Annotated in this window: 51 protein-coding genes, 1 tRNA gene, 3 pseudogenes and 1 riboswitch (2 of these 56 cut by a window edge); of the genes and pseudogenes, 21 read left to right on the forward strand and 34 right to left on the reverse strand. The window is 60.0% G+C overall.

Features of this window, described 5'->3' with window-relative positions:
* Positions 1-687: the 5' portion of a thioesterase family protein gene (locus ACR0KW_RS07485; protein ID WP_480804431.1), read on the reverse strand. Its footprint begins 120 nt before the window's first position; the window shows 687 of its 807 coding nt (coding positions 1-687); its start codon is at positions 685-687; its stop codon lies beyond the left edge, outside the window.
* A gap of 136 nt (positions 688-823) precedes the next feature.
* On the opposite strand from ACR0KW_RS07485, the gene ACR0KW_RS07490 reads away from it, so the two are divergent.
* A complete protein-coding gene (locus ACR0KW_RS07490; protein ID WP_480804432.1) occupies positions 824-1,759 on the forward strand; it encodes a 2-hydroxyacid dehydrogenase in 936 nt (311 codons plus the stop codon).
* A gap of 7 nt (positions 1,760-1,766) precedes the next feature.
* Here the strand turns inward: ACR0KW_RS07490 and ACR0KW_RS07495 are convergent, their stop codons facing one another.
* Positions 1,767-2,123, reverse strand: a complete 357-nt coding sequence (locus ACR0KW_RS07495; protein WP_170326943.1) for a hypothetical protein — start codon at positions 2,121-2,123, stop codon at positions 1,767-1,769.
* 175 nt (positions 2,124-2,298) lie between these two features.
* Between ACR0KW_RS07495 and ACR0KW_RS07500 the strand changes: the two are divergent.
* The 3 genes and pseudogenes from ACR0KW_RS07500 to ACR0KW_RS07510 all read left to right on the forward strand — a co-directional run bounded on the left by ACR0KW_RS07500 (position 2,299) and on the right by ACR0KW_RS07510 (position 4,585).
* A pseudogene (locus ACR0KW_RS07500) lies at positions 2,299-3,131 on the forward strand (bifunctional allantoicase/(S)-ureidoglycine aminohydrolase).
* Between the two features lie 89 nt (positions 3,132-3,220).
* Complete coding sequence (locus ACR0KW_RS07505; RefSeq protein WP_480804433.1) at positions 3,221-3,544, forward strand: hypothetical protein; 324 nt, start codon at positions 3,221-3,223, stop codon at positions 3,542-3,544.
* Positions 3,545-3,598: 54 nt separating this feature from the next.
* Positions 3,599-4,585 (forward strand): type I glyceraldehyde-3-phosphate dehydrogenase, encoded by a 987-nt coding sequence (locus ACR0KW_RS07510; RefSeq protein ID WP_480804434.1) that lies wholly within the window; start codon positions 3,599-3,601, stop codon positions 4,583-4,585.
* 100 nt (positions 4,586-4,685) lie between these two features.
* Here ACR0KW_RS07510 and ACR0KW_RS07515 read toward each other — a convergent pair whose 3' ends face one another.
* Both ACR0KW_RS07515 and puuE read right to left on the reverse strand, forming a co-directional pair.
* The gene (locus ACR0KW_RS07515; protein WP_480804435.1) at positions 4,686-5,174 is read right to left on the reverse strand and encodes an ureidoglycolate lyase; all 489 of its coding nucleotides are present in this window, start codon (positions 5,172-5,174) and stop codon (positions 4,686-4,688) included.
* The gene (gene puuE, locus ACR0KW_RS07520; RefSeq protein WP_480804436.1) at positions 5,171-6,589 is read right to left on the reverse strand and encodes an allantoinase PuuE; all 1,419 of its coding nucleotides are present in this window, start codon (positions 6,587-6,589) and stop codon (positions 5,171-5,173) included. The genes ACR0KW_RS07515 and puuE overlap by 4 nt, the downstream gene beginning before the upstream one ends.
* Positions 6,590-6,750: 161 nt before the next feature.
* Here puuE and uraH point away from each other — a divergent pair, with 161 nt between their 5' ends.
* The gene (gene uraH, locus ACR0KW_RS07525) at positions 6,751-7,107 is read left to right on the forward strand and encodes a hydroxyisourate hydrolase (RefSeq protein ID WP_480804437.1); all 357 of its coding nucleotides are present in this window, start codon (positions 6,751-6,753) and stop codon (positions 7,105-7,107) included.
* 112 nt (positions 7,108-7,219) lie between these two features.
* Here the strand turns inward: uraH and ACR0KW_RS07530 are convergent.
* Positions 7,220-8,050, reverse strand: a pseudogene (locus ACR0KW_RS07530) (LysR family transcriptional regulator); the annotation flags it as partial.
* A 96-nt stretch (positions 8,051-8,146) separates the two neighbouring features.
* Here ACR0KW_RS07530 and ACR0KW_RS07535 point away from each other — a divergent pair.
* The 3 genes and pseudogenes from ACR0KW_RS07535 (at position 8,147) to ACR0KW_RS07545 (ending at position 15,328) form a co-directional block, all read left to right on the forward strand.
* Positions 8,147-9,298 (forward strand): annotated as a pseudogene (locus tag ACR0KW_RS07535) (urate hydroxylase PuuD).
* Positions 9,299-9,443: 145 nt separating this feature from the next.
* Positions 9,444-11,249, forward strand: a complete 1,806-nt coding sequence (locus ACR0KW_RS07540; RefSeq protein WP_480804438.1) for an autotransporter assembly complex protein TamA — start codon at positions 9,444-9,446, stop codon at positions 11,247-11,249.
* A gap of 23 nt (positions 11,250-11,272) precedes the next feature.
* The gene (locus tag ACR0KW_RS07545; RefSeq protein WP_480804439.1) at positions 11,273-15,328 is read left to right on the forward strand and encodes a translocation/assembly module TamB domain-containing protein; all 4,056 of its coding nucleotides are present in this window, start codon (positions 11,273-11,275) and stop codon (positions 15,326-15,328) included.
* Positions 15,329-15,333: 5 nt separating this feature from the next.
* Here ACR0KW_RS07545 and ACR0KW_RS07550 read toward each other — a convergent pair whose 3' ends face one another.
* From ACR0KW_RS07550 to ychF, 7 genes are all read right to left on the reverse strand, one after another.
* A complete protein-coding gene (locus tag ACR0KW_RS07550) occupies positions 15,334-15,846 on the reverse strand; it encodes a thioesterase family protein (protein ID WP_480804440.1) in 513 nt (170 codons plus the stop codon).
* Positions 15,839-16,627, reverse strand: coding sequence for a cyclase family protein (locus ACR0KW_RS07555; protein WP_480804441.1), 789 nt, complete (start codon positions 16,625-16,627; stop codon positions 15,839-15,841). Before ACR0KW_RS07555 ends, ACR0KW_RS07550 begins: the two co-directional genes overlap by 8 nt.
* A gap of 112 nt (positions 16,628-16,739) precedes the next feature.
* Entirely contained in the window at positions 16,740-19,523 is a 2,784-nt protein-coding gene (fdhF, locus tag ACR0KW_RS07560; protein WP_480804442.1) for a formate dehydrogenase subunit alpha, read from the reverse strand.
* Between the two features lie 13 nt (positions 19,524-19,536).
* Positions 19,537-21,240, reverse strand: a complete 1,704-nt coding sequence (locus ACR0KW_RS07565) for an NAD(P)H-dependent oxidoreductase subunit E (RefSeq protein WP_480804443.1) — start codon at positions 21,238-21,240, stop codon at positions 19,537-19,539.
* Between the two features lie 85 nt (positions 21,241-21,325).
* Positions 21,326-22,207: a LysR family transcriptional regulator gene (locus ACR0KW_RS07570; RefSeq protein ID WP_480804444.1), complete on the reverse strand. Its 882-nt coding sequence runs from the start codon at positions 22,205-22,207 to the stop codon at positions 21,326-21,328.
* Positions 22,208-22,282: 75 nt separating this feature from the next.
* Positions 22,283-22,795 (reverse strand): N-acetyltransferase family protein, encoded by a 513-nt coding sequence (locus tag ACR0KW_RS07575; RefSeq protein WP_480804445.1) that lies wholly within the window; start codon positions 22,793-22,795, stop codon positions 22,283-22,285.
* A 7-nt stretch (positions 22,796-22,802) separates the two neighbouring features.
* Positions 22,803-23,900: a redox-regulated ATPase YchF gene (gene ychF / locus ACR0KW_RS07580; RefSeq protein WP_480804446.1), complete on the reverse strand. Its 1,098-nt coding sequence runs from the start codon at positions 23,898-23,900 to the stop codon at positions 22,803-22,805.
* Between the two features lie 199 nt (positions 23,901-24,099).
* On the opposite strand from ychF, the gene ACR0KW_RS07585 reads away from it, so the two are divergent.
* The 7 genes from ACR0KW_RS07585 (at position 24,100) to ACR0KW_RS07615 (ending at position 29,971) form a co-directional block, all read left to right on the forward strand.
* On the forward strand, positions 24,100-24,585 hold the full coding sequence (locus ACR0KW_RS07585; RefSeq protein WP_480804447.1) for an acyloxyacyl hydrolase: 486 nt from the start codon (positions 24,100-24,102) through the stop codon (positions 24,583-24,585).
* A gap of 78 nt (positions 24,586-24,663) precedes the next feature.
* The gene (gene trpA / locus ACR0KW_RS07590; RefSeq protein WP_480804448.1) at positions 24,664-25,455 is read left to right on the forward strand and encodes a tryptophan synthase subunit alpha; all 792 of its coding nucleotides are present in this window, start codon (positions 24,664-24,666) and stop codon (positions 25,453-25,455) included.
* 135 nt (positions 25,456-25,590) lie between these two features.
* A complete protein-coding gene (locus ACR0KW_RS07595; RefSeq protein WP_480804449.1) occupies positions 25,591-26,757 on the forward strand; it encodes an alpha-hydroxy acid oxidase in 1,167 nt (388 codons plus the stop codon).
* A 122-nt stretch (positions 26,758-26,879) separates the two neighbouring features.
* Complete coding sequence (locus ACR0KW_RS07600; protein WP_480804450.1) at positions 26,880-27,533, forward strand: 50S ribosomal protein L25/general stress protein Ctc; 654 nt, start codon at positions 26,880-26,882, stop codon at positions 27,531-27,533.
* Between the two features lie 127 nt (positions 27,534-27,660).
* Complete coding sequence (gene pth, locus ACR0KW_RS07605; RefSeq protein ID WP_480804451.1) at positions 27,661-28,341, forward strand: aminoacyl-tRNA hydrolase; 681 nt, start codon at positions 27,661-27,663, stop codon at positions 28,339-28,341.
* Positions 28,342-28,423: 82 nt separating this feature from the next.
* Complete coding sequence (locus ACR0KW_RS07610) at positions 28,424-29,587, forward strand: serine hydrolase domain-containing protein (protein ID WP_480804452.1); 1,164 nt, start codon at positions 28,424-28,426, stop codon at positions 29,585-29,587.
* A 9-nt stretch (positions 29,588-29,596) separates the two neighbouring features.
* Positions 29,597-29,971: a DUF2237 family protein gene (locus tag ACR0KW_RS07615; protein WP_170326963.1), complete on the forward strand. Its 375-nt coding sequence runs from the start codon at positions 29,597-29,599 to the stop codon at positions 29,969-29,971.
* 42 nt (positions 29,972-30,013) lie between these two features.
* Here the strand turns inward: ACR0KW_RS07615 and ACR0KW_RS07620 are convergent, their stop codons facing one another.
* The 10 genes from ACR0KW_RS07620 to ACR0KW_RS07665 all read right to left on the reverse strand — a co-directional run bounded on the left by ACR0KW_RS07620 (position 30,014) and on the right by ACR0KW_RS07665 (position 39,682).
* The gene (locus tag ACR0KW_RS07620; RefSeq protein ID WP_480804453.1) at positions 30,014-31,159 is read right to left on the reverse strand and encodes a slipin family protein; all 1,146 of its coding nucleotides are present in this window, start codon (positions 31,157-31,159) and stop codon (positions 30,014-30,016) included.
* A 397-nt stretch (positions 31,160-31,556) separates the two neighbouring features.
* Positions 31,557-31,629: transfer RNA gene (locus ACR0KW_RS07625), tRNA-Arg, on the reverse strand.
* 367 nt (positions 31,630-31,996) lie between these two features.
* Positions 31,997-33,244, reverse strand: a complete 1,248-nt coding sequence (gene trpB, locus ACR0KW_RS07630) for a tryptophan synthase subunit beta (RefSeq protein WP_480804454.1) — start codon at positions 33,242-33,244, stop codon at positions 31,997-31,999.
* Positions 33,245-33,311: 67 nt separating this feature from the next.
* Entirely contained in the window at positions 33,312-33,647 is a 336-nt protein-coding gene (locus tag ACR0KW_RS07635) for a hypothetical protein (RefSeq protein ID WP_480804455.1), read from the reverse strand.
* A 47-nt stretch (positions 33,648-33,694) separates the two neighbouring features.
* Entirely contained in the window at positions 33,695-34,339 is a 645-nt protein-coding gene (locus tag ACR0KW_RS07640) for a phosphoribosylanthranilate isomerase (protein WP_480804456.1), read from the reverse strand.
* Positions 34,340-34,348: 9 nt separating this feature from the next.
* Positions 34,349-34,699: a lipopolysaccharide assembly protein LapA domain-containing protein gene (locus ACR0KW_RS07645; RefSeq protein WP_170327045.1), complete on the reverse strand. Its 351-nt coding sequence runs from the start codon at positions 34,697-34,699 to the stop codon at positions 34,349-34,351.
* A gap of 6 nt (positions 34,700-34,705) precedes the next feature.
* Positions 34,706-34,990 carry an integration host factor subunit beta gene (ihfB, locus tag ACR0KW_RS07650; protein ID WP_037310872.1) on the reverse strand — a complete coding sequence of 95 codons (285 nt, stop codon included), beginning with the start codon at positions 34,988-34,990 and terminating at the stop codon, positions 34,706-34,708.
* 271 nt (positions 34,991-35,261) lie between these two features.
* Positions 35,262-36,938 (reverse strand): 30S ribosomal protein S1, encoded by a 1,677-nt coding sequence (rpsA, locus tag ACR0KW_RS07655; RefSeq protein ID WP_170326968.1) that lies wholly within the window; start codon positions 36,936-36,938, stop codon positions 35,262-35,264.
* 320 nt (positions 36,939-37,258) lie between these two features.
* Positions 37,259-38,944: a tryptophan halogenase family protein gene (locus ACR0KW_RS07660; protein ID WP_480804457.1), complete on the reverse strand. Its 1,686-nt coding sequence runs from the start codon at positions 38,942-38,944 to the stop codon at positions 37,259-37,261.
* Positions 38,945-39,166: 222 nt separating this feature from the next.
* Positions 39,167-39,682, reverse strand: a complete 516-nt coding sequence (locus ACR0KW_RS07665; protein ID WP_480804458.1) for a hypothetical protein — start codon at positions 39,680-39,682, stop codon at positions 39,167-39,169.
* A 218-nt stretch (positions 39,683-39,900) separates the two neighbouring features.
* Between ACR0KW_RS07665 and ACR0KW_RS07670 the strand changes: the two genes are divergently transcribed.
* Positions 39,901-40,380, forward strand: coding sequence for a YHS domain-containing (seleno)protein (locus ACR0KW_RS07670; RefSeq protein ID WP_480804459.1), 480 nt, complete (start codon positions 39,901-39,903; stop codon positions 40,378-40,380).
* Between the two features lie 18 nt (positions 40,381-40,398).
* Here ACR0KW_RS07670 and cmk read toward each other — a convergent pair whose 3' ends face one another.
* Together cmk and aroA are read right to left on the reverse strand one after the other, a co-directional pair.
* On the reverse strand, positions 40,399-41,016 hold the full coding sequence (gene cmk / locus ACR0KW_RS07675) for a (d)CMP kinase (RefSeq protein ID WP_480804460.1): 618 nt from the start codon (positions 41,014-41,016) through the stop codon (positions 40,399-40,401).
* Positions 41,013-42,359 carry a 3-phosphoshikimate 1-carboxyvinyltransferase gene (gene aroA, locus ACR0KW_RS07680; protein WP_480804461.1) on the reverse strand — a complete coding sequence of 449 codons (1,347 nt, stop codon included), beginning with the start codon at positions 42,357-42,359 and terminating at the stop codon, positions 41,013-41,015. Before aroA ends, cmk begins: the two co-directional genes overlap by 4 nt.
* Positions 42,360-42,539: 180 nt before the next feature.
* Here aroA and ACR0KW_RS07685 point away from each other — a divergent pair, with 180 nt between their 5' ends.
* Positions 42,540-43,349: a hypothetical protein gene (locus ACR0KW_RS07685; RefSeq protein WP_480804462.1), complete on the forward strand. Its 810-nt coding sequence runs from the start codon at positions 42,540-42,542 to the stop codon at positions 43,347-43,349.
* Between the two features lie 3 nt (positions 43,350-43,352).
* Here the strand turns inward: ACR0KW_RS07685 and trmB are convergent, their stop codons facing one another.
* The 8 genes from trmB to miaB form a co-directional block, all read right to left on the reverse strand.
* The gene (trmB, locus tag ACR0KW_RS07690) at positions 43,353-44,060 is read right to left on the reverse strand and encodes a tRNA (guanine(46)-N(7))-methyltransferase TrmB (protein WP_480804463.1); all 708 of its coding nucleotides are present in this window, start codon (positions 44,058-44,060) and stop codon (positions 43,353-43,355) included.
* 93 nt (positions 44,061-44,153) lie between these two features.
* Entirely contained in the window at positions 44,154-45,335 is a 1,182-nt protein-coding gene (gene metK, locus ACR0KW_RS07695) for a methionine adenosyltransferase (RefSeq protein ID WP_480804464.1), read from the reverse strand.
* A gap of 5 nt (positions 45,336-45,340) precedes the next feature.
* A riboswitch (SAM-SAH riboswitch) is annotated at positions 45,341-45,389 on the reverse strand.
* Positions 45,390-45,431: 42 nt separating this feature from the next.
* On the reverse strand, positions 45,432-46,928 hold the full coding sequence (gene lnt, locus ACR0KW_RS07700; RefSeq protein WP_480804465.1) for an apolipoprotein N-acyltransferase: 1,497 nt from the start codon (positions 46,926-46,928) through the stop codon (positions 45,432-45,434).
* Positions 46,925-47,812: a hemolysin family protein gene (locus tag ACR0KW_RS07705; protein WP_480804466.1), complete on the reverse strand. Its 888-nt coding sequence runs from the start codon at positions 47,810-47,812 to the stop codon at positions 46,925-46,927. The genes lnt and ACR0KW_RS07705 overlap by 4 nt, the downstream gene beginning before the upstream one ends.
* Before the next feature lie 35 nt (positions 47,813-47,847).
* Entirely contained in the window at positions 47,848-48,342 is a 495-nt protein-coding gene (ybeY, locus tag ACR0KW_RS07710) for an rRNA maturation RNase YbeY (protein WP_480804467.1), read from the reverse strand.
* A gap of 33 nt (positions 48,343-48,375) precedes the next feature.
* Positions 48,376-49,398, reverse strand: coding sequence for a PhoH family protein (locus ACR0KW_RS07715; RefSeq protein WP_480804468.1), 1,023 nt, complete (start codon positions 49,396-49,398; stop codon positions 48,376-48,378).
* A 143-nt stretch (positions 49,399-49,541) separates the two neighbouring features.
* Positions 49,542-50,306 carry an outer membrane protein gene (locus ACR0KW_RS07720; RefSeq protein WP_480804469.1) on the reverse strand — a complete coding sequence of 255 codons (765 nt, stop codon included), beginning with the start codon at positions 50,304-50,306 and terminating at the stop codon, positions 49,542-49,544.
* 183 nt (positions 50,307-50,489) lie between these two features.
* A complete protein-coding gene (miaB, locus tag ACR0KW_RS07725; protein ID WP_480804470.1) occupies positions 50,490-51,809 on the reverse strand; it encodes a tRNA (N6-isopentenyl adenosine(37)-C2)-methylthiotransferase MiaB in 1,320 nt (439 codons plus the stop codon).
* A 120-nt stretch (positions 51,810-51,929) separates the two neighbouring features.
* Between miaB and ACR0KW_RS07730 the strand changes: the two genes are divergently transcribed.
* A complete protein-coding gene (locus ACR0KW_RS07730) occupies positions 51,930-52,793 on the forward strand; it encodes a hypothetical protein (protein ID WP_480804471.1) in 864 nt (287 codons plus the stop codon).
* A gap of 2 nt (positions 52,794-52,795) precedes the next feature.
* On the opposite strand, the gene ACR0KW_RS07735 is transcribed toward ACR0KW_RS07730, so the two are convergent.
* Positions 52,796-53,593 carry a phytanoyl-CoA dioxygenase family protein gene (locus ACR0KW_RS07735; RefSeq protein ID WP_480804472.1) on the reverse strand — a complete coding sequence of 266 codons (798 nt, stop codon included), beginning with the start codon at positions 53,591-53,593 and terminating at the stop codon, positions 52,796-52,798.
* A gap of 87 nt (positions 53,594-53,680) precedes the next feature.
* Between ACR0KW_RS07735 and ACR0KW_RS07740 the strand changes: the two genes are divergently transcribed.
* Positions 53,681-54,571 carry a LysR family transcriptional regulator gene (locus ACR0KW_RS07740; RefSeq protein ID WP_480804473.1) on the forward strand — a complete coding sequence of 297 codons (891 nt, stop codon included), beginning with the start codon at positions 53,681-53,683 and terminating at the stop codon, positions 54,569-54,571.
* A gap of 2 nt (positions 54,572-54,573) precedes the next feature.
* On the opposite strand, the gene irrA is transcribed toward ACR0KW_RS07740, so the two are convergent.
* Entirely contained in the window at positions 54,574-54,990 is a 417-nt protein-coding gene (gene irrA / locus ACR0KW_RS07745; protein WP_170326985.1) for an iron response transcriptional regulator IrrA, read from the reverse strand.
* 188 nt (positions 54,991-55,178) lie between these two features.
* Here irrA and fabA point away from each other — a divergent pair, with 188 nt between their 5' ends.
* Positions 55,179-55,688, forward strand: coding sequence for a bifunctional 3-hydroxydecanoyl-ACP dehydratase/trans-2-decenoyl-ACP isomerase (fabA, locus tag ACR0KW_RS07750; protein WP_170326986.1), 510 nt, complete (start codon positions 55,179-55,181; stop codon positions 55,686-55,688).
* Between the two features lie 31 nt (positions 55,689-55,719).
* A protein-coding gene (gene fabB / locus ACR0KW_RS07755; protein ID WP_170326987.1) for a beta-ketoacyl-ACP synthase I crosses the window boundary here: on the forward strand, positions 55,720-56,735 show its 5' portion. Its footprint extends 214 nt past the window's final position; 1,016 of the gene's 1,230 nt are visible here — the first part of the coding sequence; it begins with the start codon at positions 55,720-55,722; its stop codon lies off the right edge, out of view.

A 56,735-nucleotide genomic window follows, 5' to 3' on the forward strand; every position in this document is an offset into this window, starting at 1 on the left:
GGCCAGCCAATCCGACACCGGCTCACGATGGATTTGGACAGTCAGATCGGTGTTCATGAACCCCATCTCGCGTGTCGGCGCGTTCCACGAGATGCCGTTGCCGCAATCGGCCAGCGGGCACAGCGCCTGGATTGGCGACGGGTCCTCACCCTCAAGCAATGCGGGAACGCGCATCCAGACCGTTTTTGGGCCCGCGCCCTGATTGCCGCCTTTCGGATACAACACATCCGAGTGATTGGCGAAGCCGGGCAGATCATGGCGCACCTCGCCGATCGGGAACGGGCCGGTCACTGCGTCTTCCACCCGGGGCGGGGCCATCGTCACATTCGGCACCGGCCCCAGATCGCGCCGCGCCAGATGCATGGTCGTGGCCGTGGCGCAGAGCCTGTCGTCCAGATCGTGCACCGTGACCCGCGTGGTTGCCAGCGTCTTGGTGTGGCGCGTGGTTTCCGCCGCTACCCGTAGCCCTGCCAACGGTTGCGGCCGCAGCAGGTCGACCGTCAGACGGGTCAGCATCTTCTCAGGGCCAACCTCAGTTTCCGCGGCGCGCACAATCAGTCCGCTGACCGGACCCGCATGGCAATGATCGGCAGACCAAGGGCCGCGCGCCGGATCGTTTCCGACAAAGGCCCCGTCGTCGCGCAGATGAAAATAGGCCTGCCGGCTTTGTTGTGATGTCCCGCTCATGGACTGCCTCAAATGTTTTCTGCTGACCCGATCTAAAACCGGGCTTTACCTTCGGCCCGAGAATGACTTAGCTGCGGGGAAAATGTCCAGTTCGGTAACGGGGCATAGCGCAAATTGAAGCAGTGGGAGGTGCGACATGGCGTTGTTGATCGAAACCGGGTTGTCTGACTGGATCAGCGACAGCGATATCGCCCGCGATATCCAGCAGCGTTACCCTAACGCGGACGTACGGACGCCGGATACGATCGGCGATCCCGCCGATATCACCATGGTCGCCGTAGTCGGGTTGAAAAACGACCACCCCGAACGCCTGCCCAACCTGCAACTGGTGCAAAAACTGGGCGCTGGGGTCGAGACCATCGTCAGCAATCCCAACCTGCCTGGACATGTTCGCGTGGCACGGCTGAAACCGGATGCACCCGCACAGGAAATCGCCGAATGGTTCGTGGCCTATGTCCTGCGCCATCAGCGTCACATGGCTTTTCACGAGGCTGCCCAGCGCCGCTCGGAATGGCTGCCCAAAGCACCCCTTTATGCCCCGGAAACCGTAGTTGGAGTTCTTGGACTGGGCCATATCGGCGCCCGCAGTGCCAAAATGCTGCGGGCAATTGGGTTTCAGGTGATGGGCTGGAGCCGGTCCCCCAAGCAGATCGACGGCGTGACTTGCCTGCACGGAGAAGCCGCCCTGCCCGAATTGCTGGGCCAATGCGACCATGTCTGCGCGATCCTGCCCTCGACCCCTCAGACCGTTGGGTTATTCGATGCCCGGATGCTGGCCGCGATGAAGCCCGGCAGCCAATTGTTGAACGCCGGTCGGGGTGATCTGATCGACGAAACCGCGCTGATCACCGCGCTGGACGACGGCACACCCGGCCACGCGGTACTGGATGTGACCTCGACAGAGCCGCTGCCGTCCGAAAACCCGCTCTGGGCGCATCCAGGCGTCACCATCACGCCGCATGTCTCCGGCTGGCATCTGGGCGAGGCTCTGACGGATGTGGGCGAAAACTTTGAACGGCTGACCGCCGGAAAAGCCCTGCTGCACGAGGTCGACAGGGCCCGAGGCTACTGATCCCGGATCAGGGTGTCAGGATCCAGTTACCGCCCGCATCGCGGCAGCGACGGGTCCTGACCTCTCGGGTCTGGTCAGACCCTTCGGGTTGAATAAAGTGCTGCAGATGAACGCAATTATCGCGCACATCACGCACGCGGATCGTGCCTTTCGATCCGGTGGCGTCATTCACCCACGTGCTTTCTTCGCCTACCCGAGGTGTTCCCCCTGCAAGCATGGCGTCCGCAGCTACGTTCACAACTTCGAAATCCGCAGGCGTCAGCCCCATTTCGGCAATGATTCGGGAAATCGGCTTGGCTTGGACAACCGTCGCCGCTCCAAGAATGACAACCGCAGTAAGAGTAGAAGAAATCCAGGCTTTCATGATCGCCTCGCCTTGCTGAAAAAGATTTGCATTCAAGACTATACCGCCAGCGAACCGGGGCCAAGCCCCGTTGGGCGACCTTCAAGTCATCCCGAACAAACCTATCGAGACTCTGCCGCTAGGACCGCTGAGGCAATCCCCGCATAGTGCTCCGATCACCAAGCAGAGGCACCCGATGGCACAACCCACCTACTACGCGCCCACAGGCGGCCACCCCGGTCAGGACCAGCTTTTGACCGACCGCGCCATGTTCACCGAGGCCTACGCGGTGATCCCCAAAGGCACGATGCGCGACATCGTCACCAGCGCACTGCAATTCTGGGAAAGGACCCGGCTTTGGGTGCTGTCCCGCCCCCTCAGCGGATTTGCCGAGACCTTCTCGCAATACATCATGGAGGTGCAGCCCGGCGGCGGCAGCGACCGACCCGAAACCGACCCGCAGGCGCAGGGCGTGCTGTTCGTAGTCGAAGGGGCCGTGACGCTAACGCTGGGCGGCGCGGTTCACCAGCTGGAAACAGGCGGATACGCGTATGTTCCAGCCAGTTCCGACTGGACCCTGCACAACAACACCAATGAGACCACCCGCTTCCATTGGGTCCGCAAGGCCCATGAGGCCGTCCCCGGCCTGCCCACCCCCGATCCGATCATCACCAATGAACGCGACGTGACCCCTGTCGAAATGCCGGGAACCGAGGGCCGATGGTCCACCACCCGCCTTGCAGACCCGCAGGATCTGCGCCACGACATGCACGTGAACATCGTGAATTTCGAACCCGGCGGCGTGATCCCCTTTGCCGAAACCCACGTGATGGAGCATGGACTCTATGTGCTTGAAGGCAAGGCGGTCTACCGGCTCAACTAGGATGGGTCGAGGTCGAGGCCGGCGACTACATGTGGTTGCGCGCCTTCTGCCCACAGGCCTGCTACGCGGGCGGCCCGGGGCGATTCCGCTATCTGCTCTACAAGGATGTGAACCGACACATGCCGCTGTCGTTGCCCAAACGCTGAGGCCAAATCGGTGTTTTCCGGTGCAGGGGTTCACAGAAGCGCTTTAATCTGGTGAAATAACACCGGTTTTTAGCACTGGAGATTGTTCAATGGTACTGCGCGGATCGATGCTGGCTCTGGCAGCTGTAGTTGGCCTGACGGCCCTGGAGGCAACCCCCGTTGCCGCTAAAGAGGAAACCAAATCGGTATTCGTCATGAGCCGCACCTGGGCTGTAACGCAGATCTCGGATGCTCCGGTCGTGTATCGCGCCACCCGTGACAACAACAACCTGAACCCGTTTGGCCCACCGCCGCGCCTGCGCACCATTCAGGCCATGGCGGCGATTCAGGCGGCGACCGGATGCAAGCCGATCCGGGCCAGCATGTATCAGAACATCTCGGGTCAGTTCTTCTCGCAAGTCAGCTGCAACTGACCTTGGGTTGAAACGGGCATTGAGGTCGGCGCAACCCACTGCCATAGCTTGTACATGAAACTTGCAATCAACGGATTCGGTCGCATCGGCCGCACGATCCTGCGGCAGCTGCTGGCCTTGCCGCTGGGCAAAGATATCGAGCTGGTGCTGATCAACGACATCGCACCGCTGGAAACCTGTGCCTATCTGTTCAAATACGACAGTACCTTTGGGCCCTACCCCGGCGCGGTCGAGGCCGGTGACGAGGCGCTGGTGGTCGACGGCCGCACCATTCCGGTCACCCACAGCCCGGACCTGTCCCGCGTCGATCTGACCGGGGTCGATGTCCTGATGGACTGCACGGGTGTCGCGCGCACCTCGGACGTGGCCGGACAGGGGCTGACCGCCGGGGCAGGCAAAGTGCTTATCTCCGGCCCCTCACCTGCCACTGAGGTGACCATCGTTCTGGGCGCAAACGAGGATCAGCTGGGCAACGCCCGGATCGTATCGAACGCCTCCTGTACAACCAACGGGCTGGCCCCAATGGTCAAGGTGTTGGACGGAATCGCAGGCATCGCCTCGGCTCACATGACAACGATCCACTGCTATACCAACAGTCAGCCCATGGTGGACGCACCTCGCGGCGATCTAGCCCGGTCGCGTGCCGGAGCGCTGTCTATGGTGCCCACCACAACCAGTGCGACACATCTGATCGATGAAGTCATGCCGCACCTTGCAGGCCGAATTTCCGGCGCGGCAGTGCGCGTTCCAACCGCCAGCGTGTCTGCCATCGATCTGGTCGCGACGCTTGAATGCGGCATGTCCGCGTCTGCATTTGAGGCCGAATTTCGTAAAGCCGTCACCCACTCCCCCGTACTCGGCTGGACCGATCACGCGCTGGTGTCTTCGGACCTGCGAACACGACCGGAATCACTGGTCATCGCGGGCCCCGAAACGCGCATGGTCGGTGAAAACCAAGTCCGTATTTTCGGCTGGTATGACAACGAATGGGGCTTTTCGGCGCGAATGCTCGACGTCGCGCGCCTAATGGCACAACCCTGACACAGGCGATACCGCAGCGGGCGGGCTTGCCCGCGCGCTGCCCGGCCCAACGGGTCCCAAGCATCCATGATGCGCCAAGGGCCGGGCGGGAGAACCGGTTTTAGCCAGCTACCACTTCATAAGGTTCGTCGAACCACACCTCTTCCAGATTGGCCCCCTCTCCGATCCGGTCGACAACGGCAAACAGGCCCGGAGCGTGCAACGGCGTCAGAACGCCATGCCATGTCCCCCGGTGATAGTTCACAGCCTGTCCGGGCGCGGTAACAAAGGCCAAAGGCTCACCCGGCCGACCGCGCACATCCGGAGCCACGATGACCAGAAACGGGTGCTGTGTCATGGGAATGAAGGCCTGACTGCCCTCGGGGTGTCGCTCAACCATATCCAACCGATAGGGCAAGCTTCGCGGATAGGCGTTGAACAGGCTGATCCCTGCACGCCCGTCGGAAAAATCCAACCCTGCGCGATCATGATACCGACCGCACTGCCCTTGATTGATCAGCTTGTCCGGTTCGCCCGCAACCTCCAGCACATCGCCAAAGGGTGCAAAGGCCTCAGCGGTCAACGACGCGGCAACGATCCGGCGGGTCATGAGGGCAACACGTCCCGCAAACGGAACTCCGCGATACGTTCGACCTGACGGCAGGCCTCGGCGAACTCCGTATCCCGGTCCTGTTCGATCCGCCGCTGAAATGCCTGCAGGATCGACGCCTTGTCGTGGTCACGCACCGCAATGATGAACGGAAAGCCGAACTTCTCGGTATATCGCTGGTTCAGTTCGGTGAAAGCGGCACGCTCCTCATCCGTCAAAGCATCCAACCCGGCCGAGGCCTGCTCGGATGTGCTTTCCTGCGTCAACCGCTTGGCCTGTGCCAGCTTGCCCGCCAGATCCGGGTGTGCGGTCAACACGCCCAGACGCTCCTCATCCGAGGCCGAGCGGAACATGCGGGACAGCGCGTTGTGCAATCCCCCCGCCGTGTCATGAGCTGGCCCAAGCTCCAGATCAAAGGCGCGCTCCGCGATCCACGCGGAATGTTCAAAGATGCCACCATACGCCGCGACAAACGCATCCCGCTCCATCTGCGACGGCTTCGGATGCTGCACGGCAGGATGTTGCGCCGCCCAGTGTTCAGCAATCTGCAACCGTGTCGCAAACCAGACATCCGAGAACCCGCGCGCATAGTCCAGAAACCGCTTCAACGCCATCACCCGCCCGGGCCGCCCGATCAGGCGGCAATGCAACCCGATCGACAGCATCTTGGGCGCGCCCGCCTCTCCTTCGGCGTAAAGCGCATCAAAACTGTCCTTGAGATAGGTGTAGAACTGATCGCCCGAGTTGAACCCTTGCGGCGTGGCAAAGCGCATATCGTTGCAATCCAGCGTGTAGGGCATGATCAACTGATCCCGCCCTCCAGTCTGCATCCAATAGGGCAGATCATCGGCATAGGTGTCGGCCACATAGGCAAACCCGCCTTCTTCGGCCACCAGCCGAACGGTGTTTTCGGAACAGCGCCCAGTGTACCATCCGCGCGGACGCTCCCCCACGACCTCGGTATGCAGTCGGATGGCCTCGGCAATCTGCGCGCGCTCCTCCTCCTCGGCCATGTCCTTGTGCTCGATCCATTTCAGACCATGGCTGGCAATCTCCCAACCTGCCGACTTCATTGCCGCCACCTGATCCGGCGAGCGAGCCAGCGCCGTTGCCACACCGTAGACCGTAATCGGCACGTCCTGCATCAACCGGTGTAGACGCCAGAACCCGGCGCGCGACCCGTATTCATAGATCGTTTCCATATTCCAGTGGCGCTGCCCGGGCCATGCCGCAGCACCCACAATCTCAGACAGAAAGGCCTCGGACGCGGCATCACCGTGCAGAATATTGTTCTCACCGCCCTCCTCATAATTCAGCACAATCTGTACAGCCAGCTTCGCACCTCCGGGCCATTTGGCGTCGGGAGGGTTGGCTCCGTATCCGATCATGTTACGAGGGTATCGAGGCGGCTGCATGGTTTCTTCCGTTTTTGTGCGTTTCGTCAGCCTTAGCCCAGAAACACGCGGTTGATTATCAAACTGATCCGAACGCTGTTTCCGGTTCTTTCGGCATTTCCACTGTATCGAACTTTGCGCCAGACTGCGACAAAGCGAAAGGCAAATCAAAGGAGGCCCTCGTGGCAGGTTATCTGACAACCCACGTTCTGGATACGGCACGCGGCTGCCCGGCCGAGGGGCTGCGGATCGCCCTGTACGAAATCACCGGGGATACTCGCCGCAAACTGGCCGAAACCAAAACCAATTCTGACGGCCGCACCAACAGCCCGATCCTACCGCAAGAAGAATTCAAAACAGGGTCTTATGAGCTGGTGTTCTTTGCCGGAGACTACCTGCGTGCAACAGGCCAAGCTGCTGACGACCCGCTGTTTCTGGATCAGGTGCCGATCCGGTTCGGTATGTCTGACGCGGATGCGCACTACCACGTGCCGTTGTTGCTTTCGCCCTACGGTTACTCGACCTATCGGGGCAGTTAACCAATTCACGCAAGGCTCCCGCCCGTCGGCCGCCCATGATAAGGCGCCCGGCCCAACGGCGTGGGGCTCCCACAGGGCGCGAACAGGGGCGGGAGCCTTTGAAAATCTGAGTTTCGGAATTGTGCTCTACTTTGCCCATCCGCGCGATCATGAAGTCCATGAAAAGGCGCGCCTTGGGGTTCTGATGGCGTCGATGAGTGTAAAGGCACGCCATCTGCACCGGAACCGGAGGGATATCGACCTCAACCGGCACCAGCCACCCGGCCTTTAGATGCTCAGATACCTCGAATACCGGCTTCATTGCGATCCCCTGGCCCGACACTGCGAACCGTTTGGGCCCTTCGGGTGTCTCTAACTGCCACTGGAACTCTGTCGCGCCGGGAAAGCGCAGGTTCAGGCACTCGTGCTTGCCTGAGATCAGGTCTGCCCCCGTCTGCGGCATCCCCATTCGCTGCACGTAGTCGGGCGCCGCGCACAGCACCCTTTGCCAATCGGCGACCTTGCGTATACGCAGGGTGCTGTCCTCGGGTTGACCAATGAAGAACTCCAGATCCAACCCCTCGGCCGTCAGGTCTACTGACCGGTCCGTCAGACGCAAGCGCACGTCGATATCGGAATATTTCTCTAGAAATATCAGGCACATGCGGCGCAAGCAACGGCACCTTACCCCCAATGGCGCCGCAACAAACAACGATCCACGGGGCTCTTCGGTCAGATGAACCACCTGCGCTTCGGCGTCGTTCACCTCGTCCAGAACTGTGACCGCTCCGGGTTAGAACGCCCGGCCCTGCTCGGTCGGGCTGAGGTTGCGCGTGGAGCGTTGGAACAGGCGCTCACCCAGGTGGTCCTCAAGCTGAGAAATCCGCAAATCGCGGCCGGAAGCGGACATGCTGCCCAGATAATAGACACGAACAAACGTGCGGATGTTGTCGAGACAGGACATCTTATCGTTTTTTTTGATACAGCCCGACAATACACGGTAATGCCGAAGAAAAGCCCGTTTGCCTAGTGTGGCTGTAACTTACCGGAGAAACCTCTCATGTTCGAATTCGTCGTGTTCTGGGATTGGATAGGTTTTGCCGTGCGCTGGCTGCACGTCATTACCGCGATTGCCTGGATCGGATCGTCCTTATACTTCATTGCGTTGGATCTTGGCCTGAACCGCAACATCCCCGGCCCGGCGGATGGTGAGGAATGGCAGGAACATGGCGGCGGCTTTTATCACATCCAGAAATACTTGGTCGCGCCCGAGCAGATGCCCGATCACCTGACCTGGTTCAAATGGGAAAGCTATGAAACCTGGCTCAGTGGCGCTGCGCTGTTGATGATCGTCTATTGGGTCGGTGGAGAGCTGCATCTGATCGACGCCGAAAAGGCCGATCTGGCACTGTGGCAGGGGATTTTGATCTCGGCGGCTTCGCTAACCGTGGGCTGGCTGATCTATGATTTCCTGTGCAAATCCGGGCAGGGGTAACGTCCCACTCTGCTGATGCTGATGCTGTTCGTTCTGCTGGTGGCGATGGGCTTGGGGTATAACCAGATTTTCACCGGGCGCGCGATGATGCTGCATCTGGGTGCGTTCACTGCCACGATCATGACAGCTAACGTATTCGTCATCATCATGCCAAACCAACGGATCGTGTTGGATGATCTGAAGAATGGTCGCACGCCAGACCCGAAATACGGCAAGATCGCCAAGCTGCGTTCGACCCACAACAACTACCTGACGTTACCGGTCGTGTTCCTAATGGGCGTCACCATCCGGCACTACTTTAACACCCGCCACACCCGCGCCGGAAACCCAACCTGGACTTGGGCCATCACGGCGCTGTTGTTCATTGCCATCATGTGGCTGTCCACTGCGCCTATGTACAAACCACTGGAAGAGGCCGAGGTGCAGCCGCTCACGCCCTACGAACAGAAATTCGCCTCGTCGGACAGGTTCGAAGAGGCACATGACGTGGTTCTGGGTCGCTGTTCCATGTGCCATGCCCGCGAACCGGTGTGGGTGGGTATTCAGCGGGCTCCAAAAGGTGTCTCGCTGGAAACCGAAGGCAACATTGCCCGCAATGCCAAACAAATCTACCTGCAGGCGGGTGTCACCCACGCCATGCCACCCGCCAACATCACCTACATGGAGCCCGAAGACCGTGCCGCGATCGTCCGCTGGTTCCGAAATGCCGGGTCCTGATCACAACACGATCCGTTAATTCGGCATTGTTTTCGATATCCTCTTTCCCTGCGCCGAAACTGATGCTCTAACATGAACGTAACCAGCCGTCGCTTTGCATAAGACGGCGAAATTGATTTCGACTTGGGGCAGTTGGAGCCATTCGATGCCGGGAAGCAGGCCGCGGGCCTTTGTGAAATATTGCCTTATTGGCATTGCTGCCGCCGCTCTACCCTCGTCACTGGCCGCGCTTGAAACGACGCTTTCGGCACCTGGCGCCCCTAAAGCGCTGATCGAACGCATCGAGGAGACGTCCTCGGTTGCGACGGCGGAAGACAGGGGGCTGGATACGCCGCTGGAAATCCTGTCCGCCGCATTGTCGGATTACCGTACCATCGTTCAGATTCTGTATGACGAGGGCTATTTCAGCCCGGTCGTCAGCATCAAGCTGGACGGGCAGGAAGCCGCGGACATGAGCTCGCTAACTGTGCCCAACGCGATCAACCGTGCCGTCATCACGGTGAATACCGGCCCGACCTTTACCTTCGGCACCGCCATCGTTGCCCCCGTCGCGCCGGGCACCGTCCTGCCCGAAGAGTTTGCCCCCGGCAAGCTGGCCACGACCGGTGCCATCCAACAGGCAGCCACGACCGGGGTACAGGGCTGGCGCGATGCCGGCCACGCAAAGGCAGCGGTCGAAGATCAGAAGGTCATCGCCCGTCACGCGCAAGATCGGCTGGACGCCGAGATCGACCTGGCACCGGGGCCACAGTTGGTCTTTGGCAAGATGATCATCAAGGGCGACACGGATGTACGGTACCGGTCGATCGAAAAGATCGCCGGGTTCCCCTCGGGCGAGGTATATTCACCGGCGAAAATCCAGAAAGTCGGCACACGGTTGCGCCGCACCGGCACGTTCAGCGTCGTGTCGATCGAGGAACACGAAACACCCAACCCAGACGGCACACTGGATTTCGATGCCACGTTCGAAGACATGCCCAAACGTCGCCTGACATTTGGTGTCGAGCTTGCCTCGAATGCCGGTCTGGACGTGAGCGCAACCTGGACCCATCGAAACGTGTTCCGCCGCGCCGAACGGCTGCGGTTCGAGGCCGCACTGCGCAACATCGGCGGGTCCGAGGATCTTGACGGTCGGATCGGCCTGCGTCTGGATCAGCCCGACCGGCTGGGCCCGGATGACAACACCTTCTGGAGCGCGCTGCTGGAGCGGCGCAATACCGAGAACTACAACGTCTCGGTCGCGTCGCTGGCCTATGGTGCGCGGCGCACCTTTTCCGACCGGCTCTATGCCGAGGCCTCGGCAGGATTTCAGTGGTCGGATGCGGATGACGCCTATGGCAGCGGCCGCAAGTTTCGATATTTTATCATCCCCACCCGCTCGGAGTGGGATGAGCGTGACAGTAAGGTCAGCGCCACGCGCGGGTTCTATCTGGACTCGCAAGCCATGCCCTTCGTCGGCCTGTCCGGCACTCACAACGGCATTCGGCTGTTTTTTGACGGGCGCGGTTACACCAGCCTAAATACCGGAGGGCGGCTGGTACTGGCGGGCCGCGTTCAGCTGGGATCGGTGATTGGCCCCTCTCCCAGCGGTGTGACGCCGGATTTCCTGTTCTTCTCGGGCGGTGCAGGAACTGTGCGCGGGCAACCCTTTGAAAGCCTCGGTATTCCGGTCAACGGTGGCGTGGCTGGGGGCAAGTCCTTCCTCGGGCTGTCCGGTGAGGTTCGCGGAAAGATCACAGACACAATATCCCTTGTCGGGTTTTACGATTTCGGTACCGTGGACACGTCATCCTTTATCAGCAGCGATGCTGAGTATCATTCAGGCGCCGGCCTTGGAGTGCGGTATGATCTGGGCGGGTTCGGCCCGCTGCGTCTGGACCTGGCCTTGCCCGTTCAGGGCGAGACCGGAAGTGGGCTGCAATTCTATATCGGGATCGGACAGGCATTTTGATACGGCACTACGCATATCCCGTTGTGACCACGATACTGATCGTGACGGCGCCCCCTGTAGCCGCGCAAGAGGATGATGGCGGCGGCAGCATGCTGGAACGGTTCCTGCAGGACACGCTGTCGGGCGACGATCAGAACGTCACCGTCAAGGGCCTGCAAGGGGCGCTGAGCGCGCGCGCCACAATTCAGGAAATCACCGTCTCGGACGATGAAGGTGTCTGGCTGACCATCAAGGATGCCGAGCTGGACTGGAACCGACTGGCCCTGATCCGGGGGCGGTTTTCCGTCAACGCCTTGACAGCGCAAGAGATCGACATCGCCCGCACCCCCGGCACGACCACCAAAGAAGCCCCGCCGCCTTCGGTCGAAACACAGCCCTTTCAGCTGCCCGAACTGCCCGTTTCCATTGAGATTGGCGAGATTCGGGTGGATGAGCTGTTGCTGGGTGAGCCCCTGATCGGGGTTTCTGCGGCGTTGTCTGTGACCGGCAACCTGTCGCTGGCCGATGGTGCGCTGGACACCAACCTGGATATTACCCGGCTGGACCGCACCGGTGACAGGATCAAGCTGACCGCCGGGTTCCAGAACGCCTCGCGCGAAATCAATCTGGATCTGGACGTGAACGAGGCCGAAGGCGGCCTGATTTCAACGGCGCTGAACATCCCAGACAGCCCTCCGATCGGCTTCACGGCCAAAGGCGCTGGCCCCCTGACCGATTTCACCGCCGATATCGCCCTGAGCAGTGACAAGCAGCCACGGGTGACGGGACAGGTCGAGTTGCGCGCCGCAGAAACAGGCGCTGCGGAGGGGATTGCCTTTACCGCCGATCTGGGTGGCGATCTGACCCCCTTCATGGCAGAGGATTTGGACCCGTTCTTCGGCCCCAATACGCGGCTGTTCGTGGACGGTCGGACCAAACCTCAAGGCGCGTTGGATATCTCTGACCTGGAGCTGACAACGCAGGCGTTGAACCTGAAGGGTGAGCTGCAGCTGGCCGAAGGAGGCACCCTGCAGCTTGCGGCCTTGCAGGGCCGGATCACCCCGCCGGACGGCAAAACCGTGGTGCTGCCGGTTGCGGGTGGGGATACGTCGATCGAGGCGGCGCAGCTTTCTGCCCTGTTCGATCAGAAAAACGGAAACCTGTGGGACCTGAGCCTGACCGCAGGCGCGTTTCAGTCGCCGCAGGCAAAACTCGACAATGCCCGGATCACCGCGCAGGGCACCTTGGAACAGGGCGAGGCGTTCACCGTTACAGGTGATCTGCAGGCCATCGTCGACGGAATCGACCTGAACGATCAGGCGCTGAACACCGCTTTGGGCGAGCGCATCACGCTGGACGGCCAGTTCGACTATGGCAGCGATCAGTCCCTGAACCTGTCCAGGTTCGAGCTGGTGGGTACCGACTACACGCTGGCGCTGGACGCGCTGATCGACGGTCTGACCAGTGGGTTGACAGTTGATGGTTCGGCCACGCTGCAGGCATCGGACCTGGCGCGCTTTTCGGACCTGGCGCAGATGGATTTGGGAGGCGAGGCTTCCGTCCGGGTCGAGGGTAAGGGCTCTCCGCTGGAACGCAGCTTTGACGGCAAGGTGGTGGTTGAGGGCCGCGATCTGGTCACCGGGCGCGACGATATCGACCCGGTCATCAAGGGCGAGACCACGATCACGCTGGACGCCAGCCGCGGCAGCGACGGCATCACCATCCGCGAATTCGACCTGAACAGCGAAGCCGCACAGGCGCAGGCCAGCGGCGAGGTCACGACGCCCAACGGCAACCTGACCATAGATGGGCAGGCCAACGTGAATGCACCTGACCTGTCGGTCTTCTCCGGGTTGGCCAAACGCGAACTGGGCGGCAGCCTGCAGGCTGAACTGGACGGGAAAGGCACGGTGCAAACGCTGGAATTCGACGGCACAGCCAGCGTGACCGGACAGGACATCAAGACCGGCATGGCCGATATTGACCCTCTGCTGACCGGCAAAACCGTGATCACCTGGGACGGTGCGCGCACAGCCGACAAGATCGACATTCGAAAGGCGACGATCAACGGCAAAGCCCTGACCGCACAAGTCGCCGCAACGGTCGACGACCCCACCGGCGATCTAGCGGTGGACGGAAACGCACGCGTGAATGCCCCCGATCTGTCGCTGTTCTCAGGGCTGGCCAAACGCGATCTGGCTGGGACAATCTCGGCAAATCTTCAGGGCAGCGCAGCCCTCGCCGACAAGGTTTTCGACATTCAGGGCGGCGTGAATGCCGACGACATTCAAACCGGCATCGAACTTGTCGACAAGCTAATCCAAGGCCGCACGACACTAAACGTCGATGCCGAAAAAGGCGAAGAAGGGGTGGATATCCGCACCTTCCGCCTGCAGGGCACCGCCCTGTCCGCCACCGCATCGGGCAAGTTGGACCGTGACGCTGGCGGGCTGAACTTCACGGCAAAGCTTGACGATGTGTCCCGCGTCCTGACCACGATGTCCGGGCCATTGACACTGGACGGCAACGTCGCCCCAACCGGATCGGGGCTTGAGGGCACCATGCGGCTAAACGGGCCGGACAGCTCATACGCAGCGCTGACCGGAACTGTGGACGCAGAAGGCACCGCCGATGTGGATTTCGACGCCAAGCTGAACAAGATCGAGCGCTTCGCACCCGAGTTCCCCGGCACCATCGCGGCATCCGGCAACGCCAAACGCAAAGGCGGCGTCTGGACCATCGACGGTTCGGCCAATGGCCCCGCCGAAATCAGCAGCACGATCACGGGCACTTTCGATGAAAACAGCGGCGAGGCCGATCTGCAGGCCCAGGGCGGTGTCAACCTTGGGGTCGCCAACCTGTTTATCTCGCCCAACAAGATCGACGGAACGGCCCGGCACAATCTGCGGCTAAAGGGCAAGCCTGCGCTCGAATCTCTCAGCGGGTCCATCACGACCTCGGGGACATCGCTGGCGATCCCCGAAGCAGGGCAAACGATCACGGGCATCAGCGGCTCGGTAGAACTGGCGCAAAGCCGGGCCACGATCTCGCTGAATGGCGGAATGCGCGCGGGCGGCAACTTTACCGTCTCGGGCCCGCTGGACCTGACGCCGCCGCTCAATGCGAACATCGTTACACGCCTCAACCAGCTCGTGGTAACCGACAAGCTGCTCTATGAAACCACACTGAACGGCGAAATCGCCCTGACCGGGGCCTTGGCGGGCAACAGCGCCCTTTCCGGCCAGATCACGTTTGAAGAAACCAACATCAACCTCGCTGCCGCAGCCGGGGCCGTAGGGGCCGCTCCGATCCCCGAAATCGAGCATATCAATGAAAGCCAGGCCAGCTATATCACCCGTGAACGAGCACGACTGATCGCCGAGGAAGGGGCCTCCAAAAGCGATTCCCGTATGGCGCTGGACATCAGCCTGCTGGCGCCCAAGGCGGTTTTCGTGCGTGGCCGTGGCGTGAATGCCGAACTGGGCGGAAACCTGTTTATCGGCGGCACGACCGCATCGGTCATCCCCTCGGGCCAGATCGAACTGATCCGAGGTAACTTTGACATTCTGGGCCGCAGGCTGGCGCTGACCAAGGGGATCGTGACCCTGCAAGGGGACCTGACGCCATATATCGAGTTCGCGTCGTCAACCAGCACATCCGAAGGCACCGCCACGATTGAAATCTCCGGTCCACTGGATGCGCCCGAGGTTGACGTCTATTCCGACCCCGAGCGCCCGGCAGAAGAGGCCCTGGCCATGCTGTTGTTCGGCAACAGCTTCTCGGAATTATCGCCCTTTGTCATTGCCCAGATGGCTGCGTCGCTGGCGCAGCTCAGCGGCGCGGGGGGCGACGCGACCAAGGGATTGCGCGATTCGACAGGAGTTGACACGGTGGACATCGGCGCCACTGCGGGCGGCGCGGGCCGTCTGGGAGCCGGGGCCTATCTGAGCGACAACCTCTATACCGATTTCACCGTCAACACCGAGGGCGACACCGAGGTGAACCTGAACCTGGACGTCACCGACAGTTTCACGGTGCGCGGAACGGTAGACGGGCGCGGCGAAACCGGTCTGGGCCTGTTTTTCGAACGGGACTACTGAGGGCGTTATTTTCGCCGGATGCCAATCGCCTGCCCGACCTGTGGCGCGGCCTCCAGCCCGGCGTGATCGCGAACCATGCGGGCCAGCCGGGCGACTGCCCAATCCGGGTAGGGCTCTGATCGTCCGGTGGCGTGGCTGACATTCATGAACAGCGCTTCCTGCGTGGCGCAGACTGTGTTGTCTTTTTCCGACAGCATCTGCGCAAAGTAATGACCGCGCTTCTGATCTGAATCCAACATCCGAAAGCGGAAATAGAACGGCTCGTCCGGCTGGACCTCGCGCAGGAAATTCATGTGGGATTGCAGGACATACGGCCCCTGCTCCAGCGACTTGACCTGCACCTCACCCAGCCCCAGGTGATCGACCATCAGTTTTTCCAGCGCCATGTCGAAGGCCACGCCGTAATAGCCCACGTTCATGTGGCCGTTGTAATCGACCCATTCCGGCAGGACCGAGAACCCCCGGACTTCCACCGGCGCGTCATACGGGCCGTCATGTCCGCTGAGGGGGTTATTCATCACCGTCCTCCTCAATGATCGCGACAGCCCGCACAAAGCCCGCCGACGCCCCTTTGATCTTGAACGGAAAGCACGAGATTTCGAACCCGGTGGGTGGCAGGTCTTCGAGGTTGGTCAACTTTTCGATATGGCAATAGCCGATCTCCATCGAGGCCCGATGGCCTTCCCAGATGATCGACGCATCCTTGGTTTCGGCGTATTCCTGAGCGGTCAGGGGAAAGGGTGCATCCCAGCTCCAGGCGTCTGTGCCGGTTACACGCACACCGCGCTTGGTCAGGTACAAGGTCGCCTCGCGTCCCATACCGCAGCCTTTCATCAGGTAGTCCGGCTGGCCGTACTGCGTGCCTGCCGAAGTATTGACGATCACGATGTCCAGCGGCTGCAGGTCATGGCCGATCCGTTTCAACTCAGCTTCGACATCGTCCGCAGTCGCGACATAGCCATCGTCGAAATGCCGGAAATCCAGTTTTACGCCAGGGTTCATGCACCATTCCAACGGAACCTCGTCGATGGTGATCGCCCGTTCGCCATTATTCATGGTCGAATGATGGTGATAGGGCGCGTCCAGATGGGTGCCGTTATGGGTGGCAATCTGCAGCCTTTCGATGGCCCACCCCTCGCCGCCCGGAAGGTCGTCTTTCTGAAGACCGGGAAAGAACGCCATCACCTGCTCGGCGGTCTGATCGTGGGTCAGATAATCGATCTCGGGCAGCATGATAGGCGGGTCGGACACGATCCCGGTTTCCAACGGCACGGACAGATCAACGAAACGGCGGGCCATGTGCTCCTCCATCACCAAGGTGACGACAGGTTTGGTCGCAAGCAACACTCTGTCAAGGAAAGAAAAAAGGCGACCCAAAGGGCCGCCTTTTCTAGATTTGTGAGTGGTGGTGTTATTCCGCCGCGACAGCGTCTTCGATCTTTTCGACCCGGATCGCCGAGAACTTGAACTCGGGGATTTTGCCGTAGGGATCGATGGCCGAGTTGGTCAGGACGTTTGCCGCCGCCTCGACATAGGCAAACGGGATGAACACCATATCCTCGGCAATCGCCCGGTCGGCCCGCGCCATGATCTCGATCGAGCCGCGACGGGTGGTCAGACGGATCATCTCACCCGGTTCGATCCCCATCAGCTTGAGCGTGCGCGGGTTCAGCGAACAGTTCGCTTCCGGCTCCACCGCGTCCAGAACGTTGGACCGGCGGGTCATCGACCCGGTGTGCCAGTGCTCCAACTGACGGCCGGTGGTGGCGATCATCGGGTATTCCTCGTCCGGCGCCTCATCCGGCGGGATGACGCTGGCCGGGGTGAACCGAGCACGACCCTCCGCACGCGGGAAGCCATCGCCGAACACGATCGCCTGACCCGGGTCTGTCTCGGACAGCGACGGATAGGTGATGGTCTCGGTCTCCAGACGCTCCCACGTGATGTTGTTGAGCGAGTTCATCGTCAACTTCATCTCGGCAAAGACCTGAGACACATCGGTGTAATCCCAGTTCAAACCGATGCGCTGCGCCAGTTCGACGGTGATCTTCCAATCCTCGCGCGCCTCACCCGGAGGGGTCACGGCCGGACGCACACGCTGTACCTGACGGTTGGTGTTCGACACAGTGCCGTTCTTTTCATACAGCGCCGAGGCAGGCAGGATGATGTCGGCATAGTTCGCCGTCTCAGTCAGGAAGATGTCCTGCACGATCATCAGGTCCAGCTTGGCCAGCGCGTCACGGGCGTGGTTCACGTCCGGGTCGGACATGGCCGGGTTCTCACCCATGATGTACATGCCCTTGATGTTGCCCGCATAGGCCTGATCGATGATCTCGGTGACGGTCAGACCCTTCTCGTTCGAGAAGTCGTCCGAGTTCCAGACGTTGTTGAACTTGGCCCGAATGCCATCGTCGGTCACGGTCTGGTAGTCCGGCAGGAACATCGGGATCAGGCCCGCGTCGGATGCGCCTTGCACGTTGTTCTGACCGCGCAACGGGTGCAGACCCGCGCCGGGTTTACCAACGTTGCCTGTCATCAGAGCCAGCGAGATCAGGCAGCGCGAGTTGTCGGTGCCGTGGATATGCTGGCTGACGCCCATCCCCCAAAAAATCAGACCGGCCTTGGCCTGCGCAAATGTGCGGGCGACGCGGCGCAGCTGATCCGGTTCGATGCCGCAGATCGGCGACATCGCCTCGGGCGTGAACTGGCGCAAGTGCTCTTTCTCGGCTTCCCAGTTCTCGGTCCAGCGGTGGATGTACTGGCTGTCATAGAGCTCTTCCTCGACGATCACGTTCATGATCGCGTTGAGCATCGAGACATCGGCCCCTGGACGGAATTGCAGCATTTCGTCGGCGAACTTGCGCATGCCAACGCCGCGCGGGTCCATCACGATCAGCTTGCCACCGCGCTTGGCGAACTGCTTGAAGTAGGTAGCCGCAACGGGGTGGTTCTCGATCGGGTTCGAGCCAATGATGATCGCCACATCCGCGTTTTCAATCTCGTTGAAAGTCGCGGTCACGGCACCCGAGCCCACGTTCTCGATCAGAGCTGCAACGGACGACGCGTGGCACAGACGGGTGCAATGGTCGACGTTGTTGTGCTTGAAACCCTGACGGATGAACTTCTGGAACAGGTAGGCTTCTTCGTTGGTGCACTTGGCCGAACCAAAGCCTGCAACGCTACGCGGATCTTCTCCGCGCAGGGTTTTCAGCTTGGTGGCGGCCAGATCCATCGCCTCTTCCCACGTCGCCTCGCGGAAATGGGTCGACAGGTTGCCGGGATCGACATTCAGACCCTTGGCCGGTGCATCCTCACGACGGATCAGCGGCTTGGTCAGACGGTGCGGGTGGTGGATGTAGTCGAAACCAAAGCGGCCTTTGACGCACAGACGGCCTTCGTTTGCCGGGCCATTGATGCCCTCAACATACTTGACCTTGCCGTCTTTGACCTTCAGCGAGACTTTACAGCCCACACCGCAGAACGGGCAGACGCTTTCGGTTTCGCTGTCGTAGTCCTTGCTGTCGCCCTGCTGTTTGTCGTCCAGCACCGTGGCCGGCATCAGGGCACCGGTCGGGCAGGCTTGAACACATTCACCGCAGGCCACACAGGTTGAATCACCCATAGGGTCGTTCTGATCGAACACCACCTGCGCCGTATGGCCACGACCGGCCATGCCGATCACGTCGTTCACCTGCACTTCACGGCAGGCGCGGACGCAGAGATTGCAGTTGATGCAGGCGTCCAGATTGACGCGCATCGCAACGTGGCTGTCGTCCAGCAGCGGGATCTTCTCGGCCTCTTTCGCCGGGAAACGGCTGTCGCTGACATCGTTCAGCTTGGCCATGTCCCAGAAATGGCTGGAGGTGTCGTGGGCTTCCTCGGGCTGGTCGGCGACCAGCAGTTCCATGACCATGGCGCGCGATTTCTCGGCACGCTCGCTGTCGGTCTTGACGACCATCCCGTCCGCCGCGGGGCGGATGCACGAGGCGGCCAGCGTGCGCTCGCCTTCCACCTCAACCATACAGGCGCGGCAGTTGCCGTCCGGACGGTAGCCCGGCTGCGGCTTGTGGCACAGGTGAGGGATGGTGAACCCCTGCCCTTTGGCGGCTTCCCAGATGGTCCAGCCTTCGGGCACGGTGACGTCTTCGCCGTTTAGGTTGAAGGTGACGGTCTTGTTTGGGCTTGCATCAAGCATGGCTCTGTCTCCCTCAGATTTCGTCAGCGAAATGTTTCATGACAAGGCGGATCGGGTTCGGGGCTGCCTGCCCCAGACCGCAAATCGATGCGTCGCCCATGACCTGGCACAGATCTTCCAGCAGATCGGTGTCCCATTTGTCGGCTTGCATCAGCTTCACCGCCTTTTCGCAGCCAGCCCGGCAGGGCGTGCACTGGCCGCAGCTTTCGTCTTCGAAGAAGCGCAGCATGTTTAGCGCCGCATCGCGGGCGGTGTCCTGGTCGGACAGAACCACTACAGCAGCAGAGCCGATGAAGGTGCCATGCGGTTGCAGCGTGTCGAAATCCAGCGGGATGTCATCCATCGACGCAGGCAGCAGACCCGAAGACGGACCACCCGGCTGATACGCCTTGAAGGTCTGACCTTCGGCCATGCCACCAGCCGCTTCGATCACGTCTAGAATGGTCGAGCCAGCGGGCAGCAGATAGACGCCCGGCTTCGCCACACGGCCCGAGACCGAATAGCTGCGCAGACCCTTACGGCCATTTTTTTCGGTGCTGTTGAGGCACTCGGGCCCCTCGCGGCAGACTTTGGTGACCCAATAGAGCGTCTCGACATTGTGCACCAAAGTCGGGCGGTTAAAGACCCCAACCTGCGCCACGAACGGAGGACGGTGACGCGGCAGGCCCTTCTTGCCCTCAATCGACTCGATCATCGCGGATTCTTCACCGCAGATGTAAGCGCCGGCACCCCGGCGCAGGTCGATGTAACCCGGCTCAACAATCCCGGCGTCTTCCAGCGCAGCGATCTCGCGGCGGAGGATTTCCAGTACCGCCGGATATTCGTCGCGCATGTAGATGAAGCAGGTTTCCGCCTCGACGGCCCATGCAGCGATCAGCATCCCTTCGAGGAAGACATGCGGCGTGCGCTCCAGATAGTAACGGTCCTTGAACGTGCCCGGTTCGCCCTCGTCCCCGTTCACGGCCAGATAGCGCGGACCTTCGTTCATGCGAACAAAGCCCCATTTCTTGCCGGACGGGAAACCAGCGCCGCCTAGGCCACGCAGGCCCGAGGACAGGACGTCTTCCTGCACCTTCTCCCAATCGCCGCCGTCTCGCAGCTCTTTCAGCTTGGCGTAACCGCCATTTGCTTCATAGACCGCAAAGACTTCGTAGTCGGGCAGATGCGCGTGAGTGTCACCGGCAGCAATCGCAGCCTGTACCTTTTCGGGGGTCGCGTTGTCGATATGGTTGTGACCAATCTCAAGTACCGGAGCGGTGTCACAGCGACCCATGCAGGGCGCGCGAACCACGCGAACCTCAGCCGGGTCCAGACCGTCTTCCAGCGCCTTCTGCAGCTGCTCGGCACCAGCCATTTCGCAGGACAGGGAATCACAGACCCGGATGGTCAACGCCGGAGGAGGCGTCTCGCCTTCTTTCACCACATCGAAATGGGCGTAGAAGGTTGCGGTCTCGTAAATCTCGGCCTGTCCGATCCGCATCTCAACCGCCAGCGCGGCGATGTGGTCGGCACTGATATGGCCGTGTTCGTCCTGAATCAAATGCAGGAATTCGATCAGCAGGTCGCGGCGGCGCGGGAGGTCGCCCAGCAGGCGATGAATCTCAGCCTGCGCCTCATCCGTGAACTGACGGCCTTTGGGCGTGTGCCGCCCTTTGCCTTTACCTGACTTCCAGACGCCCTTGGGTGCGCCTGATGGCTTGGTGTCTAATGGTGCCATGATGCCCTCCGATTGAGGCTCCGTGTCTCATCAGAATAACATATCGTCAAATCGCTTATCGCAATCGCACGATAACGACACCTTATCACCGCAAAGACGTCACCACAGCCCGCAAAGCCTCGACCGTGGGCAGCTCCGGATCACGAGACAGGGTCGCCAGACAAATCGGTTTGCTGACAACGGGATCGACCAAAGGCAGCACCTTCGTGCCCTTCAGATCACCAAGCGCGCGGATGAGCACGCGCGGGACCACTGTGGCCGCCAACCCTTCACGCGCCATGACCATTGAGGCAGTGAAACCGCTGGTTTCCGCGACAACCTGCGGGTGCAGCCCCTGTTCGGCAAAAATCCGGTCCAGAATGCGCCGGTTCTGCATCTGCGGTTCCAAAAGGCTGATCGGGAATTCAGCCACCCGCGCCCAGGGGATCGGCCCGGTTTCAACCGTCATGTGCGACGGCACTAACAGCACATAGGTTTCCTCATACAAAGGCTGCACCTGCCGCAAGTCGGTTCCGATACTGTCACCATAGGTGATACCCGCATCTAGACTGCCCTCATCCAGCCGATGCTGAATTGCGGTGGCGGACATGGTTTCGATCCGGGTGACAATGCGAGGGTGTGCCTGCCGCAAGCGTTTCGTCAGGCGACCCGTGAACGCGATCGCCGTCGGGATCACGCCCAGAATCAGCGTGCCGGTGATCTCGCCCTTGGCGGCAAGAACCTGCTGCTCCAGCGCTTTGGTATCGTCGAGGATACGCCGCGCCCGTTGGACGATCATTTCGCCTTCTTCGGTCAGGCCCTGAAACCGGTTGGCGCGGCGGACGATCGAGACACCCAGCCGGTCCTCAAGATTGCGGATGCGCATCGAGAAGGCAGGCTGCGAGATCCCGCATTCCTCGGCCGCCTTGGCAAAATGCTGATGCCGCGCCAATGCGCTGAGCAATTGCAGGTCGCGGATTTCGATCATTCACCGGTATCCCAAGTTCAGGCCAGGAAATCACTTTAACCGCTATTCCAGCGAGGGAAAGAACCACCGCGCTAATCAGGCAAGACGTAACGCATACACGTTGTTCAAATACCCATTACCTTCGATCCGGAAGTGAGTCTCGCCAATGTGCTCAAACCCTTGCGCAAGATAGAATGCGATAGCCGGGGTGTTCTCGGCGTTTGTCGCAAGCCATACGACCTCCTCACATTGCCCTTTGCAGAATTCAAGAGCCGCAGCCAAAAGGCGCTTGCCAATGCCTTTGCCGTGATGGCGCGGCTGAACGTAGAAGGTTGAAATTTCCATACCCGACCACCCGGGTACAGGGACATTTCGGGCCGGAGAGACTCGAATGAACCCGTCGATCCCCTCCTCGTTGTCGGACACCAGAATGAACTCATCCGGATCACAAACCAAGTCTGTGATTTTTGCAGGCGTGAATTCAGAGAGGGCGTAATCTGCGAAAAACCCGTTTACCCCCTGCTTGAGATATGTGCCGATCCACACCTCGATCGATATGGCCGCAATGCTGGATGCATCCGACCTGTCTGCCTGTCGAAGCGTCAACACACGCCCGTCAGGTGTTGAAAAGAAAGTGCATTACATCGCCGTCCTTGACGATGTAGCCCTTGCCCTCGGCCCGCATCTTGCCCGCCTCTTTGGCGCCCTGTTCGCCATTGGCGGTGATGTAGTCGTCATAGGCGATGGTCTCGGCCCGGATGAAGCCTTTTTCAAAATCACCGTGGATGACGCCAGCGGCCTGCGGCGCGGCGGTGCCGGTGCGGATGGTCCAGGCGCGGGCCTCTTTCGGGCCGACGGTGAAATAGGTTTCCAGTTTCAGCAGGTCGTAACCAGCACGGATCAGGCGATCGAGGCCAGGCTCTTCCAGGCCCATCTCTTCCAGGAACATCTGCGCTTCTTCGTCTTCCAGCAGGCTGATCTCTTCCTCGATCTTGGCGCTGATGATGACGTGCGCGTTGCCCTGCGCCGCTGCCATCTCGGCAACTTTGGCTGAATACTCGTTGCCCTCGGCGGCCTCTTCCTCGGACACGTTGCAGACATAGAGCACCGGCTTGGTGGTCAGCAGCTGCAGCATTTTCCAAGCCTTGGTGTCCTCGTCCGAGACCTCGACCAGACGCGCGGGTTTGCCGTTTTCCAGCATCGCTTGCGCTTCGGCCAGCAGGCGGTCCTGCTGCTGCGCCTCTTTGTCGTTGCCCTTCAGCTTACGCACCAGATTTGCGCGACGCTTTTCGATGCTTTCCAGATCGGCCAGCATCAGCTCGGTCTCGATGGTGTCGGCATCGGCCACAGGGTCGACGCGGCCGTCGACATGGGTCACGTCGCCATCTTCGAAACAGCGCAGTACATGAGCAATGGCGTCAGTCTCACGGATGTTGGCTAGAAACTGGTTGCCCAGCCCCTCGCCCTTCGAGGCACCTTTCACCAGTCCGGCGATATCCACGAAGGTCATCCGCGTCGGGATGATCTGTTTCGAGCTGGCAATCGCCGCCAGTTTATCCAGACGGTCATCAGGCACGGCAACATCGCCCACGTTGGGTTCGATCGTGCAGAACGGGAAATTCGCCGCCTGCGCGGCCGCGGTCTTGGTCAGCGCATTGAAGAGGGTCGACTTGCCCACATTCGGCAAACCCACGATTCCCATTTTAAAGCCCATGACGGTCTCCTGATGCCATTCGAGGGGTGCTTCTATGCAGGTCCGGGTCGATGCGCAAGCCAGACTGCAAGCGGCCCGGCCAAGTCCAATCTGCAACATCACGAAAATGTTCACCGCTTAGCGGCTTGCCCGGCTTCCAAACAGCACTCTAAGATCGTCGTATAGAAGGTTAAGAACAAACAAATAGTGAATGGTAGGTATGAAGAAAATTATCGCGACGCTCGCGCTGCTGTTGGCTGCCCAGACTGCGCAAGCTCAATCCCTTGTCTTTGGCGCCGGGTACTCGGATTTTTCTGACAGTAACGCAGATGACGAAGCCGTATTCGCGCTTGAATATCATCACCGCCCATTTCACGAAGCCAGCCGCTTTTCCGCCACGTGGGGGGGATCTCTGACCGTGGATACCGCCAGCAATGTCCATATCGGCATCGGGCTGATCGGCTTCTACACCTTTGCCGACCGCTGGTTCGTCGAAGGCAGTGTCATGCCTGGGTATTTTTCCAAGAGTGACGAACTGAGCGATCTTGGCGGAGAATTCCAGATCCGCAGCCTGCTGGGTCTTGGGTACACTCTGGATAACGGCAACAAGGTGTCCTTTGCCATTACACATAAGTCCAACGCCAGTACGAATAACGAAAACCCGGGCGTCAACTCGGCTTTGCTGCGGTATCACTACCAGTTCTGAAGCAATCTGACCCGGCGGGATTGATTTCCGGGCAAAGTTTCTGCACATCAGGTTCAAACCTGAACGCAAGGACTGCAGATGACCCGTATCGATGCCAAGTTCGCCGCCCTGAAAGCCGAAGGGAAAAAGGCCTTCGTTGCCTATATCATGGCCGGCGACCCCGATTTCGACACCTCGCTTGAGGTAGTGAAAGGCCTGCCCGGTGCCGGTGTGGATGTGATCGAACTGGGGCTGCCCTTTACTGATCCCATGGCGGATGGCCCGACCATTCAAGCCGCCGGTCAACGGGCGCTGGATGGGGGCATGACCCTGCAGCGCACTCTGGATCTGGCGCGCGCGTTTCGCGAAACCGACGACACAACCCCGATCGTTCTGATGGGCTACTACAACCCTATTTACAGCCGCGGCGTGGACAAGTTTCTTGCCGACGCCCAAGCCGCAGGCATCGACGGGCTGATCGTGGTGGACCTGCCGCCGGAAGAGGACGAAGAGCTGTGCCTGCCCGCTCAGGCGGCGGGGCTGAACTTCATCCGTCTGGCGACCCCGACCACCGACGACAAGCGCCTGCCCCGCGTGCTGCAGAACACCTCGGGCTTTGTGTATTACGTCTCGATTACCGGCATCACCGGCGCGGCCGAAGCGCAGGCCACAAATGTCGGCCCCGAAGTCGCCCGGATCAAATCCGCAACCGACCTGCCCGTGATCGTGGGCTTTGGCATCAACACGCCCGAGAAGTCCAAGGCCATCGCCAGCGTCGCCGATGGTGCCGTCGTCGGCTCGGCCATTGTCAGCCAAATCGCGGCAGGCAAACCCGTGACCGAGGTTCTGGACTTTGTGAAATCACTGGCCGACGGCGCGCATTCCGCCTGATCGTTCAGCAGTGAACCCATTCGAAAAACCGCAGCAAGCAACTGGCCTGCTGCGGTTTTTCTTGCCTGCAGCCGATTGCGCCGTGCCGAATGCCCCATTAGAAATACTTAACCACTCAACCAAAGGCGCGGCCCCATGCCCGTAATCACCACCATCGAAGACCTGCGGCGCATCTATGAACGTCGTGTCCCGCGGATGTTCTACGACTACGCCGAAAGCGGCAGCTGGACCGAACAGACCTTTCGCGACAACAGCTCGGACTTCTCGGATATCCGCCTGCGGCAACGGGTGGCGGTGGACATGGCCGGACGCTCGACCGCTTCGCAGATGATCGGGGAGGATGTCACGATGCCTGTCGCGCTGGCCCCGGTCGGGCTGACGGGTATGCAGCACGCGGATGGCGAGATGAAGGCCGCCAAAGCCGCCGAAGAGTTTGGTGTGCCCTTTACTCTGTCTACCATGTCGATCAACTCGATCGAGGATGTGGCCGAGCACACGACGAAACCATTCTGGTTTCAGCTTTATACGATGAAGGATCAGGACTACGTCAGCCGCCTGATCGAGCGCGCCAAGGATGCCAAATGTTCGGCCTTGGTGATCACGCTGGACCTGCAGATCCTGGGCCAGCGCCACAAGGACCTGAAAAACGGCCTGTCCGCCCCACCAAAACTGACGGCGAAAACCATCGCGAACCTTGCAACCAAGTGGTCGTGGGGCATCGAAATGCTGGGCGCAAAACGGCGCGAGTTCGGCAATATCGTCGGTCACGTCGAGGGTATCTCGGATGCCTCCTCACTTGGCGCATGGACGGCCGAGCAATTCGATCCCAGTCTTGATTGGACCAAGGTCGAAAAGCTGATGGAACAATGGGGCGGCAAGGTCATCCTCAAAGGCATTCTGGACGCCGAAGACGCCAAGATCGCCGCAAAGCTGGGTGCTGATGCCATCGTCGTGTCGAACCACGGCGGGCGGCAGTTGGACGGCGCGCTCAGTTCCATTCGTATACTGCCGCAGATCATGGACGCGGTCGGCGATGATATCGAGGTTCATCTGGACAGCGGGATCCGATCTGGTCAGGACGTTCTGAAAGCCGTCGCATTGGGCGCCAAAGGCACCTATATCGGCCGTGCTTTTGTCTATGGGCTGGGCGCGATGGGACAGAAAGGTGTGACAACGGCGCTGGACGTCATCCACAAGGAACTGGACACCACGATGGCGCTGTGCGGCAAACGTAACGTTGGCGATCTGGGGCGGCATAACTTGCTGATCCCCGAAGACTTCGGCGGCCGCTGGCAGGAGTGATTTGACCTTTCAAACAAAAGGTCAAAAACCCCTTTCCAAACTCAATGAATCAAGCTAAGGACGCGGCTTCACGCGGGCATACAGCCTTGGAGGATGCCCGCCCTAACATTTGGAGATATATCATGGCTGGTGAGATTCCTGATCTCGTAGCTCTGGAACGGACGGGGACAGGCAAGGGCGCCGCTCGTCAAGCACGCCGCGACGGCATGGTTCCGGGCATTGTTTTTGGTGGTGACAAAGAGCCGCTGCCGATCCAGATCCCGTTCAACGTCCTGTTCAAGCGCCTGAAAGCAGGCCGGTTCAAGTCGACCCTGTGGAACCTGAAGGTTGAAGGTCACGAAGACGTCCGCGTCATCTGCCGCGACGTTCAGCGTGACGTTGTCAAAGACCTGCCGACCCATCTGGACCTGATGCGCCTGCGGCGGACCACCAAGATCGCGCTGTTCATCCCCGTTGAGTTCGTCAACGAAGAAGAAGCACCCGGCATCAAGAAGGGCGGCGTTCTGACCGTTGTCCGTCCGGAAGTCGAACTGATGTGCACCGCCGGTGATATTCCTGAGAAGATCACTGTCGATCTGTCCGGTCTGAACATCAACGACGTTGTGACCATCTCGTCCGTTGATCTGCCCGCGGGCACCAAACCGACCATCGACCGCGATTTCGTGATCGCGAACATCTCGGCCCCGACCGGCCTGTCGTCCAGCGACGATGAGGAAGGTGAAGAAGTGGCTGCAGACGAGGTTGAAGTCGTCGGTCAGGAAGCCGCAGAAGAATAAGTCCGCATCTTCTTATCTGATTTGGAAACGGGGCTCGGGTTCGGGCCCCGTTTTCTTTTGCCTACTGGGCTGGAAAAGCGGTGGCATTCCGTGCCATCAACCCCATGCATCGCACAAGGACGAGACTATGAAACTGTTTGTCGGATTGGGGAACCCGGGGTCGAAATACGCCCGCAACCGGCACAATATCGGATTTATGGCCGTGGACCGGATTGCCGAGGATCACGGCTTTGGCCCGTGGAAATCCAAGTTTCAGGCCGAAATCGCCGAGGGCCGTTTGGGCGGCGAAAAAGTGTTGTTGATCAAGCCGCAGACATTCATGAACCGCTCTGGCCAGTCAGTGGGCGAAGCGATGCGCTTCTACAAGCTGGATTCGACCGACGTGACCGTCTTTCATGACGAATTGGACCTCGCCCCCGGTAAAGTGCGCGTCAAGGCGGGCGGCGGACATGCCGGACATAACGGGCTGCGTTCGATCCACGAGCATATCAGCCCCGCCTATGACCGGGTACGTCTGGGGATCGGACATCCGGGGCGAAAAGAGATGGTCTCGCCCTATGTCCTGAGCGATTTTGCTAAAGCTGATGCCGATTGGCTGGACGATGTGCTGCGTGGTGTGTCGGACGGCGCTGGACATCTGGCCGATGGGGAAAGCGGCAAGTTCATGAACGCGGTTGCCCTGCGCACCGCACCGCCGCGGTCTTCGAAATCTCCGGCAAAAACGCCGAAGCCGGACGCCACCCCCGCGCCGGAACCCGAGGTCGACGAACGCTCGGCCATGCAAAAGCTGCTGGACAAGTTCAAATAAGGCTGCTGACTTTGCCGTAACGTCCCAATTGCGAAACCACATCGGGCGGGTTCCAATGTGACAGGGATACGGGAGGCGATAGATGAAAGCTCTGTTCAAGTGGGTGCTGCGCATCCTGCTGATGCTGGTGCTGGCTGCAGTTGTTGTCGGATTCTGGAAACGCGAAGAGCTTCAGCGGTTGATGGCCGTGAACTCTTTGTTTTCCGAAGAAAAGATTGTCCACAATTTCTCGCATATGAATGAGGCTTTTCTGACGGTCGATCTGCCGCGCGGCGATGGCCCGACCTGGGAACTGCTCTATGGCCCCGGTTTTGACCTGCCCGACGGCACCGACCAATGGATCGAGGACCGGGCGGTGACCTCTCTGCTGGTGATGCAGGACGGGCAGATCCGGTTCGAAGAATACTATCTGGGCACGACCCCCGAGGATCGGCGAATTTCATGGTCGGTTGCCAAGAGCTACCTTTCGGCTCTGTTCGGCGTCCTGCTGGCTGAAGGGGCTATCGAGTCGCTGGACGATCCGGTGGTGAAATACGCGCCGAAACTGGCAGGTACGGCCTATGATGGCGCGACGATCCGCAACGTGCTGAACATGGCCAGCGGCGTTACCTTCAACGAAGATTATTTCGATCCCAATTCTGACATCAACCGGATGGGCCGCGTCGTGGCCCTGGGCGGAGAGTTGGACGAATTCGCAGCCTCGCTACAGGACACTTTCGTCGCCCCGGGCGAGACATGGCAATACGTTTCCATCGACACCCATGTCATCGGCATGGTGATACGTGGCGCCACCGGCCGCAGCGTGACCGAGTTGCTGACCGAAAAAATCATTCAACCGCTGGGACTGGAATATGATGGCTACTATGTGACCGATGGTGCCGGGGTAGCTTTTGTGCTAGGAGGGCTGAATTTCACCACCCGCGATTTCGCCCGCTTTGGCCAGATGATCCTGCAGAACGGAGAGCTTGATGGCCAGCAATTGGTTCCCGCAGACTGGATTGCCGAATCCGTCCTGCCCAGCGCACCGACCGAGGCGGGCGAGATCGGGTACGGCTATCAATGGTGGGTACCCGTCGGCGCGCACGAAGGAGAGTTCTTCGCGCGCGGCGTTTATGGTCAGTACATCTATTTCGACCAGCCGCGCGGGGTGCTGATCGTGACGACCGGGGCCGATCGGAAATTCCGCGATGACGGCGTGAACGAAGGGAATATAGAAATATTCCGCAAAATCGCGCAAAGCCTGTAAAGTAGGACCATGGAAAAACAGGACAGCATCAATGTGTTGGGCGGTGTGCTCGCCCCATGTTCCCGTGATCCGCTGACCGGGTTCTTTCGCGACGGGGCCTGCAACACCTGCCCTGAGGATCAGGGAAGTCATACGGTTTGCGCCGTGATGACGGCCGAGTTTCTGGCCTTTTCCAAATATGTCGGAAACGACCTGAGCACCCCTCGCCCCGAGTTCAACTTTCCCGGCCTGAAACCCGGTGACAGCTGGTGTCTGTGCGCCGGGCGGTTTCTGCAGGCCCATGACGAAGGCTGCGCCCCTAAGGTGCATCTTGAGGCCACCCATCAGCGCGCGCTGGACGTGGTGCCGCTGCGGCTGCTGACCGAACACGCGGTTGTGGAATAGACAGACCGGCCCGGGATAGCCCGGACCGGCCCTTATTCGGGATCACTCCCGCAGTTTGACAAGGTCGGACATCAGACCTTCGGTCCCGTTGTGGACCGTCAGCCGCTCGACCTTTCCGGCGATGGTCTCCAGCGCCTCCAGCTCTTTCAGCCGCAGCATCACCGGGTTTTCCGCCATCACCTTTGCGGTGTTCAACAGAGACCGCGTGGCGTTGGTTTCTTCCCGCCGCCGGATGACGTTGGCCTCGGCCTGTTTCTCGGCGGCGACCACGGCGGTCAGGATCTCCCGCATCTCACCGGGCAGGATGACGTCTTTCAACGCGATCTCACCCACTTCGATACCAATCCCGGCCATCTGTGTCCGTACCCGATCCGCGGCCTCGGTGTCGACGGTCACCTTCTCGGCCAGCAGCCGGTCCAGCGTCATCGCGCCCAAGGTCTTCCGGAACGCCAGTTGCAGCGCCCGGTGCAGGGCCTGATCGAAATCCTTGACCGCCCCCACCGCCTTGACCGGATCAACGACCCGGTAGTCGGCGCTAAGGTTGACCCGAATGGTCACCCGGTCCTTGGTCAGGATCTCCTGCCCTGTCACCTCATGCGTGCGTTGCCGCAGGTCGATCTGCTTGACCTCGACGTTCCGCCCGACTTTCCAGAAGGCGTGCGCACCGGGGGTCAGCTGATCCACCAGTACCCCGTCAACCGTCAGCAGCCCGGTATGCCCTTCGGCAACCTCGACCTGCGTCAGGTTCAGCCGCAGCCCGGCCCGAACCAGCCGCTGCGCCGTCTCTTTGGGCACAACCATGGTGTCGGTCAACGCGTGATGTTCGACCTTCCACGGCCCTGCAGCTTTCCAGACCAGCACCCGGGCTTCGGGGTTCAGCGCCCGAACAGGCACCCCGTCCCGCAGCAGAACCAGAACTTCGTCAGGCTCGGCCCGAAACTCGGTCAGATGCTTGGCGGCCAATTCAGGTCGGTTCTGCATCAGCGCCCGTTCATAGGGCGACACGAAAAAGAGCTTTTCCAGATCGTGCAGCTCGGTCAGCACATCCTTGCGCGGCAGCCGGTGTTTCCCGGGGCCGAGGATTGCATCAAACACCCCGTTGCGCAGGACCAGCATCCGCTGGGTCTCGGTCAGGGTCAGCCGCCGATGGCCGGTCAGCCGGTCAATCAGATCTTGGAACAGTGTCATATCATTTCTCCTTTTCGTCTCGCTCTACCGTCGTCGCAAATGCGAACTCCTTTTCATGTTTTCAGTGGGTTGCACCCCGAACGGGTGACAGGTGTGAAGCCCTCGGTTGAAGGCGGGAAAGACCCGGGCATCCCCCGCGCCATGCCCCTGCGCGGGAGGGTCAGAGAGAGGGGCGCGGGACCCATGCGCCGCCTTGCCTTAATGGCTAAGCGGGGCACCGATCCGGCGGCACCGTCATCTGCCCTCCGGCCCAAGGCCAGAGCAGCGAAGGCCCCTGCCCCGCCCGGCCAAAGCCTGACGTTGCGCGGTGCCGCCCCTGCTGAGGAACACCCGGACCCATATGTTTTGGACCGTTTTCACGGGCCGGCGTTGAAGGCCGGTGCTGACTGAACAGCTTTGTCAAATGGCGGGATTCGAACCCGCAACACATCGATTCGCAGTCGATTACTCTACCGTTGAGCTACATTTGCGGCTTTGGAAGGAGTCGAACCTTCGCTCACAGAATCTGAATCTGTTGCTCTATCCAACTAAGCTACAAAGCATGTACCAATCCCCGGTTTCGGCCCTGGCATACGGTTTCGGCAGCGCCGTCCGCACCGGGAGAGTGATCACCTCTGCCCGCTAGGGTCCGGCCCGTTGTGACCGGTAACGGCGGGTTTAGGCGAAGGGTCTGGATTCGCTCAATAATTTTTTGCACCCCTAAAACGCACCTGTGGCGAGCGCGCAACAAAATTACCCAGTTGCGCAATATTCGAAAAGGTAATGCACCAAAAACAAAGCGGCGCACCCGTCAAGGGCGCGCCGCTCTTTTCAGAAATTTCAAAATTTACCGCTTGGTCAATCGGCGCTGCGGCCTTCGGTATCCGACATGTCGAAGTTCAGATACTTGGCCACGGTCTGCACGTCCTTGTCACCGCGTCCGCACATGTTCATGCAGATCAGGTGATCCTTGGGCAGTTCGGGGGCGATCTTCATCACATGGGCCAACGCGTGGGAGGGCTCCAGCGCCGGGATGATGCCTTCGGTCGCGCAGCACAGCTGGAACGCCTCAAGCGCCTCCTTGTCGGTGATCGAGACATAGTTCGCACGGCCAATTTCGTGCAGCCACGAATGCTCGGGACCAATGCCCGGATAGTCCAGACCGGCCGAGATCGAATACCCTTCGAGAATCTGGCCGTCATCATCCTGCAGCAGGTACGTGCGGTTGCCGTGCAGCACGCCCGGACGACCACCGGTCAGCGAGGCGCAGTGCTCCATCTTTTCGTTCACGCCCTTACCACCAGCCTCAACACCGATGATGTTGACGTCCTTGTCGTCGAGGAACGGGTAGAACAGACCCATCGCGTTCGAGCCTCCACCAATGGCGGCGATGATGGTGTCGGGCAGACGGCCCTCGGCCTTCATCATCTGCTCTTTCGCTTCCTTGCCGATGATCGACTGGAAGTCGCGGACCATCGCCGGGTACGGATGCGGACCGGCCACGGTGCCGATGCAGTAGAACGTGTCGCGCACATTGGTCACCCAGTCACGCAGCGCATCGTTCATCGCGTCTTTCAGCGTGCCACGACCCGAGGTTACTGGGATCACTTCGGCCCCCAGCAGGCGCATACGGAACACGTTGGGGGCCTGACGCTGCACGTCATGCGCGCCCATGTAGACCACACATTTCAAACCGAATTTGGCGCAGACGGTAGCAGTGGCCACGCCGTGCTGACCGGCTCCGGTTTCTGCAATGATGCGGGTCTTACCCATACGCTGCGCCAGAATGATCTGACCCAGCACGTTGTTGATCTTGTGCGCGCCGGTATGGTTCAGCTCATCACGCTTGAGGTAAATCTTGGCACCGCCCAGATGTTCGGTCAGGCGCGCCGCGTAATACAGCGGCGAGGGGCGGCCCACGTAGTTGGCCCACAGGTCGTCCATCTCGGCCCAGAAGGTGGGATCGTCCTTGGCCTTTTCGTATTCCTCTTCCAGCGACAGGATCAGGGGCATCAGCGTTTCGCTGACAAACCGCCCGCCGAAGATGCCAAAGCGGCCCTGTTCGTCGGGGCCGGACATGAAGGAATTGAAAAGATCGTTGGCCATGGGTGTCTCCATCGTCGTACGCGACTGTCATAGGAGGTAGCGGCGGGATTTGCCATGGCAAAACGTATCATTCCGCCGCCTGAACGCGCTGTGCCCATACCTGCAATGCCTGATATCTGCTGGGCACGGCAATACAGGGGAAATGGTGAAACTCATTCACCTCGGCCAGTCGCGTGGCCGCCTGCACGACGCGGCGATGAGGACCGGAATGGGCGAAGGTCAGCATCGCCTCGGCGTCGTGCCAGACACTTAACGAGAAATAGAGCCCCTGATGCGGAAAGACCTCCACCTTCAAACACAGCGGATCACCCCGTGCCTGCAACATTGCCTGACGGGCGCGCCAGAAAAACTCCGGCCCGTAATACCACCGTTTTAATGAAACTCCGCCAATCGCTGCCAGCATTGCCGCGCCCTCCCCTAACGGGGATACGCGGGCATCCGGTGATCAGATCACCGGGTGGCGTCGATAAAGGCGCGGATCAGGGTCGCGTCCTTCACGCCGGGCGCGCTTTCCACACCCGAAGAGACGTCGACCTGCCGCGCGCTGGTCATGCGCATGGCCTCGGCAACGTTATCAGCCGTCAGCCCACCGGCCAGCATCCACGGACGGCGCCAGTATTTGCGCCCGGCCAGCAGGCGCCAGTCAAAAGCCAGACCATTGCCGCCCGGCAGCTCGGCGTTGCGCGGTGGTTTGGCGTCGATCAGCAACTGGTCCGCGACCTCAGAGTACAGGTCGATCGCCGCGAGGTCCTCGGCTTCGGCCACACCAATGGCTTTCATCACCGGCAGGCCAAACCGCTGGCGAACCTCGGCCACGCGATCCGGGCTTTCCTTGCCGTGCAGTTGCAACATGTCCAGCGGCACGCTGGCTACAATCCGGTCCAGTTCCTCATCCGATGCGCTGACGGTCAGCGCGACCTTGGCGATCCCGGCAGGCACCAGATGCGCCAATTCGGCGGCGGCCTCAATGTCCAGATGCCGCGGCGATTTGGGGAAGAACACGAACCCAACATAACGCGCGCCTGCCTCGGCAGCCACGCGCACGTGATCGGGGGCGGTCAGACCGCAGATTTTGACACTTGCATCTTGGGCCATTGGCTTGCCTCAGCTGGCCTCGTCCAGCAGGGCCAGAACTTCGTCCTGACCTTCGTTCTGCTTTTTCTTGAGCTTTTTGACTTCACGCTCAAGCTTGCGCACTTCGTTCTTCTTCACCGACGCATCCCGGCGGTGCTTGTGCTCGCGCAGCCATTCCCAGAGGAAACCAATGATCAGGCCTGCAACAACACCGCCCAGCACCACCACGAACAACGGCAGCGACGTGCTGAAGTTAAAACCCACAAGCTCGGCAAAAGGTTCCGGCATCAGCGAAAGTTGAACCGATTCCCGATTGGCCAGCGAAACGGAAATAAGCACGATCCCGAGGATCGCCAGAAAAGCATATCGAAGGTAACGCATCATGCCTTAGGCTTTACCGTTCAATCGATCCCTAAGCAACTTACCAGTTTTGAAAAACGGCACACATTTTTCTTCGACCTGAACGGTCTCACCCGTACGGGGGTTGCGGCCAACACGCGCGTCGCGCTGTTTGACCGAAAAAGCCCCGAAGCCACGCAGTTCCACGCGGTCACCGCGCGCCATGGCATCCGTCACCTCTTCGAACACGGTATTCACGATCCGCTCGACGTCGCGTTGGTACAGATGCGGGTTCTCGTCGGCTATTTTCTGAATCAGTTCTGAACGGATCATGAGCGCTACCCTCCCAGGCGACCGGTTAACCATCTCTATTGTTCTGAACAGTATAGGAAAAAACTCGGATCGGGGGAACGTAAACTCTGTGTGCAAAGCCTTCATTTTGCTGCTAAACCGCGCGATTTTTCGCTTGTTCTCAGGGTTTCGTCTCAAAAAGAGCGTACGTTAGGTCAATTTAGCCCGGAAATCGGAACATATTGATTCGCAACAAAAACGGCCCCGCGTGTAAACGCGGGGCCGCAAATTCGGCTTTGGCTGTGGCCCGGGCTTAGTCGCCCGACTTCAGCGCTGCACCCAGGATATCGCCCAGCGATGCGCCCGAGTCGGAAGAACCGTACTGTTCCACGGCCTCTTTCTCTTCGGCGATCTCGCGTGCCTTGATCGACAGGCCCAGACGGCGGGTCTTGCTGTCAACGTTGGTGACGCGTACGTCGACCTTGTCACCAACCGAGAAACGCTCGGGGCGCTGTTCGGCACGGTCACGCGACAGGTCGGAACGACGGATGAACGACTTCATGCCTTCGTATTCCACTTCGATGCCGCCATCTTCGATCGCGGTCACTTCGACGGTGATGACCGAGCCACGCTTCACGCCGCCCACGGCTTCGGCGAACTTGTCACCGCCCAGGGCTTTGATCGACAGCGAGATACGCTCTTTCTCAACGTCAACTTCCGAGACAACAGCCGAAACCATGTCGCCTTTGCGGTAGTTCTGGATGGCATCCTCGCCACGCTCGTCCCACGACAGGTCCGACAGGTGAACCATGCCGTCGATGTCGCCTTCGAGGCCAATGAACAGACCGAATTCGGTGATGTTCTTGACTTCGCCTTCGACCTGCGTGCCCTCGGGGTGTGTCTCTGCAAACACTTCCCACGGGTTGCGCTGAGTCTGCTTCAGGCCCAGAGACACGCGACGCTTGGCGCCGTCGATTTCCAGAACCATGACGTCGACTTCCTGGCTGGTCGAAACGATCTTGCCGGGGTGGACGTTTTTCTTGGTCCAGGACATCTCGGACACGTGCACCAGACCTTCGACACCGGCTTCCAGCTCGACGAACGCGCCGTAGTCGGTGATGTTGGTGACGCGACCCTGATGGACCGAGCCCAGCGGGTACTTGGCAGCAACCAGATCCCACGGATCTTCTTGCAGCTGCTTCATGCCCAGGCTGATGCGGTGGGTCTCTTTGTTGATCTTGATGACCTGAACCTTGATGGTTTCGCCGATCGTCAGGATCTCGGAAGGGTGGTTCACACGACGCCATGCCATGTCGGTGACGTGCAGCAGGCCGTCAACGCCGCCCAGGTCAACGAATGCACCGTATTCGGTGATGTTCTTGACAACACCCTCGACGGTCTGACCTTCGGACAGGTTGCCGATAACTTCGGCACGCTGTTCGGCACGCGATTCTTCCAGGATGGCGCGACGCGAAACAACGATGTTGCCACGGCGGCGGTCCATTTTCAGGATCTGGAACGGTTGCTTCAGACCCATCAGCGGGCCAGCGTCGCGCACGGGGCGAACGTCAACCTGCGAGCCGGGCAGGAACGCAACTGCGCCACCCAGATCGACGGTGAAGCCACCTTTGACGCGACCGAAGATAGCACCTTCGACGCGCTGGTCGTCGGCATATGCTTTTTCCAGACGGTCCCATGCCTCTTCACGGCGGGCCATCTCGCGCGAGATGACGGCTTCGCCACGGGCGTTTTCTGCGGCGCGCAGGTAAACTTCTACCTCGTCACCAACAGCGATTTCAGGGGCTTCGCCGGGATTTGCGAATTCTTTCAGATCAACGCGGCCTTCCATTTTGTAGCCTACGTCGATGATGGCTTGGCCGGCTTCGATCGCCAGAACCTTACCTTTGACAACAGAACCCTCTTCGGGTGTGTCCATTTCGAAGCTTTCGTTCAGGAGGGCTTCGAATTCCTCCATGGATGCGTTAGCCATGTGGCGTTGTTTTCCTTTACATACGATTTTACTGGCCGAGCGGTTGTCTCCGCCGGTCTTAATGGATTGGTCAGACGACCTGACATATGCCACAAAACAAAGAGGGCCGGTTGGTTCCGACCCTGCTCGTCTCATTGTTTTATGGCTCAAATCGCCTTGTCGACGGGCGCTCTATAACGGGTTCGCCAAGCGGCTGCAAGTTATTAGGGGCTGTGCACGATACAACCTACCAGGCTTGACTGCTGACAGCCTGCGACCCGTGCTCGCAAAGCTGGGGGAAAGTCGTGGCGAAATCCCCCCGCCCGCACGAAACGACCACCTTAGAAGAGCTGCAAATCCTTCGCGCCGCTTTGGATTTCAGCCAAATTTGGCATATTCTGGACCGCCACGGGTGCCGGTTTTGTACCCGGTATCGCCACTGTCGGCCTCATCGACGACGCCGCTGCAAATGTTGGCGGTTTCAATTCCCCACGGATATCACGCAGCAGCGTTTTGTGATCCGGCATTGCTTGGATTATGCGCGCAAGGTCCATCTTCGCGTGCTTCATACCTTGGGCCCAAATCGGTTTCTTCAGTGGCCGCAGGCGATCGCGTATGCCGGTACCATAACCTGTATCGTAGACTTGCTTGCCCAATAGAACGGTTTGATAGACACGGGAATTGAATAGCGTGGCGAACTCGATATCGTGTCCTATCGGCAGGCGGTGTTGCCACAGTTCAAGATTTTCAGCCAAGCGATCCGGGATCTTCATCTCGGTGCGCGCATCAATCCAATATTGGTCATCCGTGCGGTTGCCCAAGCGGTAATGCAGGCAAATGAAATCCAGCACCTCATCATAGAGCTTGTTCATCTGCCGGTTATATCTTGCCCGCAAAGGCGGCTCGATATCGCGTGTGGGCAAGTGTTCAGCAAACCATCGCACCGCGTGATCAATCATGTGGATTGCGGTACTTTCCAGCGGTTCGATGAACCCGCCGGACAGACCAATTGCCAGGCAATTCTTGACCCAGGCATTGCGGACACGCCCGATGCGCATCGGGATTACGCGCGGCGTTGCCCCTTTGCCGCTGTCGCCCAGCCACTTGAGGTATTCATCTGCTGCCTGATCGTCTGTGCGATGCGCTGACGAAAACACATAGCCCGTGCCCACCCGGTTAAATAGCGGCACCCGCCATGTCCACCCCGCGCCCAGCGCGGTTGCCCGGGTTAGGCTTTCGATCTTCCTTGGGTTTGGATGCTCAATCTGCAGCGCCATGGCCCGGTCGTTGGGTAGGTAGTCCGAATAGTCCATGAACGGCTCACCCAGGGCCTGATTAATGATCAACCCGCGGAATCCGGTGCAATCAATAACCATTTCTATGTCATGCCGACCATTCCGCTCCAACGTCAGGTGGCTGACATTGCCTTGTTCATCCAGTTCGACCGCCTGCACCTCATCCTGGATATGTTCCACGCCGCGCTGTGTGCAGACCCGTGTCAACATGCCCGCAAACTTTACTGCATCCAAATGATAGGCATAGCCAAACCGTTGCTCGAACTCCGGCTGTCCCAGTTGCCGCGCGCCTTTGCACAAACGGCCCAGATCATCATGCGGAGAGACGGATTGCGTGAAGTCCCGCCCTCCGTTTCCAAATCGCAAGAAATACTCGGCCGCTTCCAACCCTTCGACCATCTGACCATGGGCAAAAGGGTTTACATAGTCGATGCGTTTACCCTTGGCATCCTTGTTCCAATTGCAGAACTTTACCCCCAGTTTGAACGAAGCGTTCGTTTCGCGAAAAAAGTCCCGCTCGGAAATGCCCGCCTGGCGCAGTGTGACCGGCATGCGCGGCACAGTGGCTTCTCCGACACCTACGGTCGAGATATTGGGGCTTTCAATAAGGCAAAGCTGTGGGCGATCCTTGGGCGCTGAGGTGCGAGAAAACACCATGTCCAGGATCAGCGCGGTCATCCATCCAGCCGTTCCCCCACCGACGATGGTGATCTTGCGCAGTCGATTGTTCATTTTTTCCATCCCTGTTGGCTTCAGGGGTGTTTTCGCTGCTTCCTTTTTCGAGTGTTTTTGGATTTTGCACAGCTACCCCCCATTTGCTTGAAAAATTACCATACCCGGTTTCAGGAACGTCGCTAGGGCCAAAGCCGGTTAGCCTTGTGCATATGTGTGGGAACCGCAACAAAACTGTTACCTTTGCCGTGTCAAATGGAGAGCGTTGCTTTCTGGTTCGGGTCAGATTTCTTCGCCCTTTTTCAGAAGCTCTTCGATCAAGGCGCGCTGAAGGTCGCCGCTATCACCCCCGCCGAATTCTACCGCGCCGCTGGAATAGAGAGTGCCATAACTGTTGGCGATGTTCACAGTCTGCGCCAGGCCCGAGATCAATTGGTCCTTTTTCAGCAAGGACAATGGGTGGATAAACGCGGCCCACAAGGTGCCGTTGGCAATCGCATAGCGGGCGTCCAGTGTAGTATCGAAATTTGCCTGCATCATACGCCGCATCTCCTCGGCGGTCAGGCCTTCGGCGCTGCGGATCGGAACCATGGCGCGCATTCGGTCGGCATTGATGTCCGTGATGACCAAGACCGGAACATCCGACACAGTCAGTTGGAAGCCTGGCCCCTGGGGTTGCGCCTCGGGGTCGAGCGCGAAGATGATCTTGCCCAGACGTTCATAGTCCATCGGCGGCTCGGCTTCCTGAGCAGCCAGGCTCCCGGCCAGAAAAATCAGCGTTAGGGCTAGTCGGATCATCGCATCTCTCCTGCAGGCTATGCCCCAACCATAGGGGCCGGCTGACAGGCTGACCAAACAAAGCTTGGTGAAGTGGATATCCCACCCGGCCGCAGGTTTGAACGATCTGCAGGGTTTGGCGGGCTTCCTGCGATAGTCCGTTCAGAACCGCACCTCTACCTATGTTTCAGCGGTTGGCCACCCCGGCTGATCCAAACTTGAACAGAAAGGAAATTCCAATGAAGTCTCTGGTTCTGACCACCCTCATCGCTGCCCTGCCCTTGATCGCTGCCCCGGCCTTTGCTGCGGATGAGATTAACGTCTCAAATGGCATTTCGGCCGCCGGTGCGCCGCTGGCCGCGCACGGCGTCGATCTGGTCGCACTGGTGAATGACGGCAACCCGGTCGAGGGCTTTGCCACCCATTCCGCTACCTATGACGGCGCGTCCTACTACTTTACCAGCGCCGCAAACCGCGAAGCGTTCGAGGCCAACCCTGCTGCCTATCTGCCGCAGCATGGCGGATTCTGTTCGTTCGGCGTGTCGGTGGGCAAGAAGTTCGACGGCGACCCGGATCAGTATCTGGTCGCGGATGGCAAGCTGTACCTGTTCCTGAACGCCAAAACCCGCGCGGCCTTCCTGAAGGACGTGGCAGCGACGGCAAAAACCGCTGACGATCAGTGGGCGAATATCAAAAGCATCGCCGTTGGCGAGTTGTAATCGCGAAAGCCCGCAGCGCTACGGTGTCGCGGGCTTTTTCTGTTCGATGAAGGCCACGGCCTGAGCCAGCGCTGCCTCGATACTCAGATCGGACGTGTCCAACAAAACGGCATCGTCGGCGGGTTTCATCGGCGCGGTGCTGCGTTCGGCATCCCGCGCGTCGCGTTCGCGCACATCGGCCAGCACCTGTTCACGGGTGACGTCCGAGCCCTTGGCGCTCAACTCCAGAAAACGCCGCTCGGCCCGAACCTCGGCGCTGGCGGTGACGAACAGTTTCACCTCGGCCTCGGGGCAGATCACCGTCCCGATATCGCGCCCGTCCAGAACCGCGCCCCCGGCACGCCGGGCAAAAGCGCGTTGGAAGTCGACCAAAGCCGCGCGAACCTCGGGAATCACGGCCACTTTCGACGCCGCCTGTGCGATCTCGGCCGTGCGCAGATCGCCCTGTTCCAATTCCTCAGCCGTCAGCGCCTGCGCGGCTTCAACCGGGTCGGTGCCATCCAGTGTCCGACGCCCGACCGCGCGATAGAGCAATCCGGTATCCAGATGCGCCAACCCGAAATGCGTGGCTACACCTTTCGAGATTGTGCCCTTGCCCGCCGCTGCCGGGCCGTCAATGGCAACCGTAAAGCTCACGTGCGTTCGACCTTGGCACCCAATGACGCCATCAGCGGTTCGAAAATCGGGAATGACGTGGCGATTGGGCCGCCGTCATCCACGGAAACCTGGGTCTTCGCACCCATGCCCATCACCATGAACGACATGGCGATGCGGTGGTCCAGAAAGCTCTCGCACGTACCGCCGCCGGGGACGTTTCCGATGCCCAGCCCGTCGACCGACCACCATTCCTCACCCTCGTCCACGGTCACGCCGTTGGCGCGCAGACCCCGCGCCATTGCGTCGATCCGGTCGCTTTCCTTGACGCGCAGTTCTTTCACACCGCCCATCATCGTGGTGCCGGAGGCATTGGCCGCAACCACGGACAGAACCGGGTACTCGTCGATCATCGAGGCCGCGCGTTCCGGCGGCACGTTGATACCCTTCATGTTGGGCGAATACTTGGCACGCAGATCGGCGACGGGCTCACCGCCCTCTTCGCGTTCGTTTTCATAGGTCAGATCGGCGCCCATCTCGCGCAGCGTGGTGAACAGCCCCGCGCGGGTCGGGTTCAGGCCGATTCCGGGCACCAGCACGTCCGAGCCGGGCGTGATCAGCGCAGCGCAAACCGGGAAGGCCGCGCTGGACGGATCACGCGGCACGGCGATGACCTGCGGTTTCAGCTCGGGGCGCCCGGTCAGGGTGATCACTCGACCCTCATCGGTATCTTCAACGGTGATTTCTGCGCCAAAACCGGCCAGCATCCGCTCGGAATGATCACGGGTGGCCTCTTTCTCGATCACCACGGTTTTGCCGGGCGCGTTCAGACCGGCCAGCAGCACGGCAGATTTCACCTGCGCCGACGGGACCGGAACTTCGTAGCGGACCGGAACGGGTTCTGCCGCGCCTACGATGGTCATCGGCAGACGTCCGCCCGAACGACCAACCGATTGCGTACCAAACAGCGCCAGCGGATCGGTCACACGCGCCATCGGACGCTTGTTCAGGCTCGCATCACCGGTAAAGGTCGCGGTGATGGGTGAAGTCGCCATCGCGCCCATGATCAGCCGCACGCCAGTACCCGAGTTACCGCAGTCGATCACTTGATCGGGTTCGGCAAAGCCACCGACGCCGACACCGTGCACGGTCCATTCACCGCCGCCATGATCAGTAACTTCAGCGCCAAAGGCGCGCATCGCCTTGGCGGTGTCCAGAACGTCCTCGCCTTCGAGCAGGCCCGAGATTTTGGTCTCACCCACCGCCATCGCGCCCAGGATCAGAGACCGGTGCGAGATCGACTTGTCGCCGGGCACCTCTGCCGTGCCGGTCAGCGGGCCGCAGGGATGCGAGGTCATCGGGATGGGCGTGCCGTGTCCGGACATGTGGGCTCCTGTTTTCGCTATCAGTGCCCAAGCCGATTAGCGAATTGGGGCCGCTTGGTCCAGCCGCAATACGACTGCCAGAGCACCCTAGATTTGGGCGTTCAGCGGTTTCCGGGCTATAATGGCCGAATTCAGAACGAAATCATTTTGTTTTCATAAATCATAGCCCGAGGTTTTTTCGTGTCACAGCTTCAATCCATGCTTTCAAACGGAACAGAAAAGTTCTTTCAGCCCAAAGACCCACTAAAGACTGACAGCGTTCTGCAGATGCGGCTGGCCTTCCTGGTCGGTCTTGTTGCCTTTGGCCTGCCGATCATTCTTGCCAGCGGAGCCGTGATTGGCGGCAGCTGTTTTCGCGACAGCATCAGCCATTTCTACTATGCCCAGTTTCTTGGGGCCATCTTCGTTGGACTATTGGTTTTTATCGGCGGCTTTCTGATCGCCTATACCGGAGACCATTGGCTTGAGGATCTTGGGTCTTTCATTGCCGGGATAGGCGCATGTTTTGTTGCGGTCTTCCCGACAAGCGGATCTGGCTGCGAAGAGCCCGTCAGCTTTAAGTCACGGATTTTTGCCGATGTGAACCAAACGCCGCCGCCAGTGCTGTCAGATCCCCAACCAGACGCGTTCTTCACCCTGTTCTCAGGCGCGCCGCATTTACATGCCTGGGCCGCGGGAATCCTGTTTGCCTATCTGGGCCTCTATTGCCTGTTTGTCCTACGTCGCGTGGTTCCGGAGCGTCACGTAAAAGACGGACACATGATCCGGACAAAAAAGCAGCGCAACACTTTGTATTCGCTGTGCGGCATCACGATCCTGTCGTGTGTTCTGGTGCTGGGCATCGTCGCCTTTTCCGGTGAAGGCGCTCAGGCGGGGTGGAAGTCCCACAACCTGACGTTTTTTGTAGAAACCATTGCGCTTTGGGCGTTCGGGCTGGCCTGGTTTGCCAAAGGCCGCGCCTTTCCCAGCCTGCGCGACCCCACACCGTAGCGGTCAGGCTTTGCGGAACGTCAGGTAATGCGGTGTGCGGCCTTCGCGCAGCGCTTTCTGTTCATAACGGGTAGAAATCCAGTCCTCCCACGGCTCGCTCCAGTCCGCGGGGCGCTCGGCCAGCCACTCGAACCCGGCGCGCGGGACTTCCTCGAGCGTCTGGCGGACATAGTCGGGAATGTCGGTGGCCACGCGGAAGATTGACCCCGGCTTCAGCACGCGCGCCAGCGGTTCCAGATGTTCCGGCGTCACGAAACGTCGGCGATGATGCCGCGTTTTGGGCCACGGGTCGGGGTACAACAGAAAGGCGCGCGAGATGCTGGCCTCGGGCAGCACGTCAAACAAATCGCGCGCATCGCCGGGGTGCACCGCAAGGTTTTCGACCCCGGCCTGACGGATCTTGCCCAGCAGCATGGCGACGCCGTTGATATAGGGCTCGGCCCCGATGATGCCGATATCGGGGTTGCTGGCAGCCTGATGCACCAAATGCTCACCGCCGCCAAAGCCGACTTCCAGCCAGACATCCTTGCCGCCGAACAGCGCTTTAAGGTCCAGCGGGTCGCGGTTGGGGTTGCTCTCCCAATCGACAGCGCCGGGCGACAGGGCGTCGAGGTCTTCGTTCAGATACGTCTTTTGACTGGGCTTCAGGGTCTTGCCCTTGAAGCGGCCATAGAAGTTTCTGCGGGGGCGTTGTGGTGTCTGGGTGCTCATGGCGGTGCCCATACTGCGCGGGCCGCACCGTTGCAACCCCGGCGCCGAATCGAAAAAGCGCGCCGGGGTCGGCGCGCTTTGATTGGTTTTGGATCAGACCGCCGCTTTCAGAGCGTCGACCAGATCGGTGCGTTCCCAGCTGAAACCGCCATCCGCGGCGGGCTCGCGTCCGAAATGGCCATAAGCAGCCGTGCGCTGATAGATGGGCTTGTTCAGTTGCAGGTGCTCACGAATGCCGCGCGGGGTCAGGTCCATCACCTGCCCGACGGCGGTTTCGATCAGAGCATCCGCAATCTGACCGGTACCGTGCGTGTCGGCGTAGATCGACAGCGGCTTGGACACACCAATCGCATAGCTCAGCTGGATGGTGCAGCGTTCCGCCATACCCGCAGCGACCACGTTCTTGGCCAGATAGCGCGCGGCGTAAGCTGCCGAGCGGTCCACTTTGGTCGGGTCTTTCCCCGAGAACGCACCGCCACCATGCGGTGCGGCACCGCCGTAGGTGTCCACGATGATTTTACGCCCGGTCAGACCGGCGTCACCATCCGGGCCGCCGATCACGAATTTGCCGGTTGGGTTCACGTGCCACTCGGTTTCCGCGGACAGCCAGCCCTCTGGCAGGGTCTCGGTGATATAGGGCTCGACGATGGCACGGATGTCACCCGAGCTCAGCGACTCGTCCAGATGCTGGGTCGACAGCACGATCGAGCTGACGCCGACCGGCTTGCCGTCGCGGTAAACCACCGACAGCTGCGATTTTGCGTCCGGGCCCAGCGCAGGCTCGGTGCCGTTCTTGCGCACTTCGGCCAGACGGCGCAGAATCGCGTGCGAATACTGGATCGGTGCCGGCATCAGCGCGGGGGTTTCGGTGGTGGCGTAGCCGAACATGATGCCCTGGTCACCGGCACCCTCTTCCTTATCCTCGGACGCATCCACACCCTGCGCGATATGGGCGGACTGTTCGTGCAGCAGGTTCGTCACCTCGACGGTTTCGTGGTGGAACTTGTCCTGCTCATAGCCGATATCCTTGATACAGGCGCGCGCGATCTCGTCGATGCGGCCCATATAGTCGTGCAGCTTTTCCTGATCAGACAGACCTACTTCGCCACCAATCACCACACGGTCGGTCGTGGCAAAGGTTTCGCACGCAACGCGCGCTTCGGGTTCTTCGTTCAGAAATGCGTCAAGGACGGCATCGGAAATCCGGTCGCAAACCTTATCCGGGTGCCCTTCGGATACGGACTCCGAAGTAAAAGTGTAGTTCTGTCGGGACATGAAAGTGCTCCATTAAGTTTTCCCCATCACGCCAGGAAGCCGTTGTGACAGGCAAGCGAGGGCATACGCCCACCGCATCACAGGGTCAATCGGTATTTAAACGTTGTCCCGCCGGACGTTGCGCCAAAGCAGCGCAAACAAAACCGCCAGCAGGGCAAAGACCGGAAAATCACCGATCCGGGCATACACAGTCGGGGTCAGGGGCGCCGGCAAATTTGCATCCACAAAGCCCGCCTGCCCCAATGCCAGCGCGTTTGTAACGTGCCCCAGCGGGTCGATCATCGCCGACACCCCGGTATTGGCCGAGCGCATCATCGGCAGGCCCTGCTCGATCGCGCGCATCCGGGCTTGCGCAAGATGCTGATAGGGACCGGACCGTGTACCGAACCAGGCATCATTGGTGATCTGCAACAGGAAATCGGCGCGGCCGGGCGCGGACAGCACATCCTGTGTAAACACGGCCTCGTAACAGATCAGCGGCAGCGCCCTTCCCAGCTTTCCGGCGTCCATCAAGGCAGCCCCCGGCCCAGCGCTGAAGCCATGACCTGCGGTTGTTGCCATCCCGTGAATACCGAATTTCGCCATCAGGTTTCCGAGCGGAACATATTCTCCGAACGGTGCAAGGTGGTGCTTGTCATACAAGCCCTTTTGCTGGCCCTGCTCATCCAGGTAGATCATCGAGTTGTAGATTTGCGGCCCATCACCCCGTTGGATGCCCAGAAACACCGGCACGCCCTGCGCTGCATCTGTGACCGCGGCCAAATACGGCTGCGCGCTTCCCAACCATGCAGGTATTGAGGTTTCAGGCCAGACGATCAGATCCGGCCGGGGTTGTGCTGCGGTGAACTCGATCTGGCGCGCAAAGAACAAGGGCGCATAATCCAGGTCCCATTTCTGATGCTGGGGCGCGTTAGGCTGGATCAGGCGGACGGTGTGATCGGTTTCAGTCACAGTCGGGCGGGTGGCCGCATAGGTCAGAGCCAGACAAGCAGCGCCAATCGTCAAGCCCAATGGCAGCACGAAACCGCCGCGTTGAGCTAACGCCGCACCTAAGGGAAGCGTTGCCAGCAAGGTCAAAGCCCCCAGACCATAGGGGCCGAACAAGGACAGAAGCTGCGCCACGGGCGTATCAACCCAAACCTGCGCCAGCCCGGCCCAGGGGAAACCCGTCAATACGTAACCCCGGGCGAATTCCGCCAGAGACACGGCCACGGCAAGGAAAACCGCCTGCTTGACAGCGCCTCCACCCGGTCGCCTTGCGACCCAAAAGGCCAGCGCCCAGAACAGGGCCAGCCCGCCTGCCATGAAGATCAGGGCAAAGGGCGCCATCCAGGCGTGGCGCTCGGCATCTACGAAAAACGGCTCAATGATCCAGCTGAGACCGTGGGCGAAGTATCCGGTGGCAAAGGCCCAGCCCAACCACGCGGCCCGACCCCGCGTTTCCGTCGACAGATACAGGGGGGCAAGCAGCAGCAGCCCAACCAGAGTCGCCGCCCAAATGCCAAACGGCGCAAGACCAAAGGCCGCCAGCGCTCCCAGCAGGGCCGACAGCACGAACCTCAACCAAAACGGCCAGCCCCGCGATGGGGTCATGCAGCAAGATCCGGCAACATGACACGCAGACGTTTGATCCGGCGCGGATCGGCGTCAATCACCTCAAATTCCGGGCCTTCGGGATGCAAAACAACCTCACCCCGCGCGGGTACCCGCCCCGACAGCATGAAGACTAGACCGCCCAGAGTGTCGATTTCTTCCTCGTCCACATCCTCGTGACTGGTCAGCGAGCGTCCGATTTCGGCTTCGAATTCCTCCAGCGGTACGCGAGCCTGAACAATGTAGCAACCGGGCTTTTCCTGCACCCACAGCTGATCTTCGTCTGCATCGTGTTCGTCGGCAATCTCACCAACCACTTGTTCGATCAGGTCTTCAATGGTCAGCAAACCGTCAACACCGCCATATTCATCGATCACCAGCGCCATGTGACGGCGTTCCGTCTGCATCTTGGTCAGCAGCACGCCAATCGGCATCGAGGGCGGCACGAACAGCAAGGTCCGCAGCATCGAGACCAGATCGAACTCAGTGCCGCCACCGTTGAACCCGTGGGTCAGCGCGAAATCCTTGAGGTGGACAAACCCCAAAGGTGTATCCAGCGTGCCCTCATACACCGGTATCCGGGACAGACCGCTGTCACGGAACACCTGTGCCAGCTCTTCTTTGGTGATGGTGGACGGGACCGAGATGATCTCGGCCGTCGGGATGGCCACGTCCTCGACCCGCATCCGCCGCAGGTTGATCATGCCGCGCGGCTGCGCCCGGTCGGTCTCGTGCCCGTTGGCTACGTGAACCTCATCCTCGTCCGGAGGCGAGAACGCGTCCACTATTCGAGAAAAAAAGCCGGCTTTCTCTTTGACATTGTCACCGCCGTTCTTCGGTTGCGCGCCCTGCGCCGCCATAGAACTGCCGTCTGTATCGCCCATGATCCTGTTCCAAATAATCGGCCCTGATGGCCCGTCTACGCATTATATGGGTCATCGAGACCCAATTTGCCAAGTATATCGACCTCGACCGCTTCCATCAAATCGGCGTCAGCGTCGTGGATGTGATCGTATCCCAGCAAATGCAACATTCCGTGAATGATCAGGTGCGTGACGTGATCATTCATTGGTTTGCCCGCCTCGGCCGCCTCGCGCGCGCAGGTGTCGTAAGAGATCGCGATATCCCCCAGCGCGATTTCGCCGGCGAAGTCCGGCTCGGGCGGCAGCGGCGACTGCCCCGGTCGGTCGGGCGCCAACTCCTCGGCGGGCCAACTGAGCACATTGGTCGGGGTGGGTTTTTCCCGGAACTCCGCATTCAGTTCGGCGATCCGGGGGTCGTCACAGGCCAGAACGCTGATTTCGCACAGATCAGCGTCCAGATCGCAATGATCCAGAACTGCCTGTATGGCCCGCGCGGCCAATGGCTCCAGCCCCTGCCAACGCCCGTCTTCAATCGTCAGTTCCAGGTTCATGCTATCCTGTCCAAAGCCTGCGGCCCCGGACGATTACCCCGTCTCGCGGCCTGAGTCGGCCTCATACGCTTCGATAATGGCGGCGACAAGCGGGTGCCGCACCACGTCTTTCGAGGTGAAGTAGTTGAAGCTGATATTCGGGATCGTCTTCAACAAACGTTCCGCATCTTGCAGCCCCGACTGGACCCCGCGCGGCAGGTCCACCTGCGAGCGGTCGCCGGTGATCACCATGCGGCTGCCCTCACCCAGACGGGTCAGGAACATCTTCATCTGCATGGTCGTGGCGTTTTGTGCCTCATCCAGCACCACGAACGCGTTGGCCAGCGTCCGCCCGCGCATGAAGGCCAGTGGAGCGATTTCGATTCGCTTTTCCTCGATCAGCTTAGCCAGTTGCTTGCCGGGCAGGAAATCATTCAGCGCGTCATAAAGCGGTTGCATGTAAGGATCGACCTTGTCCTTCATGTCGCCCGGCAGATAGCCCAGCTTTTCTCCAGCCTCGACGGCGGGGCGGCTGAGGATGATCCGGTCCACGTGCCCACCGATGAACATCGATACGCCAACAGCCACCGCCAGATAAGTCTTGCCGGTGCCCGCAGGCCCGATTCCAAAGGCCAGCTCGTTGTTGAACAGCGACTGGACATACGCCTTTTGTGCATCCGTGCGTGGCTCGACCAGCTTTTTGCGGGTCTTGATCTCGACCGTGCCGCCCTTGAACATCTCAAGCTGGTCACCGTCGCGGCTGCCGGTTCCTGTCTCGGACCCGCCCATCCGAAGTTCGCGGTCTACATCGGCGGCCCCTACGTCACGACCGCCTTCGAGACGGGTGTAAAGCGCCTGCAGCACCTCAATGGCCTGTTTTTGTGAATCCTCGTCGCCCATGACAACCAGTTGGTTGCCGCGCCGGACAATCTGGACGGACAGCTTTTGTTCGATTTCGGTCAGATTGCGGTCATACTCGCCGCACAAATCAATCAACAACCGATTGTCAGGGAATTCAATAAACGCCTCGCGCTGGGGCATATCATCTTGCGGTGGGGTAAGGGCACCGATGGCCAATCCGTTCTCCTGTCTTGGCGTTTCACCCTGAGCGTAGACAACAAGTCTCGGTGGGCGCAAGCCACAGTTTCAAATTTTCCCAAACGGATGGCAAAACCGCCGAAGAGTGCGCCAAACGATATCGCCTCGGCGATTGGTTTTGGTCAAAACGTGTAGTTCAATCCAAATCTCAATCCGCGATAGCGCGGCGTGGATTTCGTCGAGAACCCATTGCTGAATTCGACCTGACGCGAGTCGAACTGGACATATTCGTACTCACCCGTGATCGACCAGTTCTCGCTCAGGCTGTGCTCGGCACCGATGCTTGCGGAAAACCCGTTCCGCGTTTCATTCTCTTCAAAAGATTGTGACGTGGTCCCGGAAGTCAAGCCGCTTGCGGTTTTGATATCACCTTGCACGTATCCGACGGTAATAAAATACAAAACCGTGCCGCTTCTGTTGGTCAGACCATTGCGAAACCGAACCGACAGAATGTCCGAAATTTCGGACGAACCGGTGACTGTGACGCTGCCAATATCGGTCATGACGTCGTCTTCAAGCCCACTGAAATCATATCCAAGCTCGAACCCGTAGACATAGTCGCGCCCGCCCATGGCGGGCAGAACGCCACGCCAGCCACCCCGGACGCCGCCGTAGTCCCCTTTTAGGTCCAACTCGCCGATCTCGAAGGTACCGCCTGGGGTTGTCAGCCCGAATCGGTCGGTGCCGCTTGTTGCGTAACCACCACTCAGCCCCAGATAAAAAGCACTGACATCGCTGCCAAAGCGTTTCGGGCTGGCGACCGGAGGATCCGTCACGCCCTGTTCCAGATTGCCCGCAACAGTCGCGCTGGAAATAAGCGACAGCACCAGCGCCGACGAAAAAACACTCCAGCGGCTTGGCCCAAAGAACCGTGCTCTAATTTCCACTCGTAACCTCCATCGTCCCAACCCGACAGCCGGACCGGCACAGAACTGGAATTTCAGGGGCGCAGCGCGCTAGACCCTGAAAAAATCTGGCCTTTTTCCGAACATAGTTCCCGCTCGTGAATCAAGGGTTAAAATTTGAAACAACTGCCGACTATGGTTTTCTGACAGCACCCGCCGATCAGATCAGATCAATTCCCCCGCCAGCGAATTGGCGCCCGATCCGGTGATCTGAACGTCTCTCAGCTCACCGATACCGACGTCAGCGTCGGACACGTGAACCGAGTGCAGATATTCGGATTTTCCGACCATTTGCCCCGGCAAACGACCCGCTTTCTCGAACAGAACGCTGACTTTGCGGCCAACCATCGCGTCCTGAATCTCGCGCTGATGCTGCGTGATCAGGGCTTGAAGGCGCTGCAAACGGTCATCTGCCGCCGTGGCGTCAACTTGCGGCCGCTCAGCCGCAGGCGTTCCGGGCCGGGTCGAATATTTGAAGGAATAGGCATAGCCGTATTTGACCTCTTCCACCAAATCCAGCGTGGCCTGGAAATCCTCTTCAGTTTCCTCGGGGAAGCCGACGATGAAATCACCCGACATCATGATATCGGGCCGCGCGGCACGGATACGCTCGACCAGACGCAGATAGCTTTCCGCCGTATGACTGCGGTTCATCCGCTTGAGGATTTTGTCTGATCCCGACTGCACCGGCAGGTGCAGATACGGCATCAGTTTATCGCAGGTTCCATGTGCCTCGATCAGGTCGTCGGCCATGTCATTGGGGTGCGACGTGGTAAAGCGGATGCGCTCCAGCCCGTCGACCTTGTTCAACTCCCAGATCAGACCGGCCAGTGTCATGTCGCCGTTCGGGCCCGCGCCATGATAGGCGTTCACGTTCTGACCCAGCAGAGTGATCTCGCGCACGCCGCGTTCCACCAGATCATGGGCCTCACGAATGATGCGATCAGCCGGACGGCTGACCTCGGCGCCACGGGTATAAGGCACCACGCAGAAGGCGCAGAACTTGTCGCAGCCTTCCTGAACGGTCAGAAACGCGGTCGGGCCACGCTTGGCCTTGGGGCGGTTCTTGAGCTTTTCGAACTTGTCTTCCTCGGGGAAATCCGTGTCCAGCGCCTTGGCGCCGGTACGGGTCTTGGCCTCCATCTCGGGCAGACGGTGATAGCTTTGCGGCCCAACCACCAGATCGACCAGAGGCTGACGGCGCATGATCTCTTCGCCTTCGGCCTGTGCCACACAACCCGCCACGCCAATCTTCAGATCGGGTTTTTCCGCTTTTAGGCCCTTGAACCGGCCAAGCTCGGAATAGACCTTTTCAGCGGCCTTTTCGCGGATATGGCAGGTGTTCAGCAGAATCATATCCGCGTCATCGGGACTTTGGGTTTCGACATAGCCCTGCCCTCCCAGCGTCTCGGACATGCGTTCGCTGTCATAGACGTTCATCTGGCAACCATAGGTTTTGATGTACAGCTTTTTCGGTTCTGACATGGATATGGCCTTTGCATTCGCGGGATCGGCGTCATCTATACCTTACGAACGCCGCTTGCAATGCCGGGGCGATTACCCGATTTTGGCCGAAGATTCCAGCAAAGTGGAACCGGACAGGCAATGCAATACGACTCTCTCGACGTTTTCCTGAACTCAGGCAAATCGGCGCTGGCCAAGGGCCCGGTCGCCCTGATCTTTGCCGAGGACATGGTCGAGATCGACAGCACCATCCGGCATCATCTGCATCTGGGGTTCAAATCCGTGGTGGCCTTCGTGCCGCAGGACTTTGCTCTAGACCCCGAGCTATCCGAACGCATCCACCGCGTCACCCTGACCTGCGTGCCCAGCGCGGTTGTCTTCAACACTATCAACAGAATCATTCAGGCCGCGTCCGGCATCTGGATGTATTACTGCTATAACGCCGAATATCTGTTCTTTCCGTTTTGCGAGACGCGCACGATCGGCGAATTTCTGGCCTTCCACGCCGAGGAACGCCGCGATGCGATGCTGAGCCACGTGGTTGACCTCTATGCCGATGATCTGGATACCTTTCCGAACGGAGTCGCTCCGGACCGCGCGATGCTGGACAGCACCGGCTATCACGCCCACACCCGCCACGACGCCGAAGGCCATCCGGTCGAGCGTCAGTTGGACATGTCGGGCGGCCTGCGCTGGCGGTTCGAGGATCACATTCCATACGAACGCCGCCGTATCGACCGGATCGCATTGTTCAAATCCCGCAAGGGTCTGGAATTGCGCCCCGACCACACCTTCAACGAGCCGGAATACAACACCTATTCCTGCCCATGGCATCACAACATGACGGCTGCCGTGTGCTCATTCCGCGCTGCCAAAGCACTGAAAAGCAATGCCGGGTCCACTTTCGACATCCCGAGCTTTTGCTGGCGCAACTCGGTTCCGTTTCAGTGGACGTCCGGTCAATTGCTTGATCTGGGGCTAATCGAATCGGGCCAGTGGTTCTGAGCCTAGCGCCGTAGCAGCACCGGAAACCAATCTTCGCGCAGACGTTGGCCGGGGGTCATGTCGTGGCCCGGAAACGGCGGTGAGGTCCGGCCCGGACGCTCCACATATCGTGCGTCATCGCCCACCAGACGCAACGAAAACGCCCGGCGACGGCTGTCGGATTGATTACCACGCGCACCGTGCAGCGTGCGGTAGTTGAAGGCTACCGCGTCGCCCGGCTCCATCGCGAATTCCACAACCTTCATGCCTTCAGCATCCGGGTCAGGGACGGGGATGTACTGGCCTTCGTCGGGGAAGAAGTCCTCTTCCGAAACCCAGCGGGTAGGCAACACTTCTTTCTCCCACCGGTGCGAGCCCGCCACGCAGCGCAGCGTTGCCTGTTTCACCGGGTCCAGCGGCGACCAGAAGCTGATCGTCTGTTGTCCTTCGACAAAGTAATACGGCCCGTCCTGATGCCACGGGGTCGCCATCGAAGTTCCGGGCTCTTTGACCAGAACGTGGTCGTGGAACATTTGAACGGTCTGCGATTGCATCAGATCAGCCGCGACTTCAGCCGCTGGAGAGTTCTCGATCACCTCGCGGAACTGATCAATTCGCGACCAGTTACAGTAATCGTCAAAGAACAGGCCGGTTTCACCCTGTTTCTTGTTTTCGGACGCATAAGGCCCCGGCTCGGCCATGTTGGCGGCAACGCCTTCACGTAGGGCCTCGACGTGGTTGGCAAACAGCCCTTTGATCAGGACAACGCCGTCCTGCTGATAGGTGTCGATCATCTCTTGCGTGACCAGAGGGTGCGTCATGTCTGTCTCCGTGCCGTGGGGTTGGGTGATCTGCACATGGGAAAGCCCCCTGTTCAAGTCATATCTTTCAAAGATACACTTAACTTCATGTTATATATCTCGCTGCGCCAATATGAATATGTCTGCGCCATCGGACGGCATGGCAGCCTGTCCGCCGCGGCGCAGCACCTGAATGTCTCGCAACCGGCGCTGTCCAACGCCCTGACCCGGGTCGAGGAACAACTGGGCTATCCCCTATTCGCCCGTCGGCGCGGTGCTGCAATGGCATTGACCCCGCAGGGCCGCAGTTTCATCGAAGAGGCCGAAGCACTGTTGGCCAGCGCCGCCCGTTTGGAAAACGCCGCTGGCACCAGCACCGGCAAGGCGCGCTTGCGGCTAGGCTGTTTCGTCGATTTGGCCCCGTTTCTGCTGGCCCGTGCCCTTCTGCAGTTGCGCGCCGTGATGCCGGATGTGGCGGTGTCCTACAGGGTGGACAGTTTCGAGGGCATGATTTCAGGCCTGATCGACGGGCGGATCGACCTGGCGCTGACCTATGGGCTGAGCATGGACGCGACGTTCACCCGGCACACGTTGTTCACCAGCTCTCCGCGTGCGCTTGTGTCGCCGGATCACCCTCTGGCCGCAAACAGACAGATTTCTCTGCAGGATCTCGCTGCACACCCGCTGATCCTGTCCGAGGAAGGTCTGTCCGCACAGCATATACTGGGGCTGTTTCGTCAGATCGGAGAAAGCCCGACAGTGGCCCACCGCGCGGCCTCATTGGAAATTCAGCGCAGCCTTGCGGCAAATAACGAGGGCGTCGCGATCAGCTATGCCAATCCGCCTGCCAAAGTCAGCTATGACGGGATGTCGCTGTTGAGCCTGCCGGTCTCGGATCCGTTCGCGGCCGAACCCGTTGTACTGGCCCGACACGGCACAGGGCCCACTGACGCGCAGATTGCAGTCGCCGAGCGGGCGCTGATGCATTTGGTAACGTGAGGTTATTTCTTCCGCAGACGGATCACGACATCGACAGATGCGATCTCAACCCCTTCGGGGGCATCGGGCAGGCGCTGAATCACCAGCTGATCTGACGGCGCGTCGCTCAAGCGGCTTTCATCTTCCCAATAGAAATGGGGGTGATCATGGGTGTTTGTGTCGAAATAGCTTTTCGACCCGTCCACCGTGATTTCCTGCAGCACACCGGCCTCGCAAAACGCGCGCAGCGTGTTGTAGACCGTCGCAAGAGACACAGCATCGCCGTTCTTTTTCGCCGATTCAAACAGGCTTTCCGCCGTCACGTGACGGTGGCGGCCATCGCCAACCAGCAACTCGGCCAAAGCCATACGCTGACGCGTTGGACGCAATCCCGCGTCGACCAACCAATTCGTGGCTCTGCTCTGGCTTTGAGGTGTCATGAATCCGAAACCCGTTTGTTACTGCCCTATATATAAGTGCTCAGGTCAGGTAATTTCAAATGAAATTCATTCGCAAAGAATGTCCAGAACACAACATGATGTGGGCGACCGCTCTTGCAGGACCTTGCATACGGGTGCTAGGTGAGGCCAGATTAGAGAAACGGACCCCTGGCAGGAGAGGCGGCAGAATGGCCCAATTCCCGAGCAGCTTTGACAAGGACGATCTGCTGAAATGCGCCCGAGGCGAATTATTCGGCCCCGGTAATGCGCAGTTGCCTGCCCCGCCGATGCTGATGATGGATCGGATCACCGATATCTCGGCCGATGGCGGCGCGCATGGCAAAGGTCACGTTCTGGCCGAGTTCGATATCACCCCGGACCTGTGGTTCTTTGACTGCCATTTCCCCGGCAACCCGATCATGCCCGGCTGTCTGGGGCTGGACGGTCTGTGGCAGCTGACCGGCTTCAACCTGGGCTGGCGCGGCTGGCAGGGTCGCGGCATGGCCGTGGGCGTGGGTGAGGTCAAACTGACCGGCATGGTGCGCCCGGACCGCAAGATGCTGACCTATAAAATCGATTTCAAAAAGGCGATTCAGACCCGCCGCCTGACCATGGGTGTGGCGGATGGTATCGTCGAAGCGGACGGCGAAATGATTTACGACGTCAAAGACATGAAAGTCGTTCTGTCCGAAGCCTAAGCCGGACCGGCCTGAAATAAGGAGCACGCACATGCGTCGAGTAGTTGTCACCGGTCTGGGGGTTGTCTCCTCCATCGGGAACAATGCCGAAGAGGTTCTGGCCTCGCTGAAGGCCGGCAAGTCCGGCATCGAGGCCAATGAACAGATGGTCGAACACGGCTTTCGCAGCCAGATCGCCGGATCGCTGAAGATCGACGTGTCCGAGCATGTGGACAAGCGCACCCTGCGATTCATGGGGCCCGGTGCCGCCTATGCCCATATCGCGATGAGCCAGGCGATCGCCGATTCCGGCCTGACCGAAGAGCAGGTCGTAAACCCACGCACCGGTCTGGTTGCAGGGTCCGGTGGCCCCTCAACCAGCGCGATGCTGACGGCGCATCAAACGGTACTGAAAACCGGCGCGACCAAGCGGATCGGGCCGTTTGCGGTTCCGAAATGCATGTGCTCGACGATTTCCGCGAACCTTGCGACCGCGTTCAAGATCAAGGGCATCAACTACTCGATCACTTCGGCCTGCTCGACCTCGCTGCACTGCATCGGCAATGCGGCGGAACAGATCATGCTGGGCAAGCAGGACGTTATGTTTGCCGGTGGCGGCGAGGAGCTGGACTGGACTCTGTCCTGCCTGTTCGACGCGATGGGCGCGATGTCCTCGAAGTACAACGATACGCCAGCAAAAGCCTCTCGCGCGTTCGATCAGGATCGCGACGGGTTCGTGATCTCGGGTGGCGGCGGCATCGTCGTGCTTGAGGATCTGGAGCACGCGCTGGCGCGCGGCGCCAAGATTTACGCCGAAGTCACCGGCTATGCCGCCACTTCGGACGGTCACGACATGGTGGCCCCCTCGGGTGAAGGCGGCGAGCGCGCGATGCGTCTGGCGCTGGCGACCATGCCCGAAGGCCGCAAGGTCGATTATATCAACGCCCACGGCACCTCGACCCCGGTCGGCGATGTCGGTGAGGTCGAAGCCGTCCGCCGCATCTTTGGCGAGGGCAACGTGCCGCCGATTTCCTCGACCAAGTCGATGACCGGCCACGCACAGGGTGC

It is taken from the genome of Ruegeria sp. CG11, assembly GCF_056537245.1.

What these genes read in the sequence shown, in the direction of transcription:
- ACR0KW_RS07730 (WP_480804471.1), top strand. Translation starts at nt 51,930, where the DNA reads ATGCAATACGACTCTCTCGACGTTTTCCTGAACTCAGGCAAATCGGCG.
- pth (WP_480804451.1), top strand. Translation starts at nt 27,661, where the DNA reads ATGAAACTGTTTGTCGGATTGGGGAACCCGGGGTCGAAATACGCCCGC.
- ACR0KW_RS07490 (WP_480804432.1), top strand. Translation starts at nt 824, where the DNA reads ATGGCGTTGTTGATCGAAACCGGGTTGTCTGACTGGATCAGCGACAGC.
- trmB (WP_480804463.1), bottom strand. Translation starts at nt 44,060, where the DNA reads ATGAGCACCCAGACACCACAACGCCCCCGCAGAAACTTCTATGGCCGC.
- ACR0KW_RS07555 (WP_480804441.1), bottom strand. Translation starts at nt 16,627, where the DNA reads ATGGCCCGCCGTTTCGTTGATCTGTCCGTGCCGTTGGAAACCGGGATC.
- miaB (WP_480804470.1), bottom strand. Translation starts at nt 51,809, where the DNA reads ATGTCAGAACCGAAAAAGCTGTACATCAAAACCTATGGTTGCCAGATG.
- ACR0KW_RS07665 (WP_480804458.1), bottom strand. Translation starts at nt 39,682, where the DNA reads ATGATCCGACTAGCCCTAACGCTGATTTTTCTGGCCGGGAGCCTGGCT.
- lnt (WP_480804465.1), bottom strand. Translation starts at nt 46,928, where the DNA reads ATGACCCCATCGCGGGGCTGGCCGTTTTGGTTGAGGTTCGTGCTGTCG.
- ACR0KW_RS07620 (WP_480804453.1), bottom strand. Translation starts at nt 31,159, where the DNA reads ATGACACTGTTCCAAGATCTGATTGACCGGCTGACCGGCCATCGGCGG.
- ACR0KW_RS07550 (WP_480804440.1), bottom strand. Translation starts at nt 15,846, where the DNA reads ATGAATAACCCCCTCAGCGGACATGACGGCCCGTATGACGCGCCGGTG.
- rpsA (WP_170326968.1), bottom strand. Translation starts at nt 36,938, where the DNA reads ATGGCTAACGCATCCATGGAGGAATTCGAAGCCCTCCTGAACGAAAGC.
- ACR0KW_RS07570 (WP_480804444.1), bottom strand. Translation starts at nt 22,207, where the DNA reads ATGATCGAAATCCGCGACCTGCAATTGCTCAGCGCATTGGCGCGGCAT.
- ACR0KW_RS07565 (WP_480804443.1), bottom strand. Translation starts at nt 21,240, where the DNA reads ATGGCACCATTAGACACCAAGCCATCAGGCGCACCCAAGGGCGTCTGG.
- ACR0KW_RS07740 (WP_480804473.1), top strand. Translation starts at nt 53,681, where the DNA reads ATGTTATATATCTCGCTGCGCCAATATGAATATGTCTGCGCCATCGGA.
- ACR0KW_RS07660 (WP_480804457.1), bottom strand. Translation starts at nt 38,944, where the DNA reads ATGAACAATCGACTGCGCAAGATCACCATCGTCGGTGGGGGAACGGCT.
- irrA (WP_170326985.1), bottom strand. Translation starts at nt 54,990, where the DNA reads ATGACACCTCAAAGCCAGAGCAGAGCCACGAATTGGTTGGTCGACGCG.
- ACR0KW_RS07735 (WP_480804472.1), bottom strand. Translation starts at nt 53,593, where the DNA reads ATGACGCACCCTCTGGTCACGCAAGAGATGATCGACACCTATCAGCAG.
- ACR0KW_RS07615 (WP_170326963.1), top strand. Translation starts at nt 29,597, where the DNA reads ATGGAAAAACAGGACAGCATCAATGTGTTGGGCGGTGTGCTCGCCCCA.
- ACR0KW_RS07645 (WP_170327045.1), bottom strand. Translation starts at nt 34,699, where the DNA reads ATGCGTTACCTTCGATATGCTTTTCTGGCGATCCTCGGGATCGTGCTT.
- ihfB (WP_037310872.1), bottom strand. Translation starts at nt 34,990, where the DNA reads ATGATCCGTTCAGAACTGATTCAGAAAATAGCCGACGAGAACCCGCAT.
- ACR0KW_RS07705 (WP_480804466.1), bottom strand. Translation starts at nt 47,812, where the DNA reads ATGGGCGATACAGACGGCAGTTCTATGGCGGCGCAGGGCGCGCAACCG.
- ACR0KW_RS07635 (WP_480804455.1), bottom strand. Translation starts at nt 33,647, where the DNA reads ATGCTGGCAGCGATTGGCGGAGTTTCATTAAAACGGTGGTATTACGGG.
- fabA (WP_170326986.1), top strand. Translation starts at nt 55,179, where the DNA reads ATGGCCCAATTCCCGAGCAGCTTTGACAAGGACGATCTGCTGAAATGC.
- ACR0KW_RS07495 (WP_170326943.1), bottom strand. Translation starts at nt 2,123, where the DNA reads ATGAAAGCCTGGATTTCTTCTACTCTTACTGCGGTTGTCATTCTTGGA.
- ACR0KW_RS07595 (WP_480804449.1), top strand. Translation starts at nt 25,591, where the DNA reads ATGCCCGTAATCACCACCATCGAAGACCTGCGGCGCATCTATGAACGT.
- ACR0KW_RS07670 (WP_480804459.1), top strand. Translation starts at nt 39,901, where the DNA reads ATGAAGTCTCTGGTTCTGACCACCCTCATCGCTGCCCTGCCCTTGATC.
- trpB (WP_480804454.1), bottom strand. Translation starts at nt 33,244, where the DNA reads ATGGCCAACGATCTTTTCAATTCCTTCATGTCCGGCCCCGACGAACAG.
- metK (WP_480804464.1), bottom strand. Translation starts at nt 45,335, where the DNA reads ATGTCCCGACAGAACTACACTTTTACTTCGGAGTCCGTATCCGAAGGG.
- ACR0KW_RS07510 (WP_480804434.1), top strand. Translation starts at nt 3,599, where the DNA reads ATGAAACTTGCAATCAACGGATTCGGTCGCATCGGCCGCACGATCCTG.
- ACR0KW_RS07610 (WP_480804452.1), top strand. Translation starts at nt 28,424, where the DNA reads ATGAAAGCTCTGTTCAAGTGGGTGCTGCGCATCCTGCTGATGCTGGTG.
- ybeY (WP_480804467.1), bottom strand. Translation starts at nt 48,342, where the DNA reads ATGAACCTGGAACTGACGATTGAAGACGGGCGTTGGCAGGGGCTGGAG.
- ACR0KW_RS07640 (WP_480804456.1), bottom strand. Translation starts at nt 34,339, where the DNA reads ATGGCCCAAGATGCAAGTGTCAAAATCTGCGGTCTGACCGCCCCCGAT.
- aroA (WP_480804461.1), bottom strand. Translation starts at nt 42,359, where the DNA reads ATGTCCGGACACGGCACGCCCATCCCGATGACCTCGCATCCCTGCGGC.
- ACR0KW_RS07600 (WP_480804450.1), top strand. Translation starts at nt 26,880, where the DNA reads ATGGCTGGTGAGATTCCTGATCTCGTAGCTCTGGAACGGACGGGGACA.
- puuE (WP_480804436.1), bottom strand. Translation starts at nt 6,589, where the DNA reads ATGCAGCCGCCTCGATACCCTCGTAACATGATCGGATACGGAGCCAAC.
- fdhF (WP_480804442.1), bottom strand. Translation starts at nt 19,523, where the DNA reads ATGCTTGATGCAAGCCCAAACAAGACCGTCACCTTCAACCTAAACGGC.
- trpA (WP_480804448.1), top strand. Translation starts at nt 24,664, where the DNA reads ATGACCCGTATCGATGCCAAGTTCGCCGCCCTGAAAGCCGAAGGGAAA.
- ACR0KW_RS07515 (WP_480804435.1), bottom strand. Translation starts at nt 5,174, where the DNA reads ATGACCCGCCGGATCGTTGCCGCGTCGTTGACCGCTGAGGCCTTTGCA.
- ychF (WP_480804446.1), bottom strand. Translation starts at nt 23,900, where the DNA reads ATGGGCTTTAAAATGGGAATCGTGGGTTTGCCGAATGTGGGCAAGTCG.
- ACR0KW_RS07585 (WP_480804447.1), top strand. Translation starts at nt 24,100, where the DNA reads ATGAAGAAAATTATCGCGACGCTCGCGCTGCTGTTGGCTGCCCAGACT.
- ACR0KW_RS07540 (WP_480804438.1), top strand. Translation starts at nt 9,444, where the DNA reads ATGCCGGGAAGCAGGCCGCGGGCCTTTGTGAAATATTGCCTTATTGGC.
- ACR0KW_RS07505 (WP_480804433.1), top strand. Translation starts at nt 3,221, where the DNA reads ATGGTACTGCGCGGATCGATGCTGGCTCTGGCAGCTGTAGTTGGCCTG.